The 57,671-nt window shown below is 50.7% G+C and carries 45 protein-coding genes (1 of these 45 only partly in view); 20 read left to right on the plus strand and 25 right to left on the minus strand.

Annotated elements, in window-relative coordinates; all coding sequences use genetic code 11:
- Nucleotides 1–212: 212 nt before the first annotated feature.
- Together ABD852_RS14225 and ABD852_RS14230 are read right to left on the minus strand one after the other, a co-directional pair.
- Nucleotides 213–1,838, minus strand: coding sequence for a RagB/SusD family nutrient uptake outer membrane protein (locus ABD852_RS14225; protein ID WP_345029990.1), 1,626 nt, complete (start codon nt 1,836–1,838; stop codon nt 213–215).
- Nucleotides 1,839–1,849: 11 nt separating this feature from the next.
- On the minus strand, nt 1,850–5,365 hold the full coding sequence (locus tag ABD852_RS14230) for a SusC/RagA family TonB-linked outer membrane protein (RefSeq protein WP_345029993.1): 3,516 nt from the start codon (nt 5,363–5,365) through the stop codon (nt 1,850–1,852).
- A 481-nt stretch (nt 5,366–5,846) separates the two neighbouring features.
- Here ABD852_RS14230 and ABD852_RS14235 point away from each other — a divergent pair, with 481 nt between their 5' ends.
- The 9 genes from ABD852_RS14235 to ABD852_RS14275 all read left to right on the plus strand — a co-directional run bounded on the left by ABD852_RS14235 (nt 5,847) and on the right by ABD852_RS14275 (nt 21,233).
- On the plus strand, nt 5,847–6,389 hold the full coding sequence (locus ABD852_RS14235; protein WP_345029995.1) for an RNA polymerase sigma-70 factor: 543 nt from the start codon (nt 5,847–5,849) through the stop codon (nt 6,387–6,389).
- Between the two features lie 144 nt (nt 6,390–6,533).
- Nucleotides 6,534–7,760, plus strand: a complete 1,227-nt coding sequence (locus ABD852_RS14240; protein WP_345029997.1) for a FecR family protein — start codon at nt 6,534–6,536, stop codon at nt 7,758–7,760.
- An 89-nt stretch (nt 7,761–7,849) separates the two neighbouring features.
- Nucleotides 7,850–11,230, plus strand: a complete 3,381-nt coding sequence (locus ABD852_RS14245; RefSeq protein ID WP_345029998.1) for a TonB-dependent receptor — start codon at nt 7,850–7,852, stop codon at nt 11,228–11,230.
- Between the two features lie 131 nt (nt 11,231–11,361).
- On the plus strand, nt 11,362–13,170 hold the full coding sequence (locus tag ABD852_RS14250; protein WP_345030000.1) for a RagB/SusD family nutrient uptake outer membrane protein: 1,809 nt from the start codon (nt 11,362–11,364) through the stop codon (nt 13,168–13,170).
- Between the two features lie 126 nt (nt 13,171–13,296).
- A complete protein-coding gene (locus tag ABD852_RS14255; protein ID WP_345030002.1) occupies nt 13,297–14,991 on the plus strand; it encodes an FAD-dependent oxidoreductase in 1,695 nt (564 codons plus the stop codon).
- A gap of 81 nt (nt 14,992–15,072) precedes the next feature.
- Nucleotides 15,073–17,754, plus strand: coding sequence for a PQQ-dependent sugar dehydrogenase (locus ABD852_RS14260; protein WP_345030005.1), 2,682 nt, complete (start codon nt 15,073–15,075; stop codon nt 17,752–17,754).
- Between the two features lie 195 nt (nt 17,755–17,949).
- Nucleotides 17,950–18,513 (plus strand): RNA polymerase sigma-70 factor, encoded by a 564-nt coding sequence (locus tag ABD852_RS14265; RefSeq protein ID WP_345030008.1) that lies wholly within the window; start codon nt 17,950–17,952, stop codon nt 18,511–18,513.
- Nucleotides 18,514–18,516: 3 nt separating this feature from the next.
- Nucleotides 18,517–19,488: a FecR family protein gene (locus tag ABD852_RS14270; protein ID WP_345030011.1), complete on the plus strand. Its 972-nt coding sequence runs from the start codon at nt 18,517–18,519 to the stop codon at nt 19,486–19,488.
- A gap of 11 nt (nt 19,489–19,499) precedes the next feature.
- On the plus strand, nt 19,500–21,233 hold the full coding sequence (locus ABD852_RS14275; RefSeq protein ID WP_345030014.1) for an STN and carboxypeptidase regulatory-like domain-containing protein: 1,734 nt from the start codon (nt 19,500–19,502) through the stop codon (nt 21,231–21,233).
- On the opposite strand, the gene ABD852_RS14280 is transcribed toward ABD852_RS14275, so the two are convergent.
- The 6 genes from ABD852_RS14280 to ABD852_RS14305 form a co-directional block, all read right to left on the minus strand.
- Nucleotides 21,230–22,618, minus strand: a complete 1,389-nt coding sequence (locus tag ABD852_RS14280; RefSeq protein ID WP_345030017.1) for a sensor histidine kinase — start codon at nt 22,616–22,618, stop codon at nt 21,230–21,232. The two genes, ABD852_RS14275 and ABD852_RS14280, sit on opposite strands and share 4 nt — an antisense overlap.
- Nucleotides 22,619–22,621: 3 nt before the next feature.
- A complete protein-coding gene (locus ABD852_RS14285) occupies nt 22,622–23,299 on the minus strand; it encodes a response regulator (RefSeq protein WP_345030020.1) in 678 nt (225 codons plus the stop codon).
- A 71-nt stretch (nt 23,300–23,370) separates the two neighbouring features.
- The gene (locus ABD852_RS14290) at nt 23,371–23,916 is read right to left on the minus strand and encodes a 5' nucleotidase, NT5C type (protein WP_345030023.1); all 546 of its coding nucleotides are present in this window, start codon (nt 23,914–23,916) and stop codon (nt 23,371–23,373) included.
- A gap of 8 nt (nt 23,917–23,924) precedes the next feature.
- Complete coding sequence (locus ABD852_RS14295) at nt 23,925–25,199, minus strand: dihydrolipoamide acetyltransferase family protein (protein WP_345030025.1); 1,275 nt, start codon at nt 25,197–25,199, stop codon at nt 23,925–23,927.
- Between the two features lie 114 nt (nt 25,200–25,313).
- Nucleotides 25,314–26,567: a competence/damage-inducible protein A gene (locus ABD852_RS14300; protein WP_345030028.1), complete on the minus strand. Its 1,254-nt coding sequence runs from the start codon at nt 26,565–26,567 to the stop codon at nt 25,314–25,316.
- Nucleotides 26,568–26,726: 159 nt separating this feature from the next.
- Complete coding sequence (locus ABD852_RS14305; protein ID WP_345030030.1) at nt 26,727–26,939, minus strand: hypothetical protein; 213 nt, start codon at nt 26,937–26,939, stop codon at nt 26,727–26,729.
- A gap of 285 nt (nt 26,940–27,224) precedes the next feature.
- Here ABD852_RS14305 and gldG point away from each other — a divergent pair, with 285 nt between their 5' ends.
- Together gldG and dnaN are read left to right on the plus strand one after the other, a co-directional pair.
- The gene (gldG, locus tag ABD852_RS14310; protein ID WP_345030032.1) at nt 27,225–28,889 is read left to right on the plus strand and encodes a gliding motility-associated ABC transporter substrate-binding protein GldG; all 1,665 of its coding nucleotides are present in this window, start codon (nt 27,225–27,227) and stop codon (nt 28,887–28,889) included.
- A 58-nt stretch (nt 28,890–28,947) separates the two neighbouring features.
- Nucleotides 28,948–30,069 (plus strand): DNA polymerase III subunit beta, encoded by a 1,122-nt coding sequence (gene dnaN / locus ABD852_RS14315; RefSeq protein ID WP_345030034.1) that lies wholly within the window; start codon nt 28,948–28,950, stop codon nt 30,067–30,069.
- Nucleotides 30,070–30,145: 76 nt separating this feature from the next.
- Here dnaN and ABD852_RS14320 read toward each other — a convergent pair whose 3' ends face one another.
- The 3 genes from ABD852_RS14320 to pyrF all read right to left on the minus strand — a co-directional run bounded on the left by ABD852_RS14320 (nt 30,146) and on the right by pyrF (nt 32,719).
- Nucleotides 30,146–30,523 (minus strand): DUF423 domain-containing protein, encoded by a 378-nt coding sequence (locus ABD852_RS14320; protein WP_345030036.1) that lies wholly within the window; start codon nt 30,521–30,523, stop codon nt 30,146–30,148.
- 98 nt (nt 30,524–30,621) lie between these two features.
- Nucleotides 30,622–31,848: a diaminopimelate decarboxylase gene (gene lysA, locus ABD852_RS14325; RefSeq protein ID WP_345030037.1), complete on the minus strand. Its 1,227-nt coding sequence runs from the start codon at nt 31,846–31,848 to the stop codon at nt 30,622–30,624.
- Nucleotides 31,849–31,894: 46 nt separating this feature from the next.
- Nucleotides 31,895–32,719 carry an orotidine-5'-phosphate decarboxylase gene (pyrF, locus tag ABD852_RS14330; RefSeq protein WP_345030039.1) on the minus strand — a complete coding sequence of 275 codons (825 nt, stop codon included), beginning with the start codon at nt 32,717–32,719 and terminating at the stop codon, nt 31,895–31,897.
- Nucleotides 32,720–32,823: 104 nt separating this feature from the next.
- Here pyrF and rfbC point away from each other — a divergent pair, with 104 nt between their 5' ends.
- A complete protein-coding gene (rfbC, locus tag ABD852_RS14335) occupies nt 32,824–33,378 on the plus strand; it encodes a dTDP-4-dehydrorhamnose 3,5-epimerase (protein ID WP_345030041.1) in 555 nt (184 codons plus the stop codon).
- Nucleotides 33,379–33,382: 4 nt separating this feature from the next.
- On the opposite strand, the gene ABD852_RS14340 is transcribed toward rfbC, so the two are convergent.
- The 3 genes from ABD852_RS14340 to ABD852_RS14350 form a co-directional block, all read right to left on the minus strand.
- On the minus strand, nt 33,383–34,066 hold the full coding sequence (locus ABD852_RS14340) for a type 1 glutamine amidotransferase domain-containing protein (protein ID WP_345030043.1): 684 nt from the start codon (nt 34,064–34,066) through the stop codon (nt 33,383–33,385).
- An 11-nt stretch (nt 34,067–34,077) separates the two neighbouring features.
- Nucleotides 34,078–35,583 carry a UPF0164 family protein gene (locus tag ABD852_RS14345; RefSeq protein WP_345030046.1) on the minus strand — a complete coding sequence of 502 codons (1,506 nt, stop codon included), beginning with the start codon at nt 35,581–35,583 and terminating at the stop codon, nt 34,078–34,080.
- 103 nt (nt 35,584–35,686) lie between these two features.
- Nucleotides 35,687–36,973 carry a hypothetical protein gene (locus tag ABD852_RS14350; RefSeq protein WP_345030047.1) on the minus strand — a complete coding sequence of 429 codons (1,287 nt, stop codon included), beginning with the start codon at nt 36,971–36,973 and terminating at the stop codon, nt 35,687–35,689.
- A 336-nt stretch (nt 36,974–37,309) separates the two neighbouring features.
- Between ABD852_RS14350 and proS the strand changes: the two genes are divergently transcribed.
- Nucleotides 37,310–38,785 (plus strand): proline--tRNA ligase, encoded by a 1,476-nt coding sequence (proS, locus tag ABD852_RS14355; RefSeq protein ID WP_345030049.1) that lies wholly within the window; start codon nt 37,310–37,312, stop codon nt 38,783–38,785.
- 66 nt (nt 38,786–38,851) lie between these two features.
- Nucleotides 38,852–39,283: an FKBP-type peptidyl-prolyl cis-trans isomerase gene (locus ABD852_RS14360; RefSeq protein WP_345030050.1), complete on the plus strand. Its 432-nt coding sequence runs from the start codon at nt 38,852–38,854 to the stop codon at nt 39,281–39,283.
- A gap of 353 nt (nt 39,284–39,636) precedes the next feature.
- On the opposite strand, the gene dprA is transcribed toward ABD852_RS14360, so the two are convergent.
- A complete protein-coding gene (gene dprA / locus ABD852_RS14365) occupies nt 39,637–40,764 on the minus strand; it encodes a DNA-processing protein DprA (protein ID WP_345030052.1) in 1,128 nt (375 codons plus the stop codon).
- Between the two features lie 70 nt (nt 40,765–40,834).
- Complete coding sequence (locus ABD852_RS14370) at nt 40,835–41,206, minus strand: single-stranded DNA-binding protein (RefSeq protein ID WP_345030055.1); 372 nt, start codon at nt 41,204–41,206, stop codon at nt 40,835–40,837.
- A gap of 242 nt (nt 41,207–41,448) precedes the next feature.
- Between ABD852_RS14370 and ABD852_RS14375 the strand changes: the two genes are divergently transcribed.
- Entirely contained in the window at nt 41,449–41,826 is a 378-nt protein-coding gene (locus ABD852_RS14375) for a DUF2116 family Zn-ribbon domain-containing protein (RefSeq protein ID WP_345030057.1), read from the plus strand.
- Here the strand turns inward: ABD852_RS14375 and ABD852_RS14380 are convergent.
- From ABD852_RS14380 to ABD852_RS14390, 3 genes are read right to left on the minus strand one after another with little or no spacing between them, the layout of a single operon-like run.
- The gene (locus ABD852_RS14380; protein WP_345030059.1) at nt 41,823–42,713 is read right to left on the minus strand and encodes a carbon-nitrogen hydrolase; all 891 of its coding nucleotides are present in this window, start codon (nt 42,711–42,713) and stop codon (nt 41,823–41,825) included. The two genes, ABD852_RS14375 and ABD852_RS14380, sit on opposite strands and share 4 nt — an antisense overlap.
- A gap of 38 nt (nt 42,714–42,751) precedes the next feature.
- A complete protein-coding gene (locus tag ABD852_RS14385) occupies nt 42,752–43,777 on the minus strand; it encodes a glycosyltransferase family 9 protein (RefSeq protein WP_345030060.1) in 1,026 nt (341 codons plus the stop codon).
- Entirely contained in the window at nt 43,750–44,616 is an 867-nt protein-coding gene (locus tag ABD852_RS14390) for a lysophospholipid acyltransferase family protein (protein ID WP_345030062.1), read from the minus strand. Before ABD852_RS14390 ends, ABD852_RS14385 begins: the two co-directional genes overlap by 28 nt.
- A gap of 188 nt (nt 44,617–44,804) precedes the next feature.
- On the opposite strand from ABD852_RS14390, the gene ABD852_RS14395 reads away from it, so the two are divergent.
- From ABD852_RS14395 to ABD852_RS14415, 5 genes are all read left to right on the plus strand, one after another.
- On the plus strand, nt 44,805–45,149 hold the full coding sequence (locus ABD852_RS14395; RefSeq protein WP_345030064.1) for a hypothetical protein: 345 nt from the start codon (nt 44,805–44,807) through the stop codon (nt 45,147–45,149).
- 182 nt (nt 45,150–45,331) lie between these two features.
- Nucleotides 45,332–45,817 carry a ribosome maturation factor RimP gene (locus ABD852_RS14400; RefSeq protein WP_345030066.1) on the plus strand — a complete coding sequence of 162 codons (486 nt, stop codon included), beginning with the start codon at nt 45,332–45,334 and terminating at the stop codon, nt 45,815–45,817.
- A 71-nt stretch (nt 45,818–45,888) separates the two neighbouring features.
- Entirely contained in the window at nt 45,889–47,130 is a 1,242-nt protein-coding gene (nusA, locus tag ABD852_RS14405; protein WP_345030067.1) for a transcription termination factor NusA, read from the plus strand.
- Between the two features lie 96 nt (nt 47,131–47,226).
- Entirely contained in the window at nt 47,227–50,184 is a 2,958-nt protein-coding gene (gene infB / locus ABD852_RS14410) for a translation initiation factor IF-2 (RefSeq protein ID WP_345030070.1), read from the plus strand.
- A 137-nt stretch (nt 50,185–50,321) separates the two neighbouring features.
- Nucleotides 50,322–50,822 (plus strand): DinB family protein, encoded by a 501-nt coding sequence (locus ABD852_RS14415; RefSeq protein ID WP_345030072.1) that lies wholly within the window; start codon nt 50,322–50,324, stop codon nt 50,820–50,822.
- Between the two features lie 75 nt (nt 50,823–50,897).
- On the opposite strand, the gene ABD852_RS14420 is transcribed toward ABD852_RS14415, so the two are convergent.
- The 6 genes in view from ABD852_RS14420 to rodA are tightly spaced (at most 54 nt apart) and all read right to left on the minus strand, a layout consistent with a single transcriptional unit that may run on beyond the window.
- Nucleotides 50,898–51,887, minus strand: a complete 990-nt coding sequence (locus ABD852_RS14420; protein WP_345030074.1) for a helix-turn-helix transcriptional regulator — start codon at nt 51,885–51,887, stop codon at nt 50,898–50,900.
- 16 nt (nt 51,888–51,903) lie between these two features.
- Nucleotides 51,904–54,951 carry an AAA family ATPase gene (locus ABD852_RS14425; protein ID WP_345030076.1) on the minus strand — a complete coding sequence of 1,016 codons (3,048 nt, stop codon included), beginning with the start codon at nt 54,949–54,951 and terminating at the stop codon, nt 51,904–51,906.
- 4 nt (nt 54,952–54,955) lie between these two features.
- Nucleotides 54,956–56,161, minus strand: coding sequence for an exonuclease subunit SbcD (sbcD, locus tag ABD852_RS14430; protein ID WP_345030079.1), 1,206 nt, complete (start codon nt 56,159–56,161; stop codon nt 54,956–54,958).
- Between the two features lie 46 nt (nt 56,162–56,207).
- Nucleotides 56,208–56,735 carry a KdsC family phosphatase gene (locus tag ABD852_RS14435; protein ID WP_345030081.1) on the minus strand — a complete coding sequence of 176 codons (528 nt, stop codon included), beginning with the start codon at nt 56,733–56,735 and terminating at the stop codon, nt 56,208–56,210.
- A gap of 54 nt (nt 56,736–56,789) precedes the next feature.
- Nucleotides 56,790–57,593 carry a Rossmann-like and DUF2520 domain-containing protein gene (locus ABD852_RS14440; protein ID WP_345030082.1) on the minus strand — a complete coding sequence of 268 codons (804 nt, stop codon included), beginning with the start codon at nt 57,591–57,593 and terminating at the stop codon, nt 56,790–56,792.
- Nucleotides 57,594–57,624: 31 nt separating this feature from the next.
- Nucleotides 57,625–57,671, minus strand: partial view of a rod shape-determining protein RodA gene (rodA, locus tag ABD852_RS14445; protein ID WP_345030083.1) — the end only. The gene runs 1,231 nt beyond the window's last position; the window shows 47 of its 1,278 coding nt (coding positions 1,232–1,278); the start codon falls outside the window, past its right edge — the gene reads right to left on this strand; it ends in the stop codon at nt 57,625–57,627.

Consider the following 57,671-nt stretch of genomic DNA (forward strand, 5'->3'; position numbering starts at 1 on the left):
TCCGGCAGATTCCATCCGGACGGCGCCTGAGCCTGTCGAAGGCTGATCTTTGGATACCCATTCAATAGAAGCCATGCGTTCCATTATCAGGCATCTGTAAGTTTGCTGTACAGAATGCACGAATTTACCAAGCCCATGGTAAGCGCAGGAAATCAAAAAAAGGGCTACCCGAAACAACTTCGGGTAGCCCATTGATAAATCGTCAAAATCTCTTAATTCTGTACCGCCAACGGGTTGTACAACATTTCATCTTCAGGGATCTGCAGGGTCATTTTAGAAACGGGATAGCTCGTCTTCGCTACATGATTGGCGGAGTTCGCACGATCTACCGGGATGTTCCAACGCTTGTTGTTGTAAAACTCGCGGCCGCCTTCGCCCCACAACTCAATACGGGTTTGAAGTTGTACCATCTGAAGGGTAGTAAGCCCCTGCATGGAAGGATACGTAGCAGTGGTGAGCGCCACGGCGCCTGTCCTTGTTCTGGCGGCCAACAGCTTGTCAAGCGTAGCTTTTGCGGCGGCATCCGCTCCCGATTGCGCCTCTGCCTCTGCTTTCATCAGGAGTACTTCAGACGCACGCATGTTGCAGAAGGACGACAAACCTACATCGGCCTTGTTGGTACTGTTTAAGCCGTGGGTCGCAGCAAACTTCATGTTGGTATAAGAGGGAATAAAAGCAACTTTATTGCTGGCGGGATAGGTGTAATCGCCAAAGGCAGCCAGCATAAACCCGTCTTTACGGTAGTCATCTGCAGCAATTTTCTCATAAAGGCGGTTATCAATCCGCTTGTAGGCTCTTTGTTCGCCGCCATTGCCTCTGCCAAATGGATTCATATACGCCAGAAAGTGTGTATTGGCGGTCCCGAGCGCAAAACCAAGAATTACTTCCGGATTCTGTTCATTGTTCAGGAAGCCGTTGGATTCCGGTTTGATTAACGGGTCAGTGGCGGTTCCGGTATTTTTACCGCCGTACTGCGCCTGCGACATCAGGTTGGGGTACTTGCTTAAAATTTCCGTCGTTGCACTGATGGCGGTTGCCCAGTCACCGGTCCAAATCGACACTCTGGCCAATAAAAAATTGGCAACTCCAAGGTCTATATCCGATATGTCCGCTATACCGGTAGTGTATCCAATACCGGCGGCTTTCAACAGCGTGATGGCGTTGTTGAGGTCGGCCTTTATAAAGTCATAGGTTTCCTTCGCCGTAGACCGTGCCTTATTGGGTTGTGTTGGCTGAAATTTGTCATACAACATTATACCCAATTTGGCGTTTCCACCCTGGAGAAATGCATCCTGGTAGTTCTCCATCAGATAAGCATATCCATAGGCCCTGGCCACCAGCCCCCTTGCTTTACATTCCTTCAGGAAGTTATTGGTAGCAACAACATCATCCGGAAGGTAATTGAGCATTTGATTGGCGGTTGTCACACAATACCAGGCATACTTCCAGTAAGCAAAATTCTTGGTACTTGCCGCCGTAATAAAATCTCCCATTTGGTACTCCACCGGCCCTACCAATCCATCCAACCCCTCAACATCACTAAGCACGACGTCATTTCCTTCAAGAATCCGGTTGACATCCAGGCCTTGCGCCGTGTAATACATGTCGGCAGTACCTGCTCCCGAAGCACCGGCATTGTTAAAAAGCAGGGGCATAGCGTTGGCCATCCCACCCATAACAATTTTGATTTTGGCTTCATCTCCCGAGGCCAGCAGTTCCGCAATCTGCTTATCCGTGATATTGTGCGGCGGTTCCACCTCGAGCTTATCGGCGCAAGCCGAAAATAGCAGCATCCCCGAAGCCATTAATCCGCAAGTATATTTTTTAATCTTGATCATCTCTCTCTCAATTAGAAGTTTACATTAACACCTACCGAAAACGTACTCATTGGCAAGTAAACCGCCGCTCCCACTTCCATACCTCCTACGAGCGACATCCGCGGATCTATCCCGGAATGCGAGGTAAACATTGCGATGTTGTCGGCAGAGGCGTACACACGGATACTCTTGGTCTTGATTTTCTCAAGAACCGAATTGCCGAGTGTATACCCGAGTGTCAGGTTTTTTACATTCAAATAGGAAGCATCAAACAATGCCATATCGCTGTACAACCAGGGACCTTGCGTCGCGCCGCTTGTAAACCGAAAAGTATCATCATAAAATACCATGGGAAATTTTGCACCCGTATTCTCCGGTGTCCAGGTATTGCCAACCAGTTCCTGAGACAGGGCATTGCCAAAGTTTCCGCTTCTGTAAATGTTGTTGGCATACTCCACGCTCAGGAATTTGCCCCCCAACTGATAGGCCAGGATAGCGCTGAAGTCAAAGTTTTTGTATTGCAGGCTGGTTGAAAACCCGCCTATCCATTTTGGAAGGGCGCTTCCCATTTCATAGCGGTTTGCCAACGTATAATTGGTGGTATTTGTAAACGACCCCACGCTCGTCTCGACGAAACGGCCCGCATCATGATCTGCCTGCGTGACGGTGTGCTGGAACAAAGGCAAGCCAGTCTTTTGATCTACACTATTGTACTTAAACAAGTAGAGGTTGTAGTAATCCATATTCTCGCCTCTCAGGTACATAATCTGACCGCCGTTATTGGCGCCGCCGCTGGCTATGTTCCATCCGTCAATTGAGCCGGTAAATTTACCGCCCAAAGCGGGTGATCCCACACTTTTCGGAAACTTGTTCAGAATGGTTCTGTAATGTGTTCCGTTCAGGCCGATGCTCCAGTTGAAGTCCTTGGTTTGGATCAGGTCGATATTCAACGCAACCTCAACCCCGCGGTTGGTGATTTCGGCACTGTTCAGGGTAAGCGAGGACTGGCCCAATGAAGACGCGATAGGTTGTGCAAACACGGAGTTCACGGTGTTTTTGTTATAAAAATCAACCGTTCCGGTCAGGCGTCTGTTCCACAAAGAGAAATCAATACCCGCATCGAACGTATGGGTATTTTCCCAGGTCAGGGCGCTGTTGACAAAAGCTCCCTGCGACAAGGTCAAGCTGGCCGGAATCCCTGTACCCCCGTTTGAAGTCTGGTAAACCGCGCCAAAATTCCACAATTGGTACCCCGAGTAGTTACCGATACCACTTTGGTTACCGATTACCCCGTAGCTCGCCCGGATTTTGAGGTCATTCACAAAATCTCTAACACCCGCCATGAAATTCTCCTGGGAAATTCTCCAGCCACCACCAATGGACCAGAACGTTCCCCAACGATTTTCTTTATACCTGAATTTGGAAGATCCGTCGCGACGAAGCGACCCTTCTACAAAATACTTGTCGTCATAGTTGTAGACGGCACGGCCGAAATAACTGTCCATTGCAGTGAGATCCCCACCGTAGCCGGGCGTTCCGAACGGAGCTCCCGAGCTGTTGTAACGGCTTACGAAGTTACCCTGTCCGGTAAAATCATTAATCAGGGAATAGGCGGAAGCATAATTAAGCAAATCACTGTTCCATTGGTAGTATTCATGAGCGGCCAAAGCCGTTATCGAATGACGACCGAACTCCTTTACCCAGTTCAACAATTGCTGCGTATTGAAAACACCGGTGTTCATATAGTACTTTCCAATGGCCCCAAACGTTGCGACCGCGCCCGTTTCAAGGTTACCGTAGCGTGTTCTCACTTCAGAGAACCTGTCGTAGGAAACATTGGTGGTAAAGCTGAAATCTTTAAGGAAATTGATTGTCAGGTACCCTTTCAAATTCAAATCATGCGACTCCCTTCTGTCAATATCTTTGTCGAGCAGCTTAATCAGGTTGGTTGTATAAAGCGGCTGCCCTGTTGTCCCGTTGGGAAAGTTTTTGACATTCCCTACAGACGGCTGAACGCCAAGCGGAGAATAGGTCACATTGGTGTTGTCATTCACCCGGTCGCTTCCGTCAGCGTTTTTCAGGATATTTCCTTTCAGGTCTCTTGCAAACAGCGGGATCAACTGGTTCTGGCCATTCACCCACCGGAAGACGTTCTGCTGTACCGTTCCCGGGTTACGCCCGAAACGGGTAGCCGGCGACTGCGTATTGCGGTAGCTGTAGCCAAGATTTGCACCAATCTTCAACCATTTGGTCAGTTGGGCATTCACGTTCGTCCTTGCGTTATAGCGCTTAAACTGAGAGCCACGGATATAGGAAGGGTCTTCCAGCATGCCCACGGAGGCGAAGTAATCCATCTTATCCGAACCGCCGCTGGCCGACAAGGTATGCTCCTGGCGGAACATTTTTTCAAAAAAGTAGTCGTTGTAAGAACCGGCTTTCCACAACTCCTTTGCATTGGGGTTGAGTTTACCGGTAGCCGGGTCGATCAAATAAGCACCTGACATCGTAGCACTTGCTGAAGCCCCACTACCGGTAGTAGTGTACGTCGCTCCAGGAACCTCGTACGCCATGTAATTACCCAGAAGGTTCATCCCGAAATCGGTCATAGAACCTTTGTAGTCAAACAAATGCTGGCTCGCAAACAGTGCGGCGGCTTCGTGCGACATGTTGGGGTTCTGAACATTAGTCGTGTAGGTGTTGTTCCCCCCAGACGGCCAATATCTGGCTGTATTGTAAATGGCCAACCAGGCATGCTCGTAGATATCCTTCGCATTATCCATCAAATCCAAACGCAGGTTGCCCAGGTAATTCACCCCCATCCGGGTTTCAAAGGAAATGTTCGGCTTGCCACTTTTCCCTCTTTTGGTGGTTACCAGCAAAACCCCGTTCGCACCCCTTGACCCGTATACCGCGGTCGAAGCAGCATCTTTCAAGACGCTGATGCTTTCTATGTCCTTGGGGTTGATGGATGCCAATGCGTTGGGATATTCAGTAGGCACGCCGTCAATTACGATGAGGGCGTTGGAGCTGTTCTGGCTGGTTGAGCCCGCACCCCGGAGACGAATCCCCATATCCAGACCCGGCTGGCCGTCGATAGACGACACCTGGATCCCCGGCACCACCCCTTCAAGCGCGCGCGTAACCGTGGAGTTGGCCTGAACGGCAATGGTTTTTGCTTCTATCTGCGAAACCGAACCGGTAAGATCCCGTTTCTTGGCCACACCATACCCGATGACAACTATTTCATCCAGTGTTTTTTGATCACCTGCCAGCTGAACATCGATCACACTCCTGTTTTCAACCGCGATTTCCTGCGTCAAATACCCCACAAACGAAAATACAAGTGTTCCCCCTCTGGGAACATCCTGCAATGCATAGGTACCGTCATTTTGTGTGGTCGTCCCGACCTGCGTCCCCTTCACCAGAATGTTTACCCCCGGGAGGGCCTCCCCGTTGGTATCTCTGACGTGCCCTCGGACCGCCTGTTGTGCATGAATGCCTGAAGTCAGCAACCCCAGGCATAACAGCGAAAGTAAGAGTTTTCTCATGTTAATTGTAAAATAGTTAGTGTTTAAGCAGGGCAAACGATACAAAAGAAATATAATGTTATTTAAAAAGTTACAAAATTTAACTAAATAATTACTATCAAAAACCGAAGTAAAGTAGTATTTCTTGAAAATATCCAATACAAGAATCGGATTAAAAATAGAACACCACATACAATCAGTTACTTCTCAATAACTTAAATCGGATAAACCGTATTTTAGACACGAATACATCCTAGATAACATTAAATAATTCATATTAAAAAAAGTTGGTATTTTCACCCTGCAAGGCCATGAAAACCGCGTGTCACTTCGGTTGATTCTGTCCTCCCGTCCCGGGCTGCTTCCCGAATTCGTCCACTTCCCATCTGCAGTCTGGTTTGCGAATCCATTTGTCAAATGCTAAATTTGCGTGTCAACAAAAACGCATCTGCCTGACCTCCAATAAGTGTAAGAGGGTAAAGCCGAGCCAAAAAACACGGCAATGTGGGAGCAATCGGATGACACGGGGCTGGAACCGAATCACCTGCAACATCTATTCAAAGAAAATTACCATTCACTGGTCTTTTTTGCCTACAAGATAATCGCGTCACAATCAGACGCAGAGGATATTGTACAGGATGCGTTCGTCAAATTCTGGAACAACCGCCAAAATGTCGCCGATCATTTTTTGGCTGTCAAAAGCTACCTCTATACCACCGTCCGGAACGATTGCCTGAATGTACTCAAACACCGCGCCGTGATAAGAAAGCAGGAAACGTCACTCAGCCTGGACGAAGCAGACGAGCAGACTGCCCTGCAATACCTCCTGGAGTCGGAAACGCTGGTCTTTCTCTACAAAGCCATTGAAACTCTGCCGCCCGTCTGCAAGAAAATCGCCGAAATGAGCCATTTCCACGGGATGAAGAACGACGAAATTGCCGACAAGCTCGGCATCTCGGTCAACTCTGTCAAAACCCAGAAACAACGCGCGCTCGAACTGCTCAAAAAGCGGCTGCCTTCAGATTTGATGCTGTTTTTTTTGTAGGGGTGAGGTTTGAGGCGTGAGGTATGAGGTTTGAGGGGTGGGCTGCTGGATGCAGCGGTGGACTTTATAATTTTTTTACTTTTTTTTATTTTCTTTTCACCCCGGAACCAGGCTTGGTTGTCTTAGTCAGAAATCAAGCAGCGCATGGTTTATAACCCGGAGAACCCACGAATTACTTACCTGCTGGCCAGGCACCTGCAGGAGAACCTGACGGTATCGGAAGCTGAAGAGCTGAAAATATGGCGGCAGCAAAGCCCGGCCAACGATGCCCTCGTCAAACGGTTGGAATCGGCCGAAGACAGGACTGCGGCTTTTCAATTCCTGAATAATCTCGATACCGGAAACGCCTGGGCCAATATCAGCCGCAAAATCCGGGAAGATACCGTAAGGAGGCCTCTAAGGAGCCCGTTCTTCAGCCATCGTGCCACCTGGGCCGCTGCCGTAGCCATTTTGTTGCTCGCCGGCGGAATGCTGACGTTTTTTCTCGGGAACAGGGAAAACAGTGGCCTGGCCATTTCCGGTGACACCCGGCCCTACGACCCCATGACCGGCGCGATCCGCCTGACATCAGGCGATCTCCAGGTAGTCGAGTTGGGTAAATCCGTCACCGATACCGTCATTCAGCTGAAGAATGAAACGGTTACATTAAAGAACAACACGATTTCATTTGTTAACACAGGCCCCGGCAGTACCTCTTCCGAAAGCTGGCATCTGCTACAAACTCCGGTAGGGCGCCAGCTGCGGGTCAGTCTCGCCGACGGAAGTCACCTGTGGATCAATTCCATGTCGTCAGTGAGTTTCCCCGCTGTTTTTTCAACGCAGAACCGCATTGTAAAATTAGAAGGGGAAGCCTTTTTTGACGTAGCCAACACCGGGAAGACCCATCCGGGCAAACCGGCGACCACCTTTACCGTCCAGTCGGGTCCTGCCAGCGTTGAAGTGCTCGGCACCCGGTTCAATGTAAACGCGTATGACGGCGACCCGGGCATTAAAACCACCCTGGTAGAGGGTGTCGTACAAGTTCATTCTTCACAAAAGACGAAGGTATTGGTTCCGGGAGAAATGGCGTGGGCAGACAACGGCGACCTTTCTGTCACGAAAGTGGATGTACTGGAAATGACCGCCTGGAAAGACAGGCGCTTCCAGTTTGACAACACACCGATGTCGGAAGTGGTAAAACTGCTGTACCGATGGTATGGCGTAGAGCTGGTTGCCAATACCCGCATACCGGACCGGCACTTCACAGCATCGATTTCCATGGACAAATCACTGCCGGTTTTCCTCAAAATTCTTGAAACCTCCGGCGATGTGCATTTCGAGTTTGTAGGCAAAAAACTTCGCATTAAAGAAAATAAACATTCGCCTCTCTGAATCAAAAAGACCTTGCGATACCAATTAACCCACAGTTCAATTACCAAAAACCAATCAGATTTTTTTTACCATTTAACCACGTGCTTGCTATGCCCGAAAGGATAAATTCGTTGGGGTACCGACGCTTTTTCTCAACAATCAGTAACCCGCCTGCGCTAAGGAAGTTGCTGCTCCTCTGTCTGATGCTTGGCTTTTTCCAGGCAAATGCCGGTTTTCTCTTGCAAAAACTATCGTTGCGCTTCAAGAATGCACCGCTGGAGCAGGTTTTAAAGACCCTTCGAAAAAGAAGCGGCCACCAGTTCATCTACAGCAATGAGCTGATCAAAAAAGCCAATCCCGTTTCGATAGACATAGACAACGGAACGCTGGAAGATATCCTCAAAATTACCTTTCAGAACCAGCCGCTGACGTACGAAATTATCGACCAGGCCATTGTGGTAAAGGCAAAAACCTCGGGAGCGGCCAAAACCGTGGAGAGACAGGACAATACCTCTTCCGTCAAAACTGCTACCGAAGTAAACGGCGTTGTAGTGGACGAAAAGAACGAGCCGCTTATCGGCGTGAGCATCCTGGTTAAAGGCACTCAACTGGGTACTACCACCGACATCAATGGCCGCTTTTCTCTGAATGTGACCGGCCAAAACCCGGTACTTGTGCTTTCATTTGTAGGGTTTGTGACGCAGGAAGTGGAAGTAGGCACAAAAACTGAGCTGAGCATCACCCTGCAGGCCGACAACCGTACGCTGGAGGAACTGGTCGTCGTAGGATACGGTACCCAGAAAAAAGTCAACCTGACGGGCGCCGTGCAGAATGTGAAGGGAGAAGACCTGGTACGCAGGAATGCCACCAATACCTCCAACGCCCTTCAGGGGCTTGTACCGGGTGTGTCCGTAACCCAGTCATCGGGGCGCCCCGGGGCCGACGGCGCCACCATCCGGATCCGTGGTACAGGCTCAATTAACTCCAGCGCTGCCCCGCTGATTCTTATCGACGGCGTAGAAGGGGACATGAACAATATCGACATGAACAGCATCGCTTCTATCTCCGTTTTGAAAGATGCGGCGTCTGCCTCCATATACGGTTCGCGCGCCTCAAACGGTGTTATTCTTATCACGACCAAAAGGGCTGACAAAGGCGCATTGAAAATCAATTACAGCGGTTTTGCCGGTGTCAATACGCCTACCGAGATGCCTGACCCCCTGTCAGCCATTGAATACATGGAAGCCATTAACGTGGCCCGGGCCAATTCTAACCTGGCGCCGCAATACAGCGAAGAGCTGATCAATAAATACAAAACGGAAGGCGCCGACGGACTCGAACGGTACGACACCGACTGGCGCAAAGAAGTAATCCGCAACAACGCTTTTATGCAAAACCATTCGGTAAGCATGGGCGCCGGTACGGAAAAATTCAGGTTCTTCGGAAACGTGGGGATGTTTACCCAGGACGGCTCCATTGCCAACAACAATTACAGGCGCCTGACCATGCGCATGAACACCGACGCGCAAATCAACAAATGGCTGAAAATAGGCACTGACCTCAACCTGCGCTCTTCAAAAGCCGAACGCCCGGCGGTAGACTCACCCGAAACAATTATCAACAAGGCGACTACCTTCGTACCTGTTTTTTCAGGCATCAACCCGGACGGTACCTGGGGCTACGGACAGAATGGCGATAACCCCATTGCAAGCTCCCGAGCGTCGGGCACCCACAACGAAACCACACCGGAAATGATCCTGAAAGGGTTTGCGAATATTACACCCCTGGCCGGACTTGATTTTTTGACCAGCTACAGCGTAAGAAGACTGGAGACCAAATCGGATTATTTTATCAGACCTTACCGTACTTATGAAAACGGTGTCTTCAAAACTACCTACCCATCTGGTGGAACAGAAAAACAGGAAGCGTGGACACAATTGATCACGAAGCAATTTAACCTGCAGGGTAGCTACGAAAAACAACTCGGCAGCCACTACCTCAAGCTTCTGGCCGGTATCCAGACCGAAGACAAAGCCGCCCGGTCGTTCGCCGCGTCGCGTAAAGGGTTTGCCTTCCCTGGTTATGAAGACCTTAACCACGGCGACGTGGCTACTTCAATCGGCTCCGGCTCTCACTGGGACTGGGGTATCTTCTCGCAATTCAACCGGATCAATTACAATTTCAAAGAAAGGTACCTGTTGGAGCTCACGGGGCGTTGGGATGCTTCATCCCGGTTCAAAAAAGAATACCGCTGGGGATTTTTCCCGTCGGCTTCGGTCGGCTGGCGTTTGTCTGAAGAAAACTTCTTCGCCCCGGCCCGGGGTGTCGTTAATGACCTGAAGTTCCGGGCCTCATACGGTACCCTCGGCAACCAGGACATAGCCAATGGCTATTTCCCTTACGCCGCCACTATCGCACCGAGTTCCGGCTACTGGTTCGACAAGCTGCTTACAAGCAGCGCCATTCAAACCCAGGTAGCAAACGAAAAAATATCCTGGGAAAAATCAACCCAGCTTAACTTCGGGTTGGATGCCGAGCTGATGAGCTCACAACTCGTAATGTCGCTCGATTACTATGTCCGGAATATCAATGACATGCTTCAGCAGTTCCCGATTCCGGCTTATGTAGGCCTTGCCTCACCCTGGGAAAACGCGGGTTCCATGCGCAACCGCGGCTGGGACCTGTCGCTTACCTGGAGAGACCGCATCGGAGAGGTTAAATACAGTGTCTCCGCCAACGTGTCTGACGTAAAAAACAAAATCGTCAACCTGTATGGCAAGGAATACGTTACCGAAAAAATTACGCGTGAAGGTGACCCGATTGACTCCTGGTATGGCTATGTGGCCCAGGGCTTTTTCCAGAACCAGAGCGAAATCGACAATTCACCGGTCTACGGCGAACGGCAGAACGTGAAACCCGGCTATATTAAATACCAGGATTTGTCCGGCCCCGAGGGAAAACCCGACGGCGTGATCAACGCTTTCGACCGGACAATTATCGGCAACCCTGCGCCACGCTATGAATACAGTCTTAATCTCAGCGCGGAATGGAAAGGGTTCGACTTCACTATGTTTTTCCAGGGAGTAGGAAAAAGAGACATCTTTTACTCCGGCGGTGGGGCACGGCCTTTTTACGTAGGGAGATCCATGTTCAGGCACCAGCTTGACTACTGGACAGAAACCAACCGTGACGCAGCATTCCCGATTCTGCTCATCGACGGTTCCGGCACCAATCCCAACAACATCGTGTCCTCTTTCTGGGTGAAAAGCGGCGCCTATGCAAGGCTTAAGAACGCTGTGCTGGGCTACACCTTACCTGCCTCGGTGACCCAGAAGGTAAAACTCGGCAAAGCACGCTTTTATGTGTCCGGCCAGAACCTGCTCACCATTTCAAACGCCTACAAAGGCTATGACCCGGAAAACGCAGTTCAGGGCGGCAGCTTCTACCCGGTTATGAGATCACTGACCGCCGGGCTTGACATCCAATTCTAAAAAAAAGGAGATGAGCTGAAGTTGGAAATCAGAAATCAGAAATCGGAAATCGGAAATCGGAAGTCACATCCGCTCACGAACACATCCGTCCACCAGCTCATCGTCATATCATCACATCAATTTTCACCCAGATGAAGAAATTAAATATATACGCAGTTTTACTACAGGTTTCCCTGGCTGCGTCTCTGTTCTCCTGCAAGGATCTCCTCGACAAAGAGCCGAATGACTTCTCGTCCGGCGGCTTCTACAAGTCTGAGGCGGCGGTAAAAACCGGTTTGACAGGAGTTTACCAGAATCTCTACTACTTCCCGGCGGCGCGGCTTCCGTTCAACGTCATGCTGGATCACTGGACACCGATGGCGACGGAACGTGCAGAAAACACAACCATCGGCGCGGGCGGCTCTTTAAACCCCGACAACGCGGTAATCATCGCTTTTTGGACCAACTTATTCGGAACTGTAGCGCGTGCCAACAGCGTTCTTTCCGGTGCCGAACCGTTCTTATCCACACTTGAAGGCAAGTCAGCTCAATATCTGGCCGAAACCCGGGTACTACGCGCCTATGCCTACTACCAGTTGATAGCCAACTTCGGTGACGTTCCCTTTTTCACCAAACCTGTAACCACCGAGGAGTACAAAGTGGGCAGGACTGACCGCGCTGTGGTTTTGGATTTCATCCTGGAAGACCTCGAAAAAGCGGCCGCCGACCTGCCCTGGATCACAACGGAGCGCGGCCGGGTTGACAAAGCTGCGGCCCTGGGACTCAAAGCCCGTGCTGCCCTTTTAGGCGGCAGCCTGAACTACGGCGGCAAAGGCGCCGAGTACTTCAAAGCTTCTGCCGCAGCTGCGAAACAAGTGATCGGGCAACGTGCATTGGCACAAAAATATGACGACCTTTTCACCAAACAGGGCCAGGCAAAAGCCGACGTCAAAAACGAAACCCTGTTTGAAATTATGTTTTCGGATCAGGGCTCCCAGCAGTATCACTGGATTGGTTTCGGCCAGGTTTCGAGAAATTACGGCCAGACCGGGCGCCATCCTTCGCAGATACTCGTGGATACTTACGAATGCATCGACGGGAAAAGAATAGACGAATCTCCGTTGTATAACCCCAAAAAACCTTCGCTGAACCGCGATCCAAGGTTTAAATCCACCATCTGGATGCACGGCGATACCGTTCAGGGCAACACAACCGGAAATGACAACGGCAGAATCAAGTTTGTCCTCGAGGCTTATAACCCAAAAACGTCATTCTACAACTTCAACACCAACCAGTGGGTCGAAAATGTGAATGCCGATATCAACAGCGGCGCTGCATGGACAAGCTTTGTCAACGCGGGAATGGGCTATATCTGGAAAAAGTTCTCCAATGAAACATCCGAGTCAGTCAACCTCCAGACTTGTAATGTCCCCTTGCTTCGCTACGCCGAAGTCTTGTTGACCTATGCCGAAGCCAAGATTGAGCTGAACGAGCTTGATCAGTCGGTGTATGACGCCATTGACCAGGTTCGGGTACGCTCGGGAATGCCGAAGGTTTCGGCAGACCGTATCGGGAACCAGGACAAAATGCGCCAGCTCGTTCGCCGCGAGCGCAAAGTCGAGCTGATTATGGAGGGTCTTCATTTCACCGATATGAGAAGATGGAATATTGGTGACCTTACCAATGCCGGCCCAAGCTACGGCTTCCCCATTGCTACAAGCCTTGATGCCGGCGGCAACCTGCTGACTGGTGGTTACAAAGACGTAACCCCGGACATGATACCGAACTTCAAATTGTCGGCGCGTCATGACCTCAACGATGTTCCCAGCTACGAAGCCTACAAGGAAAAGCTCAAAGTAAGAGACCGCAACCGTTTCTGGAATGACCGGTTCAATCTCCTCCCGGTTCCGCAATTGGAAATTGACCGTAACCCCAACTTGAAACAAAATAAAGATTATTAACAGCCGTGAGTCTTGAGGTATGAGCCTTGAGGTTTGAGGTGTAAACGTAGCCCTGTTGTGTGTCGGCTAACGGCTTATACCTCAAACCTCATGCCTCCAACCCCACTGCCACCCCTTTTGATAAAGATGATGAACAGACGAAATTTTCTCCTGACTGCCGGAGCGGCAGGAACAGCTTTTACAGTTGATAACCCGTTGCACGCTAACCCGCAAATGCCGCCGGGTAACCATGAGCTTAAAACCGATGTCCTGGTTGCAGGCGGCGGTCTGGGCGGTGTCGCCGCAACCCTGGCCCTTTGCCGGAACGGCCTCCGGGTTATCATGACGGAAGAAACCGATTGGATTGGCGGACAGGTAGCACAGCAGGGAGTACCGCCTGACGAGCACCAGTGGATCGAATCGCACGGGGCGCCGGCGTCTTACCGCGAGTACAGGAACCGGGTACGCGGCTACTACCAGCGCAACTATCCAATGACCGACGAGGCGGCCAAACGGCCTAATCTCAACCCGGGGGACGGAAGTGTTTCCAGGATTTGCCACGAGCCGCGTGTTACCGTTGCCGTACTATATGAAATGCTTCAACCCTACCTTAGCTCCGGGCAACTCAGGATCCTGCTTAACTACCGACCGTCCAAAGGAGAAACTTCAGGCGACAAGGTAAGCGCCGTTGAGGTTGCCCACCGGTTTACCGGTCAAAAGATAGCAGTCCGCGCACCCTATTTTGTGGATGCGACCGAAACCGGGGAACTGCTGCCGCTCACCAAAACAGAATACGTAAAAGGGACTGAATCGAAAAGCGAAACCAGGGAACTTCACGCCCCTGAAAAAGCTGATCCCGACAACCACCAGGCATTTACGCTGTGCTTTGCCCTGGGTTACGAGGAAGGAGCCGATCACGTTATTGACAAACCGGCAAAATACAGCTACTGGTCAAAATACATCCCGCCGCTTCAGCCGGCCTGGTCGGGGAAACAGCTCGAGCTGAAGTACTCCAACCCCAAAACACTGGAACCAAAAGAGCTCGGCTTCAACCCGCGCGGCGAGAAGACAGGCAACTCGCTCAATTTGTGGCTTTACAGGCGGATATTGAACAAAGCCAATTTCCGCCCCGGCACCATAGGCGACGTCAGCCTGGTCAACTGGCCGCAGAACGACTACATGATGGGCAACCTGATCGACGTAAGCGAGAAAGAAGTGAAGACCACCCTGGAAGGAGCGAAACAACTCAACCTCTCTTTTCTCTACTGGCTCCAGACAGAAGCACCCCGTCCTGACGGTGGCCTGGGCTGGAAAGGTCTTCGCCTTCGCCATGACATTATGGGGACAGAAGACGGAATGGCCATGTACCCCTATATCAGGGAATCTCGGCGTATCAGGGCCGAATTTACAATTCTGGAGGAACATGTAGGCGCCGAGAACAGGAAGCTGGTAGCCGGCGACGTAGCCGGAAAGAAATCAGCCGACTTTTTTGACAGCGTCGGAACGGGGTACTACCACATTGACCTTCACCCGAGCAACAAAGGCAATAATTACATCGACTTTGCCTCCCTGCCTTTTCAGATTCCTTTGGGGGCGCTTTTACCGCGTCGGGTTGACAATCTTTTACCCGCCAACAAAAACATCGGCACTACGCACATTACCAACGGATGTTACCGGTTACACCCGGTAGAATGGAGCATTGGCGAAGCGACCGGCATGCTGATCGTGCACGCAATGCAGAAGAAAATACCGCCGCGCGCCATTCGGGCGGACAAACGGCTTTTGGGCGAATTCCAGGAGGCAATCAGAAAACAGGGGCTTGAAACGCATTGGCCAGAGTAGTTTTCTCCTTCAATGTGATTATTCTATATTATTAAAGCCAACTTTTTCTCACTTCCGCTTGAATCAATGATGTTTAAACGAGTGCCCGATACATTAAAAATCAGCCTGATTCCCATTGCCGTCGTGCTGCTGGCCGGGTTGTCCTGGTCTTTTTATCAGCCCGCCAAGTCCCTGACCAATTACGGGAACGATATCCCGGACAGTACACGGTTCACCTATACGACACTTGCTTCCGGTTTTGACGAACCCATGCAGATGGCGGTGATGCCGGATCTTTCGGTTCTGATCGCAGAAAGGAAAGGTGCGGTAAAGCTGTTCGATGCCGCCACCAAAGAGGTGCGCACGGTAGCGCAATTCAATGTGTTCAGCGGAATTGAAGACGGCCTCCTGGGCGTTGCCCTTGATCCGGACTATGCCAAAAACCACTGGGTGTATTTGTACTATTCCGTAGGTGGTGAACGTAGCGTCAGCGAGCTGGCCCGGTACGAATTCCGCGACGGACAGCTCGATATGAGCTCCAGGAAGGTGTTGATTGAGATACCGACACAACGGGTATACTGCTGCCACTCGGCCGGTCACCTTGTTTTTGATGTAAAGGGCAATCTTTTCCTTTCCATCGGCGACAATACCAACGCGGAAGAAATTGAAGGGCACAACCCAACCGACGAGCGCCCGGGCAGGCACCTGTCTGATGGCCAGGCGTCTTCGGCCAACTCAAACGACTACCGGGGAAAAATCATCCGGATCAAACCGGAACCGGACGGTACTTACAGCATTCCGGACGGGAACCTTTTCCCGAAAGACGGCTCCAAAGGAAAGCCCGAAATTTACGTAATGGGCTGCCGCAACCCCTTCCGGATTTCCGTTGACGCCAAGACCGGCTATGTATACTGGGGAGATGTAGGGCCCGACACTGAAATAAAGGCAGAAGAGGGAAAACTGAGCTACGACGAAATTAACCAGGCCAGGAAACCGGGCTTTTTCGGTTACCCGTACTTCCTGGGCGCCAATGAAGCGTTTCCGAAGTACGATTTCGAAACCAAAAAGGAAGGCCCTGCAAAAGACCCGGCTCACCCGGTAAATGACTCCCCGAACAATACCGGGGTCAGGGAATTGCCGCCGGCACAGCCCGCTTTTATCTGGTACGGAAAAGGTCCTTCCAAAAGGTGGCCGTTGGTCGGGAAAGGTGGCGCCAGCGCTATGGCCGGCCCGGTTTATTACAAGGACCTTTACCCCGACGCGCCGTTTAAACTCCCGGCGTATTACGATGGAAAACTGTTTATCTACGACTGGGTGCGTCGCTGGATCATGGCCGTAACCATGGACGATCAGGGTAATTATGTAAGCATGGAGCCATTTCTGCCCAATTTAAAGGTAGTTGCCCCCATGGATATGCGCATCGCACATGACGGTGCCATCTATTTGCTTGCTTACGGCACCAACTGGTTCGCACCCAATACCGACGCCGGTATCATCAGGATTGAATACAGCGAAGGAAACCGGAACCCGCAGGCCGTTGCCAAAGCCAGTAAAACAGTCGGTGCAGCCCCGTTAACCGTAGAATTCTCGTCGGAAGGCTCAAAAGACTTTGACCCGGGCGACCGGCTCTCTTATGAATGGACCATCGACGGCAAAAAATTCAAAACGCCCAATACCCGGTACACTTTCAAAAAGCCCGGCAAATACACCGCCGTACTGTCTGTTAGCGACCAGAATGGCGGTACCGGTACTGCAACCCTGAACGTAAGCGTGGGTAACACTCCGCCGGCGGTGCAAATCACGAGTGAAGACAATACGAGCTTCTATTGGGACAATGCGAAAGTCCGATACCAAATCAGGGTAAGCGACAAAGAAGACAAGACCGTTGACCCGGGCAGACTCACCACCGGTTACCATTACCTCGATTTCAGAAAAGATCTGGCCAGTGTGCTGTCGTCAGGAAGCGGAAACATTAAGTATGCAAAAACTGAAAAGCTCTATAACAGCCTCGATTGTAAAGCCTGTCACCAGCTGAACACGAAGTCTATAGGGCCCTCCTTGCAGGAAGTTTCCAAACATTACCAGGGCAAAAAGGAAGCGCCGGAATTCCTTGCTTCGAAAATTATCAGCGGCGGAGCCGGCACCTGGGGCACCTACCCCATGCCTCCCCATCCTACCTTGTCGAAGGAAGATGCCTCTGAAATTGCAGGTTACATACTCTCTCTCAGCCACCGTAGCGAAAACATTCCGCTTACCGGCTCAAAATCTTTTGATCAGCATAAAAAAGATCAGCATGAGGGAGCTTACGTCTTGTATGTCTCCTACACCGATGGCGGCGCCAACGGAATTGAGCCCATTACAACCCAGAAGTACCTCGTCCTGCGGAATCCGCTGATCCAGCTGGAGGACTACGAAGAAGGCAATGTAGGCGTAGTTATCGCGACTGCCAACAATGGTTTCAATTCCTATGTCACCAACCTGAGAAACGGCAAATTTGTACGGTTCAACGGTATTGACCTCCAGGGGATCAGACGTGTAAAATTCCGGGCACAGGTGCATGGCGCCGGGGGAAAGATCGTTATGCGTGACGGAAGCAGAAATGGTGCGGTACTCGGCGAAGCCGTAATCCCCAAAGGGAAAGTGCAGGATCTGAAAAAAGACTGGACCGAGATAATTATGCCGGTCAAGCCGCAAAAAGGAATTCGGGATATCTACCTGACGTTTGAAAACAGTGAATCAAACGACAATATGTTCCATCTTGACTGGATGCTTTTCGAAAAATAAATCTTCTATCAAGCAAAAACAGCCGCCCGGAGTTCCGGGCGGCTGTTTTTGCTTGATAGAAGATTTGAGGGGTGAGGTTTGAGGGGTGAGGGGGAGTGTTAAATATTTTTTAGAAAAAAAAAGGGTAAACGGGTTTAAGGTTGTCCTATTATCGAAGTCGCAGAATATCTTTACCGGCAAATGCTAACGGAATTAATGGTGCCAGAACCCGAAGCGCTCGATCAGGACCACGAAAAATTTTTTGAATCTACCTTTAAAAAAAACTTTAAAGGCCTGGTGCGCTATGCCTTCACTGTCGTAAAAGACAGTGAGGTAGCGGAAGAAATTGTCCAGAATATGTTTGTCAGGCTCTGGGAAAAAAGGGAACAGGTATCCATCAACGAATCTGTCACGGGTTATCTGTACCGGTCTGTTTACAACGACAGCCTCAATTATCTCAAGCATTTGAAGGTCAGGGATGCTTACCAGAACTATGCAATGGAACGTGAACAATTTGAGCAACCGGCCAGCGAACAGCTGGAGACCAGAGAACTTGAAGAAAAAATCAGGCGGGCGCTTGGCGAGCTTCCGGAAAAGTGCCGCACGATATTTCAGATGAGCCGCTTCGAGGAACTCCGGTACCAGGAAATTGCGGATGAGCTGAGCTTACCGGTAAAAACGGTCGAAAACCAGATGGGCAAGGCCTTGAGGCTCCTGAGAGTAAAGCTTGCCGAATACCTGCCTTCTTTCCTGCTACTGCTTACTCCCTTTTTCTGCTGAGATATGGCCACACATCACCCCGAAAATATCGACATGCTTCTGGTCAAAACACTGGCAGGAGAAGCTTCGTCTACAGAATTTTCTCTTCTGGAGGATTGGCTGAGCCAAAGCCCGGAAAATGAAAAATATTACAACCAGTTCCGGCAAATCTGGGACAAAAGTGCTTCTCTGTTGCCTGAGCAGGGCCTGAACGAGGAAACTGCCTGGGAGGAATTCAGAAAAAGAACTGCGCGGCAAACCGGTACACGCACACGCAATCTCCGGCCGTTATTAAGAATAGCGGCAACTGTCCTGCTTTTGATAGGCGCCGGTATCGTTTTTTACCTTTCAGGCCCGGCAAAAGAAACCACCGGCCGCGTTGTGAGCAGCCGGCACGAGACCCTGCATGAAACGCTTTCGGACGGATCCGAGGTATACCTTAACAAACATTCAAGGATGACCTTTCAGACCGATTTCAGCAACGAAACCACAAGAAAAGTAACCCTGGAAGGAGAAGCATTTTTCAAGGTGGCCAGGGACACGGCAAAACCGTTTATTATTACCGTAGGCAACGTAGAAGTTAAGGTATTGGGAACATCTTTCAATGTCAAAGCGGGTAAGGAAGGAACGGAGGTAATCGTAAAAACCGGTAAAGTTGAGGTAACCGGCGGAGGAAAGCGCGCCATTCTCCTCCCCGGCCAGGCAGTTACGGTTCCCGGGAACTCTGGCGAATGGCAAAAGATCCGGCAAGAAGATGAGTTATATCAATACTATGTAGACAAAAAGCTGGTGTCGAACAACCTGCCCCTGCTCAGGGTTATCAATGTGCTGGCAGCCTACTACGAAACAGAAATAAAAGTTGACCCTGGCCGCGTTGCCGAAAAAATCAATACGACATTCGACCTGAACAAACCGCTTCGTTACAACCTGGACGTTATTAATCAAACAATGGGTACGCACGACGAAGAAAAAAACGGGATTATTGTAATCAGGTAAATCGCACCGGGTTGAAAAAATTGTTACGACCTACACTGGCTGAATTTTGGGGGAGCATTTTAGTATGCCTGGTCTCCCTGTGCAGTGCCCAGGGCCAGGGATTCCTGCAAAAGCAGGTAACATTCTCGGTCAGCCGCGAACCGCTCTCAGGCGCGCTTCAGAAAATTGCTTCCCTGGGCGGGTTTTACTTTTCATATAACAGCCGGCATATTCCCGGCGACAGCCTGGTTAGCCTGACGGTATCCGACACCCCGGTCAGGGAGGTGCTTGACCGCCTGGTCGGGTCTCATGTATACTACAGGGAAGAAGGCAAGTACATCATTCTGAAACCCAGGGAAAATACAGAAAAATTCGCCGTCGCGCAGGGAAGAATTCTGGAAGAAACATCAGGAACATCCGTTGATTTCGCGTCGGTATACTCCAAAACCACCCTGGTATCCACGCTGAGCGGCGATGACGGGGCTTTCAAGCTCCGGATCCGTGAAAAAGTATTGCCGATCGAGATTACCGTGAGCCGGATCGGGTACCATGACACAACTTTTCAGATCGGCCCTACCGGTACAAGCCCTCCCGCTGTTTATCTACGGCCAAAAACGCTCGAACTGGCCGAAGTAGTGGTAACCAACGGCAGCGCATTTCAGCGTTTTTTTTCGAGAATGTTCGTCTCAACCAAATTAAGGCTCAATAGTATCAACGTCGGGCGTTTTTTCGTCAACTTCCCTTATCAATTATCCCTGAGCCCCGGATTGGGAACGCACGGCCGCATGAGTGCGCAGGTGGTGAACAAAGTCTCCGTTAACCTGCTGGGAGGCTATACGGCAGGCGTAAACGGCGTCGAGATTGCGGGCGGCTTTAACATCAACAACCGCGATGTGAAGTATGTCCAGATAGCGGGACTGTTCAACGTGGTCAACGGGAAAGCAAAGGGCGTTCAAATAGCGGGCGTCCACAACAACCTGATCGATTCCCTATCCGGAGTTCAGATTGCCGGCTGGTCCAACGTCAACCGCGGCGTGGTCCGGGGCGTACAGCTCTCGGGAGTTATCAACCGCAGCCGTGAAAGCGTATCGGGTGTCCAGGTCGCGGGGCTACTCAACTCCAACCGGCAAAACGCACGGGGAGTCCAGGTCAGCGGACTCATCAATCATACCAAGGGAAATTTTAACGGGGTACAGCTCGGCGTGGTGAACAAGGCCGGTACACTGCGGGGGCTTCAGTTCGGGGTAGTCAATATCGCCGACACTACACATGGATTAAGCTTCGGAATTTTTAACTTCATCAAAAACAGCCCGTCCCACCTTTCGCCGCATTACTCGGATCTTGCTCCTTTCAACCTGGCCTGGAAAACAGGCTCTTCGCATTTGTATACCATTCTTACATTCGGCATTCGCCCCGATCCGTCCGACAAACTGTATACCTACGGCCTTGGGCTGGGACACACCATCCCGGTCTCCGCGCGTTGGAAGCTACAAAGCGAGGTGGTGCTTCACAATTTCTATATAAACAGCTTTGAAGATGCCCCTACCGCGGTCAGGTTCCAGCTGTTGCCGAATTTGAAAATTGCAAAAAGGATCAGTCTTGTAGCCGGACCCACCCTCACCTATTTTTACCAGCCGGGCAGGCTCGCCGAGGGAGGCCGGCCACCGGTATCAGGGCTTAACCCCAACCTGCGCATGTTCGGCACCAACCGCCTTTGGCTGGGCTGGTCGGCAGGAGTCAATATCTATTACGGGAAAAATATTTAAGGTCGTGCCGGTCCGCTGCGCTTGAAAGTCACGGTGAATGTCGTCCCCTCACGGCCGGTATCCAGCCTGATCGTTCCGCCATGCAACCTGACAATCCGTTCGGTTAAAGATAAACCGATACCATAGCCTTTCACCCCCGCAGTTTTATTGCTTCTGAAAAACGGGTGAAAAATCTGCGCCCGGTCGCTTTCCGGTATTCCCTCCCCGTGATCCGAGACCTCGACCCTGATAGCGGAGTCTTCGGTCTTCAGGCGCACCTCCACCTTATGGTCCGGAGAAAATTTACACCCGTTGTCCATCAGGTTGAGAAACGCGGTTTTCAGAAGGCCGCTGTTGCCCTGGACCTCCAGCCAACTGTCATCTTCCGGCAGTTCTCCCAGGTCGAGCTCAACCGTGTAGGTTTTCTGTATGTTCAGCATCTTGGTCCTCAGGTCGAGCAGCAGCTCGTCTATCCGGACTCTTTCGGTCAACAAATCCCGGCGGTCATCACTCACTTTGGCCAGCTCCAGAAGCGAATCCGACAATTGGGACAGGTCCCGGATATCTTCCAGTACCGACGAAACGGTGTGACGGTACACATCAGGCTCCCTGTCTTTAAGCAAAACCACCTCCAACTGAGAATTAATTTTGGTGAGCGGGTTCTTTAGCTCGTGCGATACGTTGGCAACAAACGTCTTCTGCACCTGGAAGGCGTTTTCTATCCGGTCAAGCAATTGATTGAAAGTAGAAGTAAGCCTTCCGATCTCATCTTTATTACCCGACGCCCGCAACCTTACGCCCAGGTTTTGCGGGAGAATCCCTTCCAGCTCGTTCATCACGCGGGTTATGGGAGCCAACGCACGCTGCGCAAAAAACCAGCCGGCAAGTGCTACCACGGCGGTTACCACCAGGAAAATAATCAGCAACACGGTACGCAGGTTGGCCAGGTTGGCTTTTCCATACAAATCCTGGCCTGCAAACAGCACTACCGCCCGGTTATAAGGGTACCGGTAGTACAGACCTACCACTTCATATTCGCCGTCGCTGTAGCGTATTTCGCCGTCCCGGCGTATCTCGTCCAGCCAATAATTGGAGATCGAAATAGCGGGTTGGGCCGGCGGCGTAATATTGGAATATATCACCCGGTTTTCCTCATCAAAAATGATCATGTTGTCGTGGAAAATCTGGTCACGGTTGGTGCCGTCAATGATCTTCAGCAACTCATTATCGATTTCTTTGACTTTCAAAAGCAAAGACGCCGTTCCTTCCGCCTTTGAGCGAAGCCGGTCATAGAAATCCTCTTTGGTGTTGATATAGGAAAAGTAATAGATCGCCAGGAAGGAGATCAGCAGGATACCACTGACAAGAAGTGTAAATTGTAGGGTAAGCCGCGTCCTGATCTGCATCCGTTATTCGGTTTTAAGCACGTAGCCCATCCCGAACTGGGTATGGATAAGTTTAACCGGGAAGTCACGGTCTATCTTCTTTCGCAAATAATTGACGTACACCTCAATTACATTAGTACCGGAATCAAAATTCATATCCCATACTCGCTCGGCAATTTCGGCTTTGGAAACTACCCTGCCCTGGTTACGGATCAGGTAAACCAGGAGGTTAAACTCTCTGACGGTCAACTCGATTTTCAAACCGGACCGAAAAACTGTTTTGGCGTCGAGATTGACCTCCACATCCTCAAAGCGAAGCAAATTGCTGGTTTGGGACACGCCTGAACTTCGTTTGGTAAGGGCACGCACCCGGGCCAGCAGCTCTTTGAACTCAAATGGTTTCACCAGGTAGTCATCCGCGCCCACGTCCAAGCCCGTCACCTTGTCGTCAGTGGTTCCCAGGGCCGAAAGCATCAGAATCGGCGTTTGCTGATCGGTCTTTCTGAACTCCCGGCATAGTTCCAATCCGTTGAGCCCCGGCATGATAATATCACTGATAATCAATCCGTATACTCCTCTTTTTGCCAGCTGGAGGCCAATCAGCCCGTCGTAAGCAATATCCACTTCATAGCCGTTTTCTTCGAGTCCCTGCCGCAGGGACTGAACCGTTTTTGGCTCGTCTTCAATTAATAAAAGTCTCATTCACGGGGCATTTAACCTGATAGCACCTTCCTCTGGCCGCGCAGTTAAAAGCGGCCTTTGCTAGGGTAACATCAGAAAGTACGTTTGGCGTTCCCCAGGAATTTTTCTGCCACTTCCTGCCAGTTCATTACACGATCAAAACCCTTTTCATCCAAATTTCCGGCGGCATTGAACAGGATCCCCTTCCCGGAGAAAGCAATCAGGTTAAAAGCGTGGTCGTCAATCAGGTAGTCCGCTTTGATAATGCTCTTGTCACCGCACAATACCCGGTTTTTCCAATGAATAAAGGGAAAATGTTCATCCAGCCAGTCAAACTTGTCAATAAGCGAGTTCCGGAATTCCATGGCCGCGCTGGCTACAAAAATTTCGTAGTATTTAGACAATTCGCGTACCACGTCTACTGCGTCGTCCATCACCGGAATGTCTCTGAAAAAACCCGGCGCATTCAGAATTTCGGTTATTTTTCTGTACTGACGGGGATGCAGGAGACTTTTTAGCGAAGCGTTATTCAATTCTTTTTCCGTCAGGGAAGTCTCGAAGTCTTCCAGGATGATCTGCACCAGCTTCCCATGGGTATCTGCCAGTACGTCGTCCATATCTAAAGCAATTCTGAGCATTTGAAAACCTAATCAAAAGTAATACTGGTATCAAAGTTCTCCAGGTTATCAGCGACTTGTTTCAGGAACATTCCGCCAAGGGAGCCATCTACCACCCGGTGATCGAAAGAGTGGGAGATAAACATTTTCTGACGGATACCGATGGTGTCACCGCCCGGTGTTTCTACGACAGCGGGCTTTTTCTGAATAGCTCCGAAAGCCAGAATTCCCACCTGGGGCTGCATGATAATCGGCGTTCCCATCAGGTTTCCGAAAGTACCGATATTTGAAATTGTGTACGTGCCGTTTGCCACGTCACCGGCAGTCAGCTTATTGTGCCGGGCGCGCTTTACCAGGTCGTTTACCTTCAGCGTAAGCCCTTCCAGGTCGTATTGATCGGCCCTGTGAATTACCGGGACAATCAGGTTGCCCGTTTGCAGGGCTACGGCTATCCCGATATTGATATCCTTTTTTACCAGGATTTTATCGCCTTCTACCGATACGTTGATCAGCGGAAATTTCCTGATGGCATCTACCGTGGCAGCCACCAAAACCGAAGTAAAAGTGATGCCCTCTCCGGTTTTTGCTAAAAACTGGTGCTTGATTCTGTCCCGCCAATGGACCACCGCCGTCATATCGGTCTCGGCAAAAGCGGTTACATGGGGGCTGATCTGCTTCGACTCCAGCATCCTTTGCGCAATCATCTTGCGCATACGGTCCATTTCTATAATTTCAACCTCGCCCGATACAAAAGCAACGGGTACTTTCGCTCCCTTAATTCTCGTTTTCAGGAAGGCGAGCATATCGTCTTTGGTCACACGGCGCTCCGCGCCGGTACCTTTTATCGCCGCCAGTTCGGCCCGGGAAACCCCTTCTTTCTCCGCTATGTTAAGCACAAGCGGTGAAAAGAAGCCATTGTTATGCTGCGATTCCCCGCCTTCCCTGGTAGCCGCAACCGGTACAGGAGCTGTCACATTCCCGGCAATCACCGACATTTCTCCCTCCAGCTGCGCTGCTACCGTTTCCGGATCTACATCAATATCGGTATCATCCAAAGCCTCCTCGCTCACTTCAATTTTTGCAATGGGGCTGCCGATCGCCACGACATCATCCACCCTGACCAGCCACTCCTTAAGAATTCCGGTAAAGCTTGAAGGTACCTCGGTGTCTACCTTGTCGGTTGCTACTTCCATCACCGATTCATCCGCCTCCACGTGATCGCCCACGTTTTTCAACACCGACAGTACCGTACATTCAAGTATACTTTCGCCCATTTGGGGCATGACCATTTCAACTATCTTCATCCAAATTGGTTGTTATTCCTACAAAAGTAATACATATCCGCCCATTTTGCCGGATTCACGGCGAGAACCGCTGTCTTTACCCGCTAGCGGGCCCGGTAACTCCGACGAAGAAATCTAATCAAGTTCCAAAGACTGCCTGAGCATGTTCAGAACATGCATTGCGGTAAGCTGTATATTGACATCGCGAAGCGTACCGAGTTGAAGTTTGCGGCTCACGGTCCCCTGCGGGCCTGCGCAGGCAATCCAGATTGTGCCTACAGGCTTTTCTTCAGTTCCTCCGCCCGGGCCGGCGATCCCGGTGGTCGATATGGCAAAAGTGGCTCCCAGGCGGGTTCGAACCCCTTCGGCCATGGCCTCAGCGACCTGCTCGCTCACCGCCCCATAGGTTTTCAGATATTCCGAAGGGACGTCCAGCACAGCCTCTTTCACTTCGTTGGCATAACTTACCACACCCCCCAGAAAATAAGTTGAGGAGCCAGGAATACCCGTAATCCGGTGCGCAATGTAACCACCGGTACAACTCTCGGCAGTTGCCAGGGTAGCGCCTTTTTCGGCAAGCAATTGCCCTACCTTTTCCTCTATTTCCAGTTCATTCTGCGCATAAATATAGATCCCGGCGAGCATATTGAGCCCTTCACCGTACTTCAGCAGCTCTTCCGTCAACGCCACGCGGTCGCTGCCGTACCCGGTCAGCCTGAGCTTTACTCCGCTGAATGAGGGCAGATAAGCCAGCTTAACATGTTTCGGTAAGGCATTTTCCCAATCGGCAATTTTCTCGGCCAGAAACGACTCCCCAATGCCAATGGTACGGATCGTGTGATGGACAATAACCGGCAGCGAAAAATGGGCTTCAAGCGCAGGAAGTACCGAATGTTTCATGAGTTCCTTCATTTCGTAGGGAACTCCGGGCAGGGAAACCAGCACCTTCCCGTCTTTTTCAAACCACATCCCCGGAGCTGTTCCCCAATGGTTGACAAGGTACTTACACTTTTTGGGCAATGCCGCCTGCAAACGGTTCGACTCAATCATCTCTCTCCCGCGTTTGCTGAAAAAAGCCGTTACATGCTCCAGAGCCTCTTCGTGGATTTCCAGCTCCGTTTCAAAAAAATCGCACAACACCTGCTTGGTAATATCGTCTTTGGTAGGCCCGAGCCCGCCGGTGACAATAACTACGTCATACCTGTCAAAGGCGCGGCGGAACGCTTCGAGGATTTCGTCATAACGGTCTCCGACCGATGTTTTCTTGGCCGGTAAAATGCCGATATCAGTTAATTCAAGACCTATCCACTGTGTGTTGGTGTCCAGTATATGGCCAAATAAAATTTCATCGCCGATGGTAATAATTTCGGCTGATACAGTTGTGCTCATTGATAAGAGTTTGTTCGTAAAGTATCTGAAAAGGCCTATTCGCCCCGTCATTCAGAGCGCAACGCAGCGGTGCAGCGTCTTTCCGAGCAGAACGCAGTGAAGCCGAGGAATCTCCCCATATGATCTGCCCGATCAGTGAGATCTCTCCATTCCGCTGCGCTACCATTGACAAAAACAGGTTTGGAGCCGCACCAACCGGAGGGTCATCCCGACCGCAGTGGAGGGATCTCCCGCTTCCAGTACCCAATCCCTTTCAGAGGACTTTTTATAACAACAGGAGATCCTTCGACTCCGCCGCGCTGCGCTCAGGAGGACCTCCGGGTGGTAGCCTCCGGCTACCATTGACTTCCATTGACAACATCTATTTGTCATCTCCGCTACAAGGTGTTTTCGCAAAAAACTTCTTTCTCAGAATGACTGCCGCCGCTGCGCTCCCGTCGGGATGAATGTCATCCGTCATTCCGCTCCGAGCCGTTTCAGACAGCATCATTTTTCTCAAATGTAAAAATATTCTGAATCGCTTTTTTCCGTTACCCTTAAGAAATAAAGGCAGCGGCGCTTCACGGCATGCGCACGACATCTCCCACAATTTTGCGGGCGGTCCGAAGCGTTCGCGTAAAAATCACTAATTTCGGTGCCGGTCTCTACCATTCTTAAATGAAAAGTAACCTGTTACGGGTATTGGCGGCAATCGCCCTCGTTGCCCTCGTTAATCTTGCTGCGTCATTCTTCTATTTCCGACTGGACCTGACCTCGGACAAACGCTACACGCTTTTGCCTGCCACCCAGTCATTGCTTAAAAACCTTGACCGGGACATCAATGTCAATGTGTACCTTTCGGGCGAGTTCCCGTCGGCATTTGAGCGCCTGGAAAGTGCCACCCGCGAAACGCTGGAAGAATTCAGGTCAGCATCGCGCGGAAAGGTTTTCTTTCAATTCATAGATCCGTCCAGGGCCGCTACTGAAGAAGCACGGCAGGAAAACTACAAAAAGCTGATTGAAATGGGCATTTCCCCCACCAATCTCTTTATGAATGAAGGCGGGAAACGTTCGGAAAAGCTGATTTTCCCTGCAGCGACCGTACAGGGTGACTCCTTGACCATACCAGTCCAGCTGTTAAAAAGCAACCGCAGCAAAACTTCGGAAGAACAGCTTAACCAGTCGTATGAAAACGTCGAATTCCAGCTGGCGGCGGCGATCCGCGATATCGTCCGGCCGGAACGCAAAAAAATTGGTCTTGTAGTAAGCCACAGCCATCTTCCCCCGGGGCGGTTTGCAGACATTATCGCCAATCTCCAGCTTTACTACGACGTTTACCTGGACGTCAACAAGCCCGGTTCCTATCAGGGCCTCGACGCACTCATGGTCATGAAACCCGACTCTGCATTCTCGGAGGAGGAAAAATACAGCCTGGACCAATATGTGGTGGGCGGCGGTAAAATTATATTTTTTGTGGACGGAGCCAGGGTCGACAGCGTGGCTTTACAGGGTTCCTACGCGCAACCGCTCGATCTTAACCTGGGCGACTTATTTTTCAAATGGGGGGTTCGCGTCAACAATGACCTGGTGAAAGACATGAATGCCGCCATGATCCCGCTTAACGTAGGCAACATTGGCGATAAACCGCAAATCCAACCTGTACCATGGCGATACTTCCCGGTTTTATCCAATTTCTCAAATCACCCCATCACCCGTAATTCAGCGCCGCTTTATACCCGTTATATCAGTTCGATTGATACCATCAATACGCCGGGAGGACTCCGAAGACATCCGCTTCTGTACACCTCTCCCTATACCCGGCTACTCCGCACCCCACTTTTACTCTCCTACAACGAAGCGAGGCAACAACCTCAACCCCAGGAATATGCCCAGGGAGTAAAACTGGCAGGCGTTCTGATAGAAGGAGATTTTCAGTCACTTTACAGCAACCGGATACTGCCTTCCGATCCGCGGCATTCGTCCTTCGTTGCTTCAGGAAAAGGTGGAAAAGTTATTATCTGCTCGGACGGCGACCTCGTGGTGAATGACATCGACTACGAACGCGGCGTCCCGCTTCCCCTCGGTTACGACAAAGTAACGCGTGATGTGCTGGGCAACCGCGACTTCGTTCTGCTGGCAGCAAATTACCTCACCGATTCGGAAGGTGTTATCCTCGCCCGGAATAAGAACATTGACGTCAGGCTCCTCGATAAAATAAAAATTGCGGCCGAAAGGCCGCGGTGGATGGCGTTCAACGTTATTTTCCCCCCGATGGCAATTTGTATTGCCTGCGGCCTGATCAGCTTTCTTTCAAAAAGAAAATTTCGCACCAGGACGTCTTAGAGTAAGCGCATTTTTTCCTATTTTTGGCAAATTCAATTAACCGATTAGCAAAAAACACATGAAGTTTGTTGTTTCGTCATCAACACTCCTCAAGCAGTTGTCAATGATTAACGGGGTGGTTTCGACGAATCCCATCGTGCCCATTCTGGAGAATTTCCTTCTGAACGTCGATGGAAATAAGCTCACTGTCACCGCTTCGGACCTGCAAACCGTTATGACAACGGAAATAAAGGTAGAATCAGAAGACAAGGGAGCGATCGCAATCCCTGCCAAACTGTTACTGGATACGTTGAGAGGATTGCCAGAGCAGCCAGTTACCCTGAAGATTGATCGTGAGACCTTCGGAACAGAAATTGTTTCGGAAAACGGAAGGTACAAGCTCTCCGGGGAAAATCCGATAGACTTCCCGAAAACTCCGGCTATTTCACGGGGTCAAACCATAGAAATTTCTTCAGCAGCACTGGGCACCGCCATTTCGAATACCATATTCGCCACCAGCACCGATGATCTGAGACCGGCGATGGGCGGCGTTTTCCTCCAGATAGGTACCGAGAACACAACGTTTGTGGCAACAGACGGGCACCGGCTCGTGCGCTACCGCCGGACCGACATCAAGTCTGACACAGACACCTCGATGATTATCCAGCGTAAGGCGCTAAACCTGCTTAAAGCCAGTTTGCCTGCCGATGACAGCCCTATTCACGCGGAATTCACCACATCAAACGCATTTTTCAATTTCGGCAATATTCAAATGATTTGCCGACTGGTTGACGAACGCTTCCCTGATTTTGAGAACGCCATTCCGACCAATAATCCCAATACGCTTACCATCAGCCGCCATGAGATTCTCAATTCATTGCGACGGATCTCAATTTACTCCAATCGCTCTACTTACCAGGTACGCCTGAAAATGACGCTTAATAACCTCGTCATCTCGGCGGAAGATTTGGAGTATGCCAACGAAGCCAACGAGCAGCTCGCGTGTGAGTTCAATGGTGACGACCTGGAGATTGGGTTTAACGCCAAGTTTCTCATCGAAATGTTGAGCAATCTCAGCTGCAATACAATAACATTTGAATTATCACAACCCAACCGTGCAGGTTTGATTATTCCGGTTGAGCAGGATGAGCATGAGGATTTCCTGATGCTGGTCATGCCCGTGATGCTGAATACTTATTGAACCGTAGGGTATGAAAGAAACGGTAAAGGGCCGGCTGTGAAAACCACAGGCCGGCCCTTTACCGTTTCAGGACAAATTAAGACAGTCTGCCCGCCGCAACAAAAATCAATACCCAGCCCAGGATCATCAGCAAGCCTCCGATCGGGGCCGTAGCGCCGAATTTGGTAATACCTGTGAAGCAAATCGCATACAACGACCCGGAAAAAATCAGTATCCCTCCAATAAAGGAATAACCGGACCAGGTTAACAATTTTGTATCACCACCGACGAATTTCATAAGAATGCCCACCAGGACAAGCGCCAGTGCATGATAAAACTGGTACCTGACCGCCGTTTCAAAAGTTTCGAGACGATTGGCCGCAGACAAAGAAGCTTTCAAAGCGTGTGCGCCAAAAGCGCCCAGTACCACTGCTAATGCGCCGAACAAAGCGCCGGCCTGAAGAAAGAATTTCATGGGTATGAAAGGTTTGAGGTGTGAGTGGTGAGGTTTGAGGTTTGAGGTGTGAGGTGTGAGGTGTGAGCTTTCATGGCTCACCACTCAAACCTCACCGCTTAAAAACCCGTTTGGGTGGCGACCAGGTCTTCGAGGGTTTCCCTTCTCCGGACCAGGCGGGCAACTCCTCCGTCAATCAGGACCTCTGCTGGTCGAAAACGTGAATTATAGTTAGAGCTCATGGAAAACCCATAAGCACCTGCATTTTTGAATGCAAGAACGTCGCCGGGCCTAATTTCATTCAGCATCCGGTCTTCAGCGAAATTATCGGTCTCACAAATGTACCCCACAACATTGTACAATTTCAGGTCTCCGGCCGGGTTCGACAAATTCAGGATGTGGTGGTACGAACCATACATCATAGGCCTGATCAGGTGGTTAAGACCGGAGTCTACATGGGCGAACGTTTTAGCGGGATCTTCTTTTACAACCGTAGTCTTTACCAGTAAAGTCCCGCATTCGCTTACCAAAAACTTACCGGGCTCTACCCAAAGGTTAAGCTTGCGCCCGTAGGACTGGCAAAACTCATTAAAACGATCCGAAATCTTCCGCCCCAGTAACTGCATATCGGTTACAGCGTCATCAGGACGATAGCTCACCTTAAAACCTCCGCCAAGGTCAATTACCTCCAGATCAGGAAAATTGGCAGCCGCATTAAATACCACTTCCGCCACCTGGAGAAAGGGCTCGGCATCTTTGATATCGGAGCCGGTATGCTGGTGAAGCCCCGTGATTTTAATGTCGTATTGCCTGACAACTTCCAGTATTTCATCCATCAGCAGCACGGAAATACCAAATTTTGATTCGGCATGAGCCGTCATAATCTTTGCGTTCCCTCCTGCCGCCACATTAGGCTTCAGGCGGATCATACAGGGTTTGCTGCTGCCAAAACGCTCTCCAAACCAGCGAAGCAGCGGAATACTGTCGGCATTAAGGGTCAGCCCGGCTTCAATTGCTTCTGCAATTTCAGCGAAATCGGCGCCACTGGGCGTGTAGGTTACTTCCCCAGCCGTAAAACCGGCCATTTCAGCCAGCTTGAACTCCTGTAACGATACCACATCCAAACCTACGCCCAACTCCCGCATCAGACGCAAGATCGCCAGGTTGGTGTTCGCCTTGCAGGCAAATTTTATCCTTAAGTCCGTACCTGAAAAAACGTCGCGAAGCGTTTGAACCTGGCGCCGTATCACCGACCCGTCATATACATAAAGTGGCGTGCCAAACTGCGCGGCTAATGCAATCAAATCAATCCCCTGAACTACCGGATTGTTGTCAAAATTGGACATAAAATATTTTTACTCTTTTTGTAGCTGTTATCGTTGGGTTGCTCAATCAAAGAAACTTGTCGAGGTATAAGGCCATTTCTTCCTGTATTTTCTTCGCCTCCGCTTTCGCCTGTTCCGCAAAATCGCTCCCATTCCCGGCGTAGATAATTCCCCGTGATGAATTTACAAGTAATCCTACCGAGCGGTTCATACCGTGCCGGGATACTTCCTCGAGGCTCCCTCCCTGCGCACCGACACCCGGTACGAGCAGAAAATGCTCCGGTATTATCCTCCTGATTTCGGCGAGATCAGCAGCCTGTGTCGCGCCTACCACGTACATCAACCGCTCCGCTCCCTCCCACTCCTGCGAGGTTTTCAACACGGTTTCATAGATTTTACCCGTACTGGTCTCGAGGCGCTGAAAATCCGCACTCCCGGGATTAGAAGTAAGTGCCAGTAGAATGGTCCATTTATCACGGTACCGGAGAAAAGGGCTTACTGAGTCATATCCCATATAGGGCGCTACGGTCACCGCATCGAAATCCAGTCCTGAGGCCGATTTATCGAAGAAAGCGCGGGCATACAACCCGGAGGTATTCCCGATATCGCCCCGTTTCGCATCCGCAATCGTAAAATGCGATTTGGGAATATATTCGAGCGTTTTTTGGAGTGTCTCCCATCCCTTTCCGCCCATCGCCTCGTAGAATGCGATATTCGGCTTGTAGGCGACACAAAAGTCGGCTGTAGCATCAATTATTTGCCGGTTGAATTCAAAAACCGGATCTTTACCGCTCCTGAGAAAGTCCGGTATCAGCGTGATGTCGCTATCCAACCCAACGCATAAATAAGATCGTTTCGCAATAATATGCTCGTAAAGCGCCTGTTTATCCATTTGATGATTAAATATACCGGTGAAATTACAACCACTTTCAATAGATTCATAAATTTGCGGTTGAATAAACGATTCGCAAGCACATTGTTTCAACGAGGTAGACTATGCAGGTAGAAATCCGGAAGACGTCAATAGACGGTTTAGTGGAAATATTTCCCAGGTATTTCGAAGATGAGAGAGGGCTTTTCTTTGAATCCTACAACATAAATTCATTTGAACGGCACGGGCTTCCTACCAACTTTGTTCAGGACAATCAATCTTTCTCCCACAAAGGCGTACTGCGCGGCCTGCATTTTCAGGTGGCACCATTTGAACAGGGCAAACTGGTAAGGGTTATTCAGGGCCGGGTATTGGACGTCGCCGTGGACATCAGGCGGGAGTCGCCTACTTTCGGGCAATACGAACTCTTCGAGCTTGATGGCGTACGACACAACATGGCATACATCCCCGGAGGTTTTGCGCACGGCTTCCTTGCACTGGAAGACAGCATTTTTTCATATAAGTGCACCAATGTGTACGATAAGGCATCAGAAAGAGGAATCCGGTGGAACGACGAAGCACTCGGCATCAATTGGGGAATTTCCAACCCGATTGTGTCTGAAAAAGACCAGGTTCTGCCTACTTTCCGCGAGTATTTCGAGCTTCACTCACAGCGGTAGCACTCTATTTTTCCCAGAGTTCTTCGATGAGCTTCTGAGCCACCTTGCGAGCTGAATTGGGATTTTGTCCTGTGATAAGCCTTTCATCCATTTCAATGTGCTCGGTAAAAGGTATCACGGTTTTCGTGAAGTGCGCGCCCTTTTCAATGAGCTTGTCTTCTACATAAAAAGGCACTTCCTCACTGACGAAACTGACCAGCTTCTCCTCCATATTGGAAAACCCGGTCAGGTAGCGGTCTTTTACAAACCACGAGCCATCAGCGTTCCTGACGTTCAGCAGCCCGGCGACTCCGTGCCCGACTGCGGTAATCGTTCCGTTCGCCTGGTAGACTGCCTCGATGAATTTTTGTAACGGTTCATTCCCGGGCAGGTCCCAGATAGCGCCATGACCGCCAACCAGGTACACAACACCGTATGGCTCCGGATCAATTGACTCGAGCGCAGGTACCCGGTTAAGCGCGTCCATGAATGCCTCATTGCCAATATAGCGCTTCACTATTTCATCTTTGGAGTCCTGGCTCTTGGGGTCTACCGGCACTACGCCGCCGCCCGGTTTTGTTATATCAACCGGGATTCGCTTCTCTGTCAGTACATCGAAAAAGTGAATGAGTTCTCCCAGCCAGATTCCTGTGCGGGTGCCCTTTCCGGGAAAAACCTCAACTCCGGTACAAACGACAAGCGCACGCATACACAGCCTGGTTAAAAGTTAAAGCCAAGAGTCAACAATCCTGAGACGTCACGATAAGTTGTCCGGCCGGCATCAGATCCCGCAAAAGTCTGGAAGCCCAATTTCTGATTTCCGGTTACCACGGCGGCATCCGCAAAAAACTTGTTGCCCCTGTAGCCGATCCCCCCGGAGAAACTGATACGATCTTCCTTCATGTCCACAATTTTTCCGGCAAACGGGTCCGCGAAATAAGCGGCCCCGGCCCTCACGCGGAAAGTCTGGTGACGGATTTCTACGCCCAGCCTGGGATTTACAACATTTTTGTACCATCCGTCCAGGTTATTCCAGCTACCGTCCGCTTCGCGGTCGTGGCTGATTTTCATCCCTTTATAGCCCACATAGTCGGCTGAGGCGGTCACAAATCCAAGTTGGCCGGGCAGGAACCATGTTCCGCCCAGAGACGCCCGGAACGGCCCGGTTTGGGAATAATCAAAATCCCATGGATTCGTGCGTCCGACAGTAGGAAGATCGTCGGCCTTGATAAGCTCAACCGAGGCCCTTTCATACAAGGAGCGACGAAGTCTCATAAACGTAGGGGTCGAAAGATTAAGCCCGAACTGAAAATCGGGGTTCAGTTTGTAGATTGCGCCCAGGGTAAAGTTGAAACCATTGCCCGACATATCTGCCCATTGCTCGTAGCGGGTACTTTTAAATACCTCGCCCGACAAATAGCGCTCGTCAAGCATTTGATTCTGGCTGTTGGAAATTCTGCTGAAGCCAATTGAACCACCTATATAAAGCTTGTCGTCATAATTCCCCGCATAGGAAAAGGTCCATTGCGAATGGCTTCCTTTATTGTCCACATACCCCGACGGGGCCACCGGGCTGGTGCGCTCGGTTGGAACAAAAGGGGCATTTGCCTGATCGCTTTCAGGGTCAAATGCATAGAGGTTATAATAGACTCCTTCAAGATAATCCAGGTAAATCTCCCCTGTCTGACTGTCTTCCCGGTACCCGGCTTTCAACTCATTATCAGAAAAACTATTGGCGCTGCTTGCGATATGATCGATGAACCTACGGCCCGTGGAATTACCGGCATAGCCGTAACTGCGCCTGAAACTCTGCTGACGGTTAAAAGAAACCCCCATAGCGGTCCCTTTCCATTTTGATTGCGAAAATCCGCGGTTCCGGTTCGCAATTACCAACGATACGTTACCCAGAAAAGCGCCGTTTTTTGATTCCCTGGTTGCCGTATTAAGAAACCGACTGTCGGATTTGCTCGACTCAAAGCCCGGTGTAATGGACACCTCGGAGCGTGAATAAAAAGCCAGGCCGGCTGGGTTGGCAGTGATTGAAGAGGCATCGCCGCCCAACGCAGCATGTCCGCCTCCAAGCCCCTGAAACCTGGCAGTTCCGTTGACATTAATTTCCGAAAATCTGAGTGCATTTTCCTGGTACTGGGCCTTCAGGGTTCCGGAAAACAGAAAAGCGCCCGCAATGGTGCCAAGGACCAGTTTTTTACGAATATAGGGTCTCATGGATTTCAATCTAATACAAATTCCAATACGTTAATATAAACGAAATACCCCTCAAAATATGATCTTTTGAAGGGTATTTCTCATAATCAGTTAAATTCCGGTGTTATCTGGGGCCACGGCCGCCGCCTCCGGACGAACGCATGCTACCTCCGCCACCGCCGCCGGAAGGCGCGCTGTAGCTTCTTGAGGGAGCCGAAGGTGCGCTATAGCTCCTGGAAGGAGTGCTATAGCTTCTCGACGGTTCACTGTAGCTTCGAGAAGGCGTATTGTAGCTCCTTGATGGCGACGAATATGAATCTCCGGAAGGCGCAGTATAAGTCCTTCCGCTTCTTGCCGGCGTCGAATAACCTGATGACGGCACAGAAGAACGGCCACTCTCAGATGAGCGGTAGACCGCCCCGCTCCTGGTACGCACACCTTCGGAACCACTGTAGCTGCCACTTCTGTTAGAACCCGGATTGGCATAATAATAATTACCGTTAGTCGCGGCGCCTCCACGTGGTCCTGCCACCCGGCTGCTGCTGTTTCCTGCCGATACCCTGGAGGAAGCCGACGAAGCAGCGCGCGGACGTGAGTAATAGCTGCCATCCGAAACCCTTGCTCCCGAGCCGGTTCTTGCACCCGTACGGTTAACTGTCGTATTGTTAGTGCCTTCTCTCACAGAACGTGAATTGGCAACAGTCCTGGAGACTGCGTTACCACTGGCACGCGGACCATAATTCCGTGAATTATTTCTGCTCTCACCGTAATTGTTGACGATAATGGGGTAATAATTAGACCACATATAGGGGTTGTAGCCATACATTCCACCGTAGAAGCCGGAGCCGAACCCACCATAGTAAGGATATCCGTATCCGCCATACATAAAGGGATCGCCCCACGCCATTGAATTCCAGTAAGGATCATAGAAACTTCCCCAGCGATTCCACCTGTTCCATCCGAAAGGACTGTATCCCAGGCTGATCATACTCCCCATTCCAAGGCGGAAGCCTACATTAAATCCGGGGTAGCCCCACATCGGGTACATGCCACCCATAAAACCGCTGTTAAAAAATCCGTTGTTACGGCCGGCATAGTAGCCATCAGTAAAACCGGCGTTATAGCCTACTTCTGCCGAAGTATTTCGCTGGATATTACGCGCCGTAATATAGTTCTCGTCGTAATACTGATCCACAACCTCCGGGCTCGCGTCTTCTGCCTGATAGTCCGGGTTCACATTGGGATCAGCTCGTCGGGCAGATCGTTCCCCGGCCACAACCGCCGGTTCGTCGTATCTCCCTCCGTAAAGATCGTCATAACCTCCGCGGCTGGCGGTGTACTGATTATACGTACAGCCACTAACTGCGAACAGCACGGCAACTGAAAGGTATTTTATTGAACGTATTGTCATGGCACTTATCTGGTTATGTAATTTCATCTTCATATTAAAAGGAGCGAGCGGTGAGCAGCCAACCCTTTACCGGGGTCTTTTGCAATACTTTCAGGCTCTCGCCCCTTCATCTGCCAACTCCACTTTAATTTCTTAACTATATAGACACCAAAAACCCTAAAAAGGTTTAAACGGAAATCCCGATTTTTTTTAGGCCGCCCATCCACCTGAATTTGTCAGGGCCGTTACCCCGGGGCGGAATACTTTCAACAAATATAACATAAAAAACTATCTTTGCAACCTTCTGGCGCCGGCGATTGCCGGCACTGCTTTTATTCAAATTAACACTGCTTACGCATGAGCAAATCGTTACCAACCCGCAGCGAAAACTATTCGGAATGGTACAATGAATTGGTGAAGCGCGCCAATCTGGCAGAGAATTCTGCCGTCCGCGGGTGTATGGTCATTAAACCTTACGGATATACAATCTGGGAAAACATGCAGCGGGCGCTGGACGACATGTTCAAAGCTACCGGCCATACCAATGCCTATTTCCCGCTGTTTATTCCCAAATCCTACCTGAGCAAAGAAGCGAGCCATGTCGAAGGGTTTGCCAAGGAATGCGCTGTAGTAACACATTACAGGCTAAAAAACGCGCCCGATGGCAGCGGTGTCACAGTCGATCCCGCAGCAAAGCTGGAGGAGGAGCTCATCGTAAGACCTACCTCTGAAACCGTTATCTGGAGCACTTATAAGAACTGGATTCAATCCTACCGGGATCTCCCGCTACTCATTAACCAATGGGCAAACGTAGTTCGCTGGGAAATGCGGACCCGGCTGTTTCTGCGCACTGCCGAATTTCTCTGGCAGGAAGGACATACCGCGCATGCCACCCCGGCTGAGGCAATAGCCGAAACCGAACAGATGCTGGAAGTATATGCAACCTTTGCCGAAGAGTGGATGGCCCTTCCTGTACTGAAAGGTATCAAAACCCCGAACGAACGCTTCGCCGGTGCCGTTGAAACCTATTGTATCGAAGCCCTCATGCAGGATGGAAAGGCGCTCCAGGCCGGCACATCACATTTCCTGGGCCAGAATTTTGCCAAAGCTTTCGAGGTAACCTTCCAGAATAAAGAAGGCAAACTGGAACACGTCTGGGGCACTTCCTGGGGAGTCAGCACCCGCCTGATGGGCGCTTTGATCATGGGACATTCCGACGATCAGGGCCTGGTCCTTCCACCCAAGCTGGCGCCAATCCAGGTCGTCATCGTGCCTATTTTCAGAAACGAGGAGCAACTCGACCAACTGACGGAACAAATAAAGCCCCTCATCAGCGATTTGCGGGCAAAAGGAATCCGCGTCAAATATGACAGCAGCGACGCCAATAAACCGGGGTGGAAATTTGCAGAGTATGAGCTTCAGGGCGTGCCTGTAAGGCTCGGCATGGGAATGCGGGACCTGGAAAACAACACCGCGGAAATAGCCCGCCGGGATACGCAAACGAAAGAAACCCGGTCCCGCGAAGGTATTGTAACGCACATTCTTGATTTGCTGGATGAGATACAACGGAACTTGTTCACAAAAGCATTGAATTTCCGCGAAGCCAACACCCATCGCGTTGACTCTTATGAGGACTTCAAGGAAAAACTTGAGACTCAGGGCGGCTTTCTTTTGGCGCATTGGGACGGCACAACAGAAACCGAAGAAAAAATAAAAGAAGAGACCAAAGCAACTATACGCTGTATTCCGCTTGATGCGCAGGAAGAGGAGGGCGTATGCATTTATTCAGGCAAACCTTCATCCAGGAGAGTGGTATTTGCAAGGGCATATTAAGCACAACGGCCAACAAAGTGGCCGACGAGACGTTTATCAGTTATTACATCACTTAAATATAGCGACATGGCAAAGGCCCAAGAGGGAGATAAAGTTAAAGTACACTACAAAGGCACGCTTGCCGACGGCCACCAGTTTGATTCTTCAGAAGGCCGCGAGCCGCTGGAGTTTGTTTTAGGCAGCGGCATGGTCATACCGGGCTTCGACGAAGGTGTTACGGGCATGCAGATAGGCGAAAAGAAAACGATACTGATCCCGAGCGAACAAGCATACGGACCTGCCAACGAAGAGCTTATTATCAAGTTTGAGCGTGCAGAAATCCCGGCCGACATCCCGTTGGAGGTTGGAGGTACGCTTAACATGCACCAGGAAGGTTCCGGGCAGGTAATTCCGGTTGTGATCCGCGAGGTTACCGACGCGCACGTGATCCTCGATGCTAACCACGAACTGGCTGGAAAAGATCTTACTTTCGAACTGGAACTCGTTTCCATTGGTTAAATTTTTACGCCACGGATTCCAGCGAAGCACGTTTGGTGCTTTGATTTAAATAAACAACGCTTAGCTTTTGACCTGGTTGAGGATCAGACATCCGGCAAATTGGGTTAAAGGGGTTCGACGGGCTCACCCGCCATCCCGAAGGCAGCCTCCGGTAGGCAGCCTTCGACGAGCTCAGGCGCCTACCGGCATCCGCCATCCGGCAGGCACCATCCGGACGGCGCCTGAGCCTGTCGAAGGCTGATCTTTGGATACCCATTCAATAGAAGCCATGCGTTCCATTATCACGCATCTGTAACTCCGTTATACAGAATTCACAAATAAAAATAGAGACGCGTGAATTCGTGGCGTAAAACCTATGCCAGTCCGTACTTCTTCCCCGGCAGACATTTTACCACGCCCTTGAATTCAAGATTCAGCAGAATCGAGGCAATTTTCCCGGAGGAAAGACCGCTTTGCCACTGGAGCTCATCTATTTGAAAATCTCCCCCCTTCAGCAGGGCCAGCAATTGGCTTTCGTCCACTGAAAACCCTTCAAAAACAGATCGATTGCCTGTGCTTTCAAAAAGCGGCAGGGTCTGACCTGAAAAAGTTCCTCCCTCCCACCGGAGATCGGCGACCATTTCGCTAACTGATACAAAAAGAGCTGCTTTATTCTGGCCGATCAAGCGGTTACACCCCTCAGACATAGGTTGATCCAACCGCCCGGGCACCGCATAGACGTCGCGGTGATAGTTGGCGGCAAACTCTGCAGTGATCAGACCGCCACCTCTGGCAGCCGACTCGACTATAATCAGGACGTCGGACAAACCGGCAATGATTCTGTTCCTCGCCGGAAAACGTTGGAAATCAGGCCTTGTTCCCAATCCGCATTCAGTAACCACCCCGCCCTGGCCTACCATCTGTGCCGCCGTTTTAAAATGCGCCCGTGGATACACCATATCGGCCCCGTTCGCCATGACACCGACCGTATCGAGAGATGCCTTCAAGGCCGCCCTGTGCGCGACAATATCTACGCCATAAGCCAATCCGCTCACGATAAGCGGCGAAAAAGGCGCCAGGTCACGAACGATCCGATCGGTGACGGTTCGCCCGTAATCGGTTATCCTTCTGGTACCGACAATACCCACCGTCCGCCTGGTATTCAGGTCGGCGCCGCCTTCGAGGTACAACACAAGCGGCGCATCATACAGCGGAAGCAGCCTCCTGGGATAGTCTTTGTCCAGGTAAGTGACGATTGCAATACCCATCCGGCTACAATCTGTCATTTCCTTTTCTGCAATCCGAAGCGTTTCCCGCTTTAGCACGGTCCGGACCGTGTGCTCGCCAACCCCGGGAATTCGCGCCAGTTTACGGTAGCCGGCTTCGAAAACCTGCTTCACCCCGCCGCAATACCCGATGAGCTGCCGGGCAGTCACTCCGCCGATCCCGGGCATTTTTGCAAGTGCGAGCAAAAAAAGTGTCTGGTCTGATGATTCATGCATGTCCAGTCCGGTTTAAATCCCTGGTGGAAGAAATCGCCGGCGGCAGGCAAATTGCCGGCGCCGGTATTTTCTAGACTGCATCCTGATGCACCCCTTTCTTACCCTTCCTCCTTTCCCCCAATAGCAGGATATCGCTGGCAACAATTTCTGCAACGTGCTTCACATCCCCGTTTTTGTCGGTATAATCCCTGCAGATCAGCTTCCCTTCCACAACTACCTCCATTCCCTTATCGAGATAGGTTTCCACGATGTCGGCCATTTTGCCCCACGCGATGACCGAATGCCATTGCGTTTCTTTTATCCACTCCCCTGTCCCTGATTTGTACCGGTCATTGACCGCTATACTGAACTTTGCGAGCTTCCGTCCCGCTTCCAGCATTCTCACCTCGGGAGCCTGACCCAGATTACCGATTAATTGGATTTTGTTACGCAGCGCATTCATAGTCGTATAAGATTTAATTAATAAGTATAGTAGGAGGCCTTCCGGCCCAACCCTGCAAAGCTGGAAAATAAAAAAGGCTTAAAACAGGTAACTACCGTTTGTAACCGTTTCCAAGCGTTTACAAACGGTTAACAATCGTAAAATGATTAATTTTACAGATGAATCCGGCCCGGGGCTGGATTCATCACCGGCTCCACTGGCCTTGTCCCGGGGGCTTTTTCATACTATACGTACCATACAACATGATAAACTCGATCGAAAGGCATTGTCTTTTATGCCAAAAACCGGTTGCGGGCCGTTCAGACAAAAAATTTTGCGACGACTACTGCAGGAATACCTACAACAACCAGCAAAAATGCCGCCTGACCAATTACGTACGAAAGGTGAATAATGCGCTTCTCAAAAACAGGAAGCTGCTGGAAAGCCTGCTGCCTGAGCGCACCGATAAAGCCAAGGTCCACCGGGACCAGCTGCTGGACCTGGGGTTCCAGTTTCGTTATCACACGCACAGTATTGCGCATCCGAAAGGACGCCTCTACTTTTACTGCTATGAATATGGTTATGCTGCGGTGGAGCCCCAATGGTACCTCATCGTCCGGACGATGCCGGCGGGGGACTAATCAATAAAGCGCTTAAGAATGGGTGAGTAGGAGTCAATCCTCCTGTCGCGCAGATATGGCCAGGTTCTGCGGTAATAGGCAATTTTGTCGAGATCAATTTCCTGTACATATACCTCCTCCCGGTCATGAGAAGCTTTGTAAAGCAGCCTTCCATGGGGATTCGCCACGAATGAGCCGCCCCAGAACTGCTGCCCGCCCTCAGTGCCGACCCGGTTGACCGCCACCACATAAACCCCGTTGGCAACGGCGTGGCTTCGCTGGATCGTTTGCCAGGCATCGTATTGCTCCGAGTTGATCTCCGGATCGGTTTCTTCCAGGTCCCAACCGATGGCGGTCGGGTAAAAAAGTATTTGTGCGCCCATCAGGCTGGTGATTCGCGCCGCTTCCGGGTACCATTGGTCCCAACAGATCAGTACCCCGATTACCCCGAAACGGGTATTAAATACCCGGTACCCCGATGTATCGACAGAGGCTTCGGTAGCATCACCGGGCGTGAAATAGTATTTTTCGTAATATCCGGGGTCATCCGGGATATGCATTTTGCGATATTTACCGAGGTATGCCCCATCAGCATCCAACACCGCTGTGGTGTTGTGGTACAAACCCGAGGCCCGTTTTTCAAAAAGAGAAGCAATAATTACCACACCGAGCTCTTTTGCCAGTCCGGCGAGAACCTGGGTAGAAGGCCCCGGAATAGGTTCAGCAAGTTCAAAATTGGCCTGTGATTCCACATCGCAGAAATACAGCGAACGGAACAATTCCTGGAGACAAACAATGTTCGCGCCCCCTGACGCCGCTTCCCGGATCCCGGCGATGGCTTTGTTAAGGTTATCCTCCAGGTTATCTGAACAGCTCATTTGAACGAGCCCTATCTTGACCGTATTCATAATCAATTAGTGATTTAGCCTGCAAACATACAAATCATTCATGGCCTGCCCAACCCCGGAGAATCGGCAGGTATCAGTGCCCCTGCCTTTTCAGCAATCAGGGCCGCATCCTGCTTTCGCATGCAGTTAAAATGACCTTTGGGACAGGCGGCGGACCCGAAATTGCTGCATGGATTACAGCTCAGACCAGGCACCTGCGCCTCAAAACGGCGGGAAGCAAGGTAAGGCCAGACTCCGAATTTATCAGGAGAAGTGGCGCCCCAGACCGACACCACAGGTTGGTTCCAGGCGGCTGAGATATGCATCAATCCCGTGTCATGGGCGATCACCGCCGCCGATTGCTGCATCACCGAAACCGACTGGTTAAAGGAAAGTTTCCCGCACAAATCAACAACTTTTTCCTGTAATCCCGCGGCCACTTGCTGTGCAGCTCCGGCGTCTTCCGGTCCGCCGAGGAGTACGACCGGCAGCCGGAGCGTCTCGCAGATCAAACGTATCTTTTCCTCGGGAAGCCGCTTGGTAAAATGCTGCCCGCCAATAACGAATGCCACAAAATGTTTTCGGTGGGTTTCCGGCAGCAATCCGCAGTCGTACCGATCGCTTTCCCGCAAAAAATAGTCGACCGGCTTTCCGTCAGGCTTTACTCCAAGCGGTTTTATGGTATCTAGAATCCGGTCTACTACATGTTTGGCTTTCGGAAGCAGGTCGATCCCGAACCGCGTAATCAGGAATTTCTCCACAGAAAGCTTCCGATAAGCCAGCACTTTCCGCCCGAGCAATATCCGGAGCCAATAAGACCGCAAAGTCTTATGCAGATCAATTACATAGTCGAACCGCTCCTTGCGAAAAGCCTTAACCAGGTCGCGAAGATTTCCATCAAGCAGGTGGAGGTGATCGATGTAGGGATTGTCGGCCAGTACCATCGCAAATTTTTTCTTCACAACGTAGTGGATCTCAGCGCCCGGGTACTGGAGCTTGAGGCAGCGTATCAGCGGGGTAGTCAGCACAATATCGCCGATCGACGAAAACCTGACGATCAAAAACTTTGTCCTGTCCTTTCCCATTCGCCGGAAGTTTCTAATAATTGGTCCTGAGTCAATTTTGCGGGCCTTGGGTGTTTCCATCGTTTGTGGCTCCAAAGCCAGTTGTGCGGCTGCTTCAATATGCAGGATTCAAGATACCGAATCTGTCTTTCGAGAATTTCATTCAGCGGGAAAGAAGACGGTTGCGAGGTAAAAGGAATGATTTCCACTTCATAACATCCCCGCCTGCCTTCAATTTTGCTGATGTCACAAAAAAACACCTCCGCCTCATACTTTCTTGAAATGATTTCAGCTCCCCGGTAAACCCCCGTATCCTGGTTCAGGAAAGTCGTCCAGTACGCGGTTTTAGGATTGGGCGACTGGTCATTTACCAAATACACCGCATAGGGGTGGTCCCGTTCCTTTTCCAACTCTTCGTACACTTGCTTCATCGGCACCATGGTGCTTCCAAACCGGGTCCTGAGCTTTTTGAACCAGCTTTCAAACGAAGTACTGGCAAGTGGTTTGTAGACAACGATCGGCTCCACAAGATTCTTTGCAGAAATAAAAAGATTGGCCATTTCCCAATTCCCGCGGTGCCCCAACAGGCAAACCCCTCCCTTTTTGATCCGGCGCAGCGCCTGTTCAGAAGCTTCGGACATTACAATGCGCGACAACACCTCTTCGCGCGTACAAGCGGTAAACTTGATAGTTTCGACAATCAAGTCCGTAAAGTGAACATAAAACTGCTTTCGGATAACGGCCAGTTCCCGCCCGGTCTTTTCAGGAAAGCTCCGCCGTAGATTTTCGCGGATTACCTTTCTTCTGTAGCCCAACACCCGGAAAAGAACAAAGGCGGCCACATCGGAGATCCTGAACAATGTATTCCAGGAACTTCTTGATAATAAACCTATTATGAGAAAAACAACCCTCACACCTGTAAATAATCTGATTCAGTGGCAAAAATACGACTATTTCAAACATACCTGCCGCGAAAAATTGGATATCCCTATCCTCTTCGCTACCTTTGGACGGATTTCATCATTGACCATCAACTCTTTATCGCGTTATGTTTGAAGGGCTTTTTGACATCAAAAACGATCGCAGGCTCAGCATCTACCTGTACCGTTCGGGTATGCTGATCTGGTGCCTCTACCTGGTCGCCGGTTCACCTTCTCTGATCATTCTGGCAGAATACCGTGACGTTATCGGGGTTCTTTCCGGATTGATTCTGATCCTGGCTTTTGGTACGCATATGGTTTATGAATCCGTGCACCACAGAACAGCCTATCAGCAGAAGAAAAAATGGTTATTGATCGGTACTGTTTTCGTATCCGTACTGGTCTACGTAATGGCGTTTGGCGCCCCGTCACTTCCACAGCTCTGGCTGAAAATCCTGCAGCTGCTGGGTTGATCGCCTGCCCCGGTGCAGCCTGGTTTAAAAACTCCCTGAAAAACAGCTTACCCAAGGCAGAAAACATTCTTTTCAATCCTCAAGCAGCTTTTGTGATTTAACAAAATTGTATTACTTTTGCAACGATGTAAGAATTTAGGGTTATCTAAGAGGGGGTATAAGCCCCTTTTTTCATTAGTGATATGTCTTTAACGGAAGAGATTGGATCGATGCTGGAGCCTTACCTGGAAGACGGTAGGTTTTTTGTAGTCAGCCTGACTGTGAAACCGGTAAGGTCTGCTCATCATATTACGGTGCTGGTAGATAGTGACGAAGGGGTAACGATTGAACAATGTGCTTCAATCAGCAGACGCCTGGCGCACCAGATTGAAACCAGGGAAATATTTGGAGACGCATACAATATTGAAGTATCGTCCCCGGGTGTTGACCAGCCCCTTGTGCTCCCCCGGCAATACAGGAAAAACGTGGGGCGGGAACTGAAGATACAGCTGAAAGACGGCTCTACGGTGACGGGCAAATTAGCCGGCATCGGAGAAGATGAAGTATTGACCATCGAGCTTCCCAAGCCAAAGAAAAAACCGAAGGCCGGGGAACCAGAACCTGAATTATCGAAAACTATTCCACTTAGTGAAGTAACCAAGACAGTTGTTCAGATAAGCTTTAAATAGCTTTGCGACATTGCCAGGAAATTAATCAAGTCAGAGGAACATAGCATTGACAACCAGAACGAGAATAAATCATGGATAGCGAAGTATTAATAGAATCGTTTGCGGAATTCGCTCGCTCCAAAAACATAGATCGTCCGACCATGATCAGTGTCCTGGAAGAAGTCTTCAGGACTATGATCAGAAGAAAGTACGGCACGGACGAAAACTTTGACGTGATCATTAACCCGGATAACGGGGATTTGGAAATGTGGCGGACGCGGGAAATCGTTGACGACAATTCCGAAGAAATATGGGACTTCGATAAAATCCCTTTGGAAGAAGCCAAAAAGATCCAGGCTGACTTTGAAGTGGGTGAAGAAGTAGCCGAGGAGGTTAAGCTGATTGACTTCGGGCGCCGCCTGATCCAGACCGCCCGGCAAACGCTGATCCAGAAAATCAAAGACCTGGAAAAAGAAATGATGTACGAAAAGTACAAGGATCAGGTTGGCGAACTATTGACCGGCGAAGTCTATCAGACACTCCGCAATGAAATTATTGTGGTAGATCCTGAAGGCAACGAATTGAGCCTTCCGCGTACGGAACAGATTCCGAAAGACAGGTACCGGAAGGGCGATCATATCAAAGCGGTTATCCATAAGGCGGAGCTCAACAACGGCGCGCCCAAGATTACGCTTTCGCGTACTTCGCCCGTTTTCCTGGAGCGCCTCTTTGAAGTGGAGATTCCGGAAATTTATGACGGTCATATCCTCATCAAGAAAATTGTTCGTGAACCCGGCGAAAGAGCCAAGGTGGCGGTGGAGTCGCTCGACGACAGAATCGACCCGGTAGGCGCCTGCGTCGGGATGAAAGGTTCGAGAATTCATACAATTGTTCGTGAACTCGGGAACGAAAACATCGATGTTATCAATTATACTGATAACCTGGAGTTGTTAATCAGCCGTGCCCTGAGCCCGGCGAAAATTACGTCCATGCAGATCGACCGCGAAACCAAACGGGTTTCAGTGTTCCTTCGGCCGGACCAGGTTTCACTGGCAATTGGAAAAGGCGGGCAGAACATTAAACTGGCAGGTAAGCTGATCGGCATGGAGATAGACGTTTTCCGCGATGTGGAAGAACACTCCGAGGAAGATGTTGACCTGGTTGAATTCAACGATGAGATAGAAGACTGGATCATCGACGAATTGCGGAAAATCGGTTTGGATACCGCAAAAAGTGTATTGGCGCTCAACAAGGAAGAGCTTGTCAGAAGGACAGACCTTGAAGAGGCCACAGTCGAGGATGTTCTCGAGATTCTGAAAAAAGAATTCGAGTAAGCCCCGGCGAAACCCAAAGAGAGTATCGGTTGAGCTTTCTTTATATTTGTTAATTCCCCTTTGATAATTGAAGGGCCCAAGACTATAAATAGCTTTATGGCAGAAAACAAAATGATGCGCCTGAGCCAAGTGGCAAAAATCCTGAAAGTAGCTACCACTACAATCGTGGATCATCTTTCTGCCGAAGGTTTTAAGGTGGAATCCAGTCCGAATACCAAAATAGACGGAGAACAGATTCATGTTTTGGCTGAAGATTTCGATTCGGAAGAGTTACGTGCCATTTTGAAGCCAAGTGCTGAAGGTACGGAAACGCCTCAACCAACGGTGGCAGAGACGAAAGAGGAGGATGTGGTGAGGTATTTCAGAGAAGAACCCGCAGCAAAACCTCCGGTGGTCGAGCCGACACCCGCCGTAGAACCAGAAGTACCTAAAGTGGAAAATAAACTTCCGGGCGTGAAGGTGGTTGGGAAGGTAGAATTGGATAGCAAAGGCAACGTGATTCCACTCAAGGCGCCCGCTCCTGTCCCGGCTGCTCCGGAAACACCGGTTGAACCGAAACCTGAACCGGTTGAAGTACCCGAACCCGAAAAATCGGTACCGGAGCCACCCGCAGAAGAAGAGCGGCCGACACCGGCTCCTGCACCGGAACCAGAGTCGCCGGTTGCAACGCCCGAACCTGAGGTTGAAGTTGTTCCCGTTACCGTTCAAAAAGAAGAAGAGAACAAAATAGAGCCTATTAAAGAGGAAGAAAAAACACCGACTGTTGCGGCAAAACCTGAAGAGCCGAGGCGTGATTCAGGCGAGGATGAAGTAATTGCTGCCCGCAATAAACCCCTGAAAGGCCTTACCGTCGTCGGTAAGATCGAACTTCCGGTGGAACGTCCTAAAAAGAAGGATGACCAGTCCGCCGATGACAATGACCGTAAACGGAAAAGAAAACGGAAACGGATCAGAGGCGAGGTCAATAAGCCGGAAACAAAACCGGAGGCAGGCGCTTCTACCACTACGTCCGGCAACCAGGGCCAGCAGGGTAATCAAGGCCAACAGGCTAGCCAGGGTGCAAACCGGGGCGGCGGCGGTAACTCGGGTGGAGACGGCAACAAATTCAAAGGCGGCGCAGGCAACAACCGCAGAAGAGAAAAACGCGAAGAGGTTTCCCAAAAAGAGGTCTCCGAAAATATCAAGGCTACCATGGCTCGCCTCAGCGGAACCACCACAAGGGGAGGTTCGGCGAAGGCAAGGAGAAGAAGAGATCGTGGCGCTGACGATTCGGATAATTCGCTCAACAACGGTGAAGACAAATTGCTGCGGGTAACCGAGTTCGTGAGCGCAAATGAATTGTCTTCCCTGATGGATGTCTCCGTACAGGAGGTTATCTCGGTTTGTTTGAACATGGGGCTTTTTGTCTCCATCAACCAGAGATTGGATGCCGAAGCCATCGCATTTATTGCTGATGAATTCGGATACGAGGTACAGTTTATCTCTGCGGAAGAAGAGCTTGATACGGAAGCGGAAGAAGTAGAGGAAAACGAAGCTGACCTGGTAGACCGTGCGCCGATCGTAACCATTATGGGTCACGTCGATCACGGGAAAACTTCACTGCTTGACTATATCCGGAAGGCGAACGTGGTGAGCGGCGAGGCTGGTGGAATTACCCAGCATATCGGAGCCTACAGCGTAAAAACGCAAACCGGGAAGCTGGTAACGTTCCTTGATACCCCGGGTCACGAGGCGTTTACGGCGATGCGGGCGAGGGGTGCCAAGATCACCGACGTGGTTATTATTGTAATCGCGGCGGACGACAGCATCATGCCCCAGACGCGCGAAGCGATCAACCACGCGCAGGTCGCGGGTGTTCCTATCGTATTCGCCTTCAGTAAGATTGATAAACCAGGCGCGAACCCTGATAAGATCAGGGAAGAGCTTTCGCAAATGAACCTGCTGGTAGAAGACTGGGGTGGTAAGTACCAGGCCCAGGAAATCTCCTCGAAATCAGGACAGGGGATTGACGATCTTTTGGAAAAAGTACTTCTCGAAGCAGAATTGCTTGAACTGAAAGCCAATCCGAAGCGCAGGGCGACAGGTACCGTTATCGAAGCTTCACTTGACAAAGGCCGCGGGTATGTTACTACGCTGCTTGTTCAGAACGGCACCATGCGGGTCGGTGAGATTATTCTCGCCGGGGCACATTTCGGCCGGGTAAAGGCGATGACTGACCACAGGGGTAACCGCCTCAAAGAGGCCGGACCTTCGACGCCTGTTCAATTGCTGGGACTTAACGGCGCTCCCCAGGCCGGTGACAAGTTCAATATCACCGACAATGAAAGGGAAGCGCGTGAAATAGCGACCAAACGCGAGCAGATTCTCAGAGAACAATCCATCAGGACGCGTAAGCACATCACACTCGAAGAAATCGGGCGCAGAAAGGCGATCGGGAACTTCAAACAGTTGAACCTGATTGTTAAAGGTGACGTGGACGGATCGGTAGAAGCGATTTCCGACTCCCTGTTGCAGCAGTCTACGGAGGAAGTACAGGTTAATATCATCCACAAGGCGGTTGGCCAGATCTCGGAATCTGACGTCAACCTGGCCATTGCTTCCGATGCGATTATCGTCGGCTTCCAGGTACGGCCTTCGCCAAGCGCGAAAAAGATGGCCGAGCAGGAGCAAATCGAAATCCGTCATTACTCGGTTATCTACCAGGCGATCGAAGAAATCAAGGATGCAATCCTGGGTATGCTGGCGCCGACTGTGGAAGAATTCGTCACCGGTAATATCGAGATCCGTGAAGTATTCAAAATCAGCAGGGTCGGTACGATCGCCGGTTGCTATGTGACAGATGGTTTTGTGAAAAGGAATAACAAGATCAGGATCATCCGCGCAGGTATCGTGATTCATACCGGTGAAATCGACTCACTGAAAAGATACAAGGATGATGTCTCGGAGGTACGTTCGGGCTACGAATGCGGTCTTAATATCAAGAATTTCAATGACATTGAGGTTGGAGATGTGATCGAAAGCTTCGAATTGAAGGAAGTCAAAAGAACGCTGTAATTTTCACAGCACGGTCCGAAAAACTCCTCAGATGCCCGGCATTTGAGGAGTTTTTTTTTGCGCTGTGAAAAGATGCTGACACTCCCTTGTCACTTCACGCCGCTAAACTTGTACCATCAACCAAAACAACAGATAGTATGAACAGCGCAAAACCAATCCTGACCCCGGACGAATTATTGTTTCACTGGCAGGGTCACCGGGCCCTTACCCGTCGTGTCATTGAAGCTTTCCCGGAACAAGAACTGATGAGTCACTCCGTGGGAGGTATGAGGCCTTTTGCCGAACTCGCGAAAGAGCTGCTTGCAATTGCCGTACCGGGCCTGAAAGAAATCGTTGGCGGGGAAATTAAGCCCTTCAACGACGAAAACGAGAAACTCGATTCGAAAGCGGCCTTATTGAATGCCTGGGACGAGGCAACCCTGGCTATTGATGAACTTTGGGCGAAAATCCCGTTGGAGAGGTTCCGGGAAAATATCAGGCTATTCGGCGAATATGACTTCCCCGTCATTCAAAACGTACTGTATTTTATCGACAATGAAATCCATCACCGTGCCCAGGGCTATGTTTACCTCAGGACACTCGGTATTCAACCACCCTTTTTCTGGGAGCGCCAGCTGGAACAGCCTGCAAGCGCTTAACAGGTAACACTTTTTCGGTTTTTCAGCAGCAAGGCTGCGGAAACAGGTCGGTTCAACCTGCTTCCGCAGCCTGTTTTATTCGGCCCCGGTTTTAACCGCTTCCACTCGATTCCCTGCTTTCGATAATAAATCCCGTACCTGGTCTGCGAGCGCAGCAGGCTCTAATATGTCCACGAAATCGGCGAACATCATGAACCATCGGGCAAATCCGTTGTTTTCGTAGTCGCACTCAAAAAGCATTTCTATTTTATGGCCCGCCTGACGTTCCGAAACAAAGCCAAAATGCTTTCTATCCCACTTAACAAAACGAGCCTTTTCTTTCTCTACCGACAACCGCACCGTTTTTTTAATCACCTGCCGCTCACGGTTCAGGTAGTGGTCAAGGTTTTCGTGGGCTCGATTAAACTGCAGGCCCGTCCGGCCGATCCCGAAAATTCGGTCCGCCCTGAATTGGCGGTAGTCGTTGCGGAGGTGGCAAAATGCGAACAGGTACCAGTTTCTGTTTTCGTGAAATACTCCTACCGGTTCCACGAACCTTTCGCCCGGCTCGGTAGCTTCGATGGACTGGTATTGCAGCATCACCTGTCGCTTTTCGGCCACGGCTTCCAGCAGTATCTCCAAAGCATCCGGTACATTCTGGTTAAACATCCGGTCGGAAGGCGAAGAAACAAGCAAATTTGAGCGTATCGCCTCTAGCCGCTCTTTCTGTTCCTCCTTCAGGACCGACTTAATTTTGAACATTGCTGACTGAAAATGCTTCCCCAGGCTTTCGTCCATAAATTTCTGCATCAGCCTCTCTGCGGCCACGAAGGTACCCGCTTCCTCGTGAGTAAACATGACGGGCGGTAGTTTATAACCGTCCACCAGGGAATACCCCACCCCTGCCTCACTGTAAATGGGTACCCCCGCCGCTTCAAGCGAACGTATGTCCCTGTAAATCGTCCGCACGCTCACCTCAAACCGCTCGGCAAATTCCTGGGCCCGAACAATTTTCTTGGATTGCAGCTGTATCAGTATCGCCACAATCCGCTCAAAACGCTTGATCGAATCTTCTGTATAAGCCACAGTTTCTTATAAAAAATTAACCGACAACATGAACGCTGCTGGATCCATCAATCCCCTTCTCAACCTGAATCTGTACCGGAATTCGTTCCTTCATTTCCGGGCGGTGCGAAATAACGCCCACTGTTTTACTGCTTTCGTCCTGCAGGCGCTCCAGTATGGCGACTGCCGACTCCAGCGTTTCGGCATCGAGCGTGCCGAAACCTTCGTCAATGAAAAGGCTTTCGATACGAACATTCCTGGACGCCAGGTCGGACAATGCCAGCGCCAAGGCGAGGCTGACTGTAAAGGTTTCACCGCCCGAAAGCGTACTCACCGCCCTCGCCTGGTTGCCGTGGTAGGTATCCAAAACGTAGAGACCTTCCGAGTCGTTTCCAGGCTTGTCGAGTATATACCGGTCTGAGAGCTTTTGCAGGCGTAAATTAGCCAGACCGATCAGGTTCTGCAATGTGAGGCTCTGCGCAAAACCGCTAAAGTTATTTCCGGATGCATCACCTATATATTGCCTGAGCAGGTCCCATTTCCGATGTTCTTTCTGCAATTCTGCTAATTCATTGCTGATTAATCCGAAGCGCGCCCGGTTCTCCAGCTCGGTCTGAAGAAGCGTTTGAAGAGAGGCAATTTCCTGGAGCAGGTTTCTGAAATGCTGTCGGGCATCACCGTAAAGCCGCTCTATTTCCTCTGTCGACAGCTCCGGGAAATTTCTCGCGGCCGTTCTCTCTGTCAGCATCCTTGCATTTTCGGCTGCCATCAATTTCAGGTTCTGGCTTTGATGCAGCAGGCGATCCGCCTCCAGCTTAAGCTTCTGGTACTGTGCGGCAGGAATAATCCTTTTTTCGGCATCTTCAGGAGACGAAAGACCTGTTCGCTGCAATTCAGCCTGCAAACCTGATAACACTTCTTCCATTTCCCGCCGGGTCTCGTTAAGCTCGCTCTCCCTAAACACAAGCTGCCTGTTGTTCTCTTCGCGTACGGTAATGAGATTTTCCCATTTACTACGGAGCTCTCTCGCCTCTTGCTGGATTTGATTGCCGCTGTACCTTCGTTTCTTTTCCTCGTCAAGACGTCTCACCTCGTTCCTCACCGCCATCAGTTCGGTAAATCCTTCTTTCAACCTGGCGGCGAGGCTCACTTGCTCCTGTCCTTTCACCCAACTGTCTATTCCGGCCTTCTCCTGCTGAACTGACCGGAGTTTATGTTGCAGATCGTCGGCAGTTGCTTCTGGACCTAGCCCCATTTTCGAAACCGTTTCCCTGATAACACCGTCCACCTGTTTGTAGTCGGACCGCATCGCATTTAAGCGCTCGCCGAGTTCGACTGCTTTCTTCTTGCCGCCATCCACCTCCAGGACCAATCGCTTCTCCTTAATTTCCACAGTCGCGAGTTCCGATTTAAGGTCCTGGATTTCCTTGGCAAGACCAGTGGCCAGGTTGACGTAGTGTGTCAGATACGGGTGGTCCGGCGAGCCGCAGAGAGGACATGGTTCTCCCTCGCGGAGGTTATCCCGGTAAACTTCCAGCTTCTGACTCGTTGACTCCCGGATCCATTGGTCGGTTTTTTGTTCGATGTTCTTTTTTATAGTCGCAAGCCTTGCGGAAGACGCAACCAATTCGGGTTGCAGCTGCGATTCCATCAGGGAAAGGCGCGCGAGTTCGTCGCGCAGCTTCTTGCCTTCCTCTCCCAGGCGCACCCGATCCTGAAAGCGTGCCTTCAGGTCGGAAAGCGTCTCAAAATCCGCATCAAGCACCTTCAGACGTTCCGACGCATCGAAATTAGCCGGGTAGGCGGAAAGTGTAGCTCCGAGTCCCGCCATGCGATCGCTGAGTGCTTGCAGGCTGCTTTCGTAGTCCGAAACTGAAAGTCCTTTGGCCCAGGCATGGTTCGCTGCGGCAATTTCCGACCGAACTGCCTTGTCAATTGGGGCCGCCCGTGCACGCTGCTCCTTTATTTCCAATTCCAACCCCAAAATCTCGTTTTCGAAACGGTCAACGGCGGGTATAAAATCGACACCGGTCACCTCCTGACCGATCAGGGCCGATACCGATTCCAGGAGACCGGCCTCCTCTGTCACGAGCCGCGAGGCTTGTTTCCCACGCGAGGCAATTTCGTCTTCAATACGCTTCAGTTGTCTTTCCGATTCCCGGTGCTTCGTCAGAGGCGCCGCCAAATGGCTTACCGATTCGTGCGCCGCCAATTGCTCCCTACGCTCACTGAATGCTTCCAGCTCAGCGGTGAGCCTCAGCTGATCTGCTTCTATTTTCCGGGCTGCTGCACGGAGTTTGTCCTGCTCGTTGGACAGGTTCCGCTCCTTTTCCCATTTTTCTACCTCCCGCTCCGACTTTTCGCGCAGTCTTTCCTGTGCAATTTTCCGTTCGGTCAGTTCGGCTACTTCGGCCTCTGTTTTCAACACTACCCCTTTCAGCTCCGCTTCTTTCAGCCTGATCTGACCGGCTGATTCTTTGAAGCGCTCATACGATTGCTCCCCCAGCTTCCTGTAGATATGGGTACCCGTAATGTCCTCCAGGAGTTTGGTACGGGTATTACGGTCCGCTTTCAGGAACTCTGCAAAGCTGCCCTGCGCCAGGATAATGGACTTCACAAACTGATCGAAATTCAACCCGATCAGCTCCGCGTTTTTTTTGGGATAGTCGCCCAGGCTCTTTACTTCCAGCAATATCTCTTCAGGCAATTTCGAAATTTCCATCTGGTAATTGTTCCAGTTGCCATTCCGGTTTTTCGAAATCGACCAGGCGGCCCGGTACTTGCCCGAGCGGACTTCATATTCCACCTCTGCGAAAGCCTCACATTTCGGTTCTTCAGCCGCACGGGCATTTACGATTGACCCCAGCTTATCGATTTCCGTTTTCGAAATCCCCTTTTCGAAGCGAGGTACTTCGTTATACAAAGCCAGCGTAATGACGTCGAGAATGGTTGACTTACCCGCGCCGGTCGGGCCTGAAATGATAAACAGACCGGAATCCGACAAAGGCCGGGCTGTAAAATCGATGGTATACGACTTCCCGTAAAATGAATTGATGTTCTTGAAACGGAGCCTCAATATTTTCATAACGCTACAAATCGGTCGCAGAGACCTCGCTCAACAGTTCTTCGAAAGCCTCGGACAGCACCTTTCTGACCTCCTCATCCAGCACTTCCTTTTCCATTCGCTTCAGGAAAACCTGCTTCGGGGACAAATCCGCCACTTCGGTTCCCGGGACAAAAAGATCGGAAGCATCTTTCAGGCGGTTTTGAAAAGTCAGCCTGGGTTTAATAATACGAAACGGCGCTTTCTCGAATTCGCGCAGCAACAGTTCAAACCGAAGGCTTCGGGCAGGGTCATATGTTTCTTCCACCACATTAATTTCAACCAGGGGCTCCAGGGCGGTTTCAGGTGCATAAAGGTCCAATTCCCCCCAAACCTGGTCGAGACTACCCGAAAAACTGCGCAGTTCTCTGAGCGCCGGTGTGGACAGCGTTTCCGAATGAACCAGCTTACCATCTTCAAAAGTGAGCTCAATCACATATTTCGGATCATTCCTTTCACTGAAGCTAAGCGGAATCGGCGATCCGGAATAGCGGATGGAGTCTGTAATTTTTTGAGGTTTGTGAATATGCCCCAGTGCCAGATAGGCATACCCCGGCGGAAACTGTGCACCGCCAAACGCCGCCAGGTTGCCGACAACGTGGATGTCACGCTCGCTTTCCGACACCTCGGCGCCCGACACAAAAAGATGTCCCATGCCGATCAGGCTGTTTCCCGGGTAAACCGATTGATGGTGGGCTGCCATTTCGTGGTAAAAGCGTGTAATTCCTTCTCTTATAAGCGCCGCCCGGTCCTCGTATCCCAAGCCGGAGACGGCGCGTCTCAAATCGGAATCACGCAGGAAAGGGATGGCGCCGATGCTGATGCCCCACTCCGGGAAAGCAAAGTAGCCGGCGGAAGGAAACCCGGTAACATCGCCCACTACGTTGATGGTAAGATGCGTAAGCAGATCGCGGGGGGCATTCAACACGCCGGCGGAATCGTGGTTGCCTCCCGTAATAATGATCCGGCACTTGTGACCGAGCAGACGGGTTAAAAAGCCATAGTACATCCCGAGCGATGCGTTCGACGGGAATGCCGTGTCGAACACATCTCCCGAGACCAGCAGAAGGTCAATATCACGGGTCTTGATCGTGTCATACAACCAGTCGAAAAACAGCCTGTGGTCTTCTTCGAGACTATATTTGTGCAACAGCTTTCCAATATGCCAGTCGGCTGTATGCAGAACTTTCACCTTCCCCATTCTATTTTCTACCGGCGCGGCCAGTCCTGCCGCCCTACTATTTTATCCAGGAGAGCCATTTCCCCTGGGCTTTCAAAACCTGTTCAATCAAGTCGCGAACTGCGCCTTCCCCGCCTTTGACAGGGGAAACATAGTTGGCCGCAGACAGTACCTCCGGCACTGAATCTGCCGGGCAGGCGCTCACCACCCCATCGCGGATCATCACCTCGTAATCCGGGATGTCATCACCCATAAAAATTACCTCTTCACGGTCCAGTTTGTTGTCGCTAAGGTATTTTTCATAAATAGGTGCTTTCCCGTCCGGTGATGCCCCCATAAATACCTCCGTGATGCCGAGATACTCCAGTCTTTTCCGGACGCCCACCTGATTTTGAGCAGAAAGAATGGCTACCCGGTACCCGAGCTTCAAGGCCCGGTTAATACCGTATCCGTCGCGGACATTGAACGACCGGGGCTGTTCGCCGCTTTCCAGTGCGAGGACACTGCAATCGGTCATCACTCCGTCGACATCAAAAACAAACGTTGTAATTTTCCTAAATACTTCTGATAGATCTTTGCCCTTCATGCAAATGCTTTTTATTTACTTTCGGATGGGTCTGTCAAACAAGCGGGGTCCCGGCTAGTCATAATAATGCCGCGAGCGGATGCTGTCTGTTAAAATACGGTAGATGTTGGCCCATTCGGGATTGATATCCTGCAAAATTGCCATATGTTCCCCGATTGTCGCCCAGTCACCGCGGACTGCGAGCCCAGTCTGCCCTTTTGCCGGGTCTCCGAGCGCCACAGATTTCCGGATGGTCTGTTCGAGAAGAGGTTTGAGAATATCAAATTCGATGTGATGGATTTCCAGCAGATCGTGGGCTATTGAATAGAGATGATTAGAAAAATTATTGGCAATGGTCGCCGCTATATGGAGTACTTTTCTTTCCTCGGAATCCATGCGATACACCACGTTGCTGACCGTCTGCGCCAACTGAACCAGTATTTCTTCCATATCTTCATCGGCAGCTTCCACACAAAACGGGATACTGGTATAGTCTATGTCGCTGCCTTTGGTAAACGTCTGGAGGGGATAAAATACCCCCACCCTTACCGGCACGTCGCTGTACACTTCAGTGAGTTGTCTGAGCTCCTGCAGTGATTTCGACCCGGAAGTATTGACAACCATCGTCCTGGGCGGAAAGACAATACGCTGCAACACCTCTTCGAGCGCTGTTTCCGGTACGGCCAGCACGATGAGCTGAGCCTCGCTCTCCGACAGGTTGAGATCAGGTTGGATGGTCGTATCGTAGAGCTGCGAAGCCAGTAGCCGCGCGTTCTGCGGGTCACGACTATAGATTTCGGAAATAATATGACCGGCTCCTTCAAACGCCTGAGCCAGGTGCCATGCCACATTTCCCGCGCCAACAAACGAAATAATCATAGAACAGAATAAGGGTTATTGATAAGGTTCGTTATTTCAAAGCAAACGGCCTTTGAGAATCAATCTTGAGAAAGATAA

This window comes from Ravibacter arvi (assembly GCF_039540405.1).
Taxonomy (GTDB): domain Bacteria; phylum Bacteroidota; class Bacteroidia; order Cytophagales; family Spirosomataceae; genus Ravibacter; species Ravibacter arvi.

What these genes read in the sequence shown, in the direction of transcription:
- ABD852_RS14370 (WP_345030055.1), bottom strand. Translation starts at nt 41,206, where the DNA reads ATGAATGCGCTGCGTAACAAAATCCAATTAATCGGTAATCTGGGTCAG.
- rfbC (WP_345030041.1), top strand. Translation starts at nt 32,824, where the DNA reads ATGCAGGTAGAAATCCGGAAGACGTCAATAGACGGTTTAGTGGAAATA.
- ABD852_RS14280 (WP_345030017.1), bottom strand. Translation starts at nt 22,618, where the DNA reads ATGCAGATCAGGACGCGGCTTACCCTACAATTTACACTTCTTGTCAGT.
- ABD852_RS14350 (WP_345030047.1), bottom strand. Translation starts at nt 36,973, where the DNA reads ATGACAATACGTTCAATAAAATACCTTTCAGTTGCCGTGCTGTTCGCA.
- pyrF (WP_345030039.1), bottom strand. Translation starts at nt 32,719, where the DNA reads ATGGATAAACAGGCGCTTTACGAGCATATTATTGCGAAACGATCTTAT.
- ABD852_RS14375 (WP_345030057.1), top strand. Translation starts at nt 41,449, where the DNA reads ATGATAAACTCGATCGAAAGGCATTGTCTTTTATGCCAAAAACCGGTT.
- ABD852_RS14250 (WP_345030000.1), top strand. Translation starts at nt 11,362, where the DNA reads ATGAAGAAATTAAATATATACGCAGTTTTACTACAGGTTTCCCTGGCT.
- ABD852_RS14300 (WP_345030028.1), bottom strand. Translation starts at nt 26,567, where the DNA reads ATGAGCACAACTGTATCAGCCGAAATTATTACCATCGGCGATGAAATT.
- ABD852_RS14245 (WP_345029998.1), top strand. Translation starts at nt 7,850, where the DNA reads ATGCCCGAAAGGATAAATTCGTTGGGGTACCGACGCTTTTTCTCAACA.
- ABD852_RS14270 (WP_345030011.1), top strand. Translation starts at nt 18,517, where the DNA reads ATGGCCACACATCACCCCGAAAATATCGACATGCTTCTGGTCAAAACA.
- lysA (WP_345030037.1), bottom strand. Translation starts at nt 31,848, where the DNA reads ATGTCCAATTTTGACAACAATCCGGTAGTTCAGGGGATTGATTTGATT.
- dnaN (WP_345030034.1), top strand. Translation starts at nt 28,948, where the DNA reads ATGAAGTTTGTTGTTTCGTCATCAACACTCCTCAAGCAGTTGTCAATG.
- ABD852_RS14240 (WP_345029997.1), top strand. Translation starts at nt 6,534, where the DNA reads ATGGTTTATAACCCGGAGAACCCACGAATTACTTACCTGCTGGCCAGG.
- ABD852_RS14440 (WP_345030082.1), bottom strand. Translation starts at nt 57,593, where the DNA reads ATGATTATTTCGTTTGTTGGCGCGGGAAATGTGGCATGGCACCTGGCT.
- ABD852_RS14340 (WP_345030043.1), bottom strand. Translation starts at nt 34,066, where the DNA reads ATGCGTGCGCTTGTCGTTTGTACCGGAGTTGAGGTTTTTCCCGGAAAG.
- nusA (WP_345030067.1), top strand. Translation starts at nt 45,889, where the DNA reads ATGGATAGCGAAGTATTAATAGAATCGTTTGCGGAATTCGCTCGCTCC.
- gldG (WP_345030032.1), top strand. Translation starts at nt 27,225, where the DNA reads ATGAAAAGTAACCTGTTACGGGTATTGGCGGCAATCGCCCTCGTTGCC.
- ABD852_RS14435 (WP_345030081.1), bottom strand. Translation starts at nt 56,735, where the DNA reads ATGAAGGGCAAAGATCTATCAGAAGTATTTAGGAAAATTACAACGTTT.
- ABD852_RS14225 (WP_345029990.1), bottom strand. Translation starts at nt 1,838, where the DNA reads ATGATCAAGATTAAAAAATATACTTGCGGATTAATGGCTTCGGGGATG.
- ABD852_RS14285 (WP_345030020.1), bottom strand. Translation starts at nt 23,299, where the DNA reads ATGAGACTTTTATTAATTGAAGACGAGCCAAAAACGGTTCAGTCCCTG.
- ABD852_RS14255 (WP_345030002.1), top strand. Translation starts at nt 13,297, where the DNA reads ATGATGAACAGACGAAATTTTCTCCTGACTGCCGGAGCGGCAGGAACA.
- infB (WP_345030070.1), top strand. Translation starts at nt 47,227, where the DNA reads ATGGCAGAAAACAAAATGATGCGCCTGAGCCAAGTGGCAAAAATCCTG.
- ABD852_RS14425 (WP_345030076.1), bottom strand. Translation starts at nt 54,951, where the DNA reads ATGAAAATATTGAGGCTCCGTTTCAAGAACATCAATTCATTTTACGGG.
- ABD852_RS14415 (WP_345030072.1), top strand. Translation starts at nt 50,322, where the DNA reads ATGAACAGCGCAAAACCAATCCTGACCCCGGACGAATTATTGTTTCAC.
- ABD852_RS14320 (WP_345030036.1), bottom strand. Translation starts at nt 30,523, where the DNA reads ATGAAATTCTTTCTTCAGGCCGGCGCTTTGTTCGGCGCATTAGCAGTG.
- ABD852_RS14380 (WP_345030059.1), bottom strand. Translation starts at nt 42,713, where the DNA reads ATGAATACGGTCAAGATAGGGCTCGTTCAAATGAGCTGTTCAGATAAC.
- ABD852_RS14295 (WP_345030025.1), bottom strand. Translation starts at nt 25,199, where the DNA reads ATGAAGATAGTTGAAATGGTCATGCCCCAAATGGGCGAAAGTATACTT.
- ABD852_RS14265 (WP_345030008.1), top strand. Translation starts at nt 17,950, where the DNA reads ATGGTGCCAGAACCCGAAGCGCTCGATCAGGACCACGAAAAATTTTTT.
- ABD852_RS14345 (WP_345030046.1), bottom strand. Translation starts at nt 35,583, where the DNA reads ATGAGACCCTATATTCGTAAAAAACTGGTCCTTGGCACCATTGCGGGC.
- ABD852_RS14230 (WP_345029993.1), bottom strand. Translation starts at nt 5,365, where the DNA reads ATGAGAAAACTCTTACTTTCGCTGTTATGCCTGGGGTTGCTGACTTCA.
- dprA (WP_345030052.1), bottom strand. Translation starts at nt 40,764, where the DNA reads ATGCATGAATCATCAGACCAGACACTTTTTTTGCTCGCACTTGCAAAA.
- ABD852_RS14400 (WP_345030066.1), top strand. Translation starts at nt 45,332, where the DNA reads ATGTCTTTAACGGAAGAGATTGGATCGATGCTGGAGCCTTACCTGGAA.
- proS (WP_345030049.1), top strand. Translation starts at nt 37,310, where the DNA reads ATGAGCAAATCGTTACCAACCCGCAGCGAAAACTATTCGGAATGGTAC.
- ABD852_RS14235 (WP_345029995.1), top strand. Translation starts at nt 5,847, where the DNA reads ATGTGGGAGCAATCGGATGACACGGGGCTGGAACCGAATCACCTGCAA.
- ABD852_RS14360 (WP_345030050.1), top strand. Translation starts at nt 38,852, where the DNA reads ATGGCAAAGGCCCAAGAGGGAGATAAAGTTAAAGTACACTACAAAGGC.
- ABD852_RS14395 (WP_345030064.1), top strand. Translation starts at nt 44,805, where the DNA reads ATGTTTGAAGGGCTTTTTGACATCAAAAACGATCGCAGGCTCAGCATC.
- ABD852_RS14385 (WP_345030060.1), bottom strand. Translation starts at nt 43,777, where the DNA reads ATGGGAAAGGACAGGACAAAGTTTTTGATCGTCAGGTTTTCGTCGATC.
- ABD852_RS14305 (WP_345030030.1), bottom strand. Translation starts at nt 26,939, where the DNA reads ATGACAAATAGATGTTGTCAATGGAAGTCAATGGTAGCCGGAGGCTAC.
- ABD852_RS14290 (WP_345030023.1), bottom strand. Translation starts at nt 23,916, where the DNA reads ATGCTCAGAATTGCTTTAGATATGGACGACGTACTGGCAGATACCCAT.